37 protein-coding genes and 2 pseudogenes are annotated in these 42,787 nt (G+C 39.0%); 17 read left to right on the top strand and 22 right to left on the bottom strand.

Annotated elements, in window-relative coordinates; genetic code table 11:
- Nucleotides 1-141: 141 nt before the first annotated feature.
- Nucleotides 142-711: pseudogene (locus tag JIG41_RS13250) on the top strand (patatin-like phospholipase family protein); the annotation flags it as partial.
- Here JIG41_RS13250 and JIG41_RS13245 read toward each other — a convergent pair.
- The 13 genes and pseudogenes from JIG41_RS13245 to JIG41_RS13185 all read right to left on the bottom strand — a co-directional run bounded on the left by JIG41_RS13245 (nucleotide 704) and on the right by JIG41_RS13185 (nucleotide 10,840).
- A complete protein-coding gene (locus JIG41_RS13245; RefSeq protein ID WP_162898070.1) occupies nucleotides 704-2,263 on the bottom strand; it encodes a PAS domain-containing methyl-accepting chemotaxis protein in 1,560 nt (519 codons plus the stop codon). The pseudogene JIG41_RS13250 and the gene JIG41_RS13245 overlap by 8 nt on opposite strands.
- Before the next feature lie 332 nt (nucleotides 2,264-2,595).
- Nucleotides 2,596-2,739: pseudogene (locus tag JIG41_RS23295) on the bottom strand (excalibur calcium-binding domain-containing protein); the annotation flags it as partial.
- Between the two features lie 450 nt (nucleotides 2,740-3,189).
- Nucleotides 3,190-3,573 (bottom strand): hypothetical protein, encoded by a 384-nt coding sequence (locus JIG41_RS13235; protein WP_199524902.1) that lies wholly within the window; start codon nucleotides 3,571-3,573, stop codon nucleotides 3,190-3,192.
- A 36-nt stretch (nucleotides 3,574-3,609) separates the two neighbouring features.
- Complete coding sequence (locus JIG41_RS13230) at nucleotides 3,610-3,756, bottom strand: hypothetical protein (protein ID WP_199524901.1); 147 nt, start codon at nucleotides 3,754-3,756, stop codon at nucleotides 3,610-3,612.
- A 41-nt stretch (nucleotides 3,757-3,797) separates the two neighbouring features.
- Nucleotides 3,798-4,208 carry a hypothetical protein gene (locus JIG41_RS13225; RefSeq protein ID WP_199524900.1) on the bottom strand — a complete coding sequence of 137 codons (411 nt, stop codon included), beginning with the start codon at nucleotides 4,206-4,208 and terminating at the stop codon, nucleotides 3,798-3,800.
- A 338-nt stretch (nucleotides 4,209-4,546) separates the two neighbouring features.
- Nucleotides 4,547-5,896: a zonular occludens toxin domain-containing protein gene (locus JIG41_RS13220; RefSeq protein WP_199524899.1), complete on the bottom strand. Its 1,350-nt coding sequence runs from the start codon at nucleotides 5,894-5,896 to the stop codon at nucleotides 4,547-4,549.
- Nucleotides 5,893-6,207 carry a DUF2523 family protein gene (locus JIG41_RS13215; protein ID WP_062567884.1) on the bottom strand — a complete coding sequence of 105 codons (315 nt, stop codon included), beginning with the start codon at nucleotides 6,205-6,207 and terminating at the stop codon, nucleotides 5,893-5,895. The genes JIG41_RS13220 and JIG41_RS13215 overlap by 4 nt, the downstream gene beginning before the upstream one ends.
- A complete protein-coding gene (locus JIG41_RS13210) occupies nucleotides 6,207-7,763 on the bottom strand; it encodes a hypothetical protein (RefSeq protein WP_199524898.1) in 1,557 nt (518 codons plus the stop codon). Before JIG41_RS13210 ends, JIG41_RS13215 begins: the two co-directional genes overlap by 1 nt.
- 83 nt (nucleotides 7,764-7,846) lie before the next feature.
- Nucleotides 7,847-8,071 carry a hypothetical protein gene (locus JIG41_RS13205; RefSeq protein ID WP_199524897.1) on the bottom strand — a complete coding sequence of 75 codons (225 nt, stop codon included), beginning with the start codon at nucleotides 8,069-8,071 and terminating at the stop codon, nucleotides 7,847-7,849.
- Nucleotides 8,072-8,082: 11 nt separating this feature from the next.
- Entirely contained in the window at nucleotides 8,083-8,286 is a 204-nt protein-coding gene (locus JIG41_RS13200; RefSeq protein ID WP_062567881.1) for a hypothetical protein, read from the bottom strand.
- Between the two features lie 2 nt (nucleotides 8,287-8,288).
- Complete coding sequence (locus JIG41_RS13195; protein ID WP_206770776.1) at nucleotides 8,289-8,609, bottom strand: hypothetical protein; 321 nt, start codon at nucleotides 8,607-8,609, stop codon at nucleotides 8,289-8,291.
- Between the two features lie 43 nt (nucleotides 8,610-8,652).
- A complete protein-coding gene (locus JIG41_RS13190) occupies nucleotides 8,653-10,644 on the bottom strand; it encodes a replication endonuclease (RefSeq protein WP_199524896.1) in 1,992 nt (663 codons plus the stop codon).
- 4 nt (nucleotides 10,645-10,648) lie between these two features.
- Nucleotides 10,649-10,840 carry a hypothetical protein gene (locus JIG41_RS13185; RefSeq protein WP_199524895.1) on the bottom strand — a complete coding sequence of 64 codons (192 nt, stop codon included), beginning with the start codon at nucleotides 10,838-10,840 and terminating at the stop codon, nucleotides 10,649-10,651.
- Between the two features lie 288 nt (nucleotides 10,841-11,128).
- On the opposite strand from JIG41_RS13185, the gene JIG41_RS13180 reads away from it, so the two are divergent.
- Nucleotides 11,129-11,482, top strand: coding sequence for a hypothetical protein (locus JIG41_RS13180; RefSeq protein ID WP_062567877.1), 354 nt, complete (start codon nucleotides 11,129-11,131; stop codon nucleotides 11,480-11,482).
- 88 nt (nucleotides 11,483-11,570) lie between these two features.
- On the opposite strand, the gene JIG41_RS13175 is transcribed toward JIG41_RS13180, so the two are convergent.
- Entirely contained in the window at nucleotides 11,571-12,137 is a 567-nt protein-coding gene (locus tag JIG41_RS13175) for a YSC84-related protein (RefSeq protein WP_036972643.1), read from the bottom strand.
- A gap of 139 nt (nucleotides 12,138-12,276) precedes the next feature.
- Between JIG41_RS13175 and JIG41_RS13170 the strand changes: the two genes are divergently transcribed.
- Together JIG41_RS13170 and JIG41_RS13165 are read left to right on the top strand one after the other, a co-directional pair.
- Nucleotides 12,277-13,488, top strand: coding sequence for a tyrosine-type recombinase/integrase (locus JIG41_RS13170; protein WP_036972641.1), 1,212 nt, complete (start codon nucleotides 12,277-12,279; stop codon nucleotides 13,486-13,488).
- Nucleotides 13,488-14,675 carry a sodium:proton antiporter gene (locus JIG41_RS13165; protein ID WP_074988390.1) on the top strand — a complete coding sequence of 396 codons (1,188 nt, stop codon included), beginning with the start codon at nucleotides 13,488-13,490 and terminating at the stop codon, nucleotides 14,673-14,675. Before JIG41_RS13170 ends, JIG41_RS13165 begins: the two co-directional genes overlap by 1 nt.
- Nucleotides 14,676-14,697: 22 nt before the next feature.
- On the opposite strand, the gene JIG41_RS13160 is transcribed toward JIG41_RS13165, so the two are convergent.
- A complete protein-coding gene (locus JIG41_RS13160) occupies nucleotides 14,698-17,742 on the bottom strand; it encodes an FAD-binding and (Fe-S)-binding domain-containing protein (RefSeq protein WP_074988392.1) in 3,045 nt (1,014 codons plus the stop codon).
- Nucleotides 17,743-17,889: 147 nt separating this feature from the next.
- Here JIG41_RS13160 and JIG41_RS13155 point away from each other — a divergent pair, with 147 nt between their 5' ends.
- Nucleotides 17,890-18,099 (top strand): PGPGW domain-containing protein, encoded by a 210-nt coding sequence (locus JIG41_RS13155; protein WP_036972636.1) that lies wholly within the window; start codon nucleotides 17,890-17,892, stop codon nucleotides 18,097-18,099.
- 99 nt (nucleotides 18,100-18,198) lie between these two features.
- Here JIG41_RS13155 and ppsA read toward each other — a convergent pair whose 3' ends face one another.
- Nucleotides 18,199-20,574 carry a phosphoenolpyruvate synthase gene (gene ppsA, locus JIG41_RS13150; RefSeq protein ID WP_065979183.1) on the bottom strand — a complete coding sequence of 792 codons (2,376 nt, stop codon included), beginning with the start codon at nucleotides 20,572-20,574 and terminating at the stop codon, nucleotides 18,199-18,201.
- 153 nt (nucleotides 20,575-20,727) lie between these two features.
- Here ppsA and JIG41_RS13145 point away from each other — a divergent pair, with 153 nt between their 5' ends.
- Nucleotides 20,728-21,537, top strand: coding sequence for a pyruvate, water dikinase regulatory protein (locus tag JIG41_RS13145; RefSeq protein WP_036972633.1), 810 nt, complete (start codon nucleotides 20,728-20,730; stop codon nucleotides 21,535-21,537).
- 81 nt (nucleotides 21,538-21,618) lie between these two features.
- Here JIG41_RS13145 and JIG41_RS13140 read toward each other — a convergent pair whose 3' ends face one another.
- A complete protein-coding gene (locus tag JIG41_RS13140; protein WP_036972631.1) occupies nucleotides 21,619-22,968 on the bottom strand; it encodes a class II 3-deoxy-7-phosphoheptulonate synthase in 1,350 nt (449 codons plus the stop codon).
- A gap of 434 nt (nucleotides 22,969-23,402) precedes the next feature.
- Here JIG41_RS13140 and JIG41_RS13135 point away from each other — a divergent pair, with 434 nt between their 5' ends.
- Nucleotides 23,403-24,278: a DNA replication terminus site-binding protein gene (locus JIG41_RS13135; RefSeq protein ID WP_065979184.1), complete on the top strand. Its 876-nt coding sequence runs from the start codon at nucleotides 23,403-23,405 to the stop codon at nucleotides 24,276-24,278.
- Between the two features lie 66 nt (nucleotides 24,279-24,344).
- Here the strand turns inward: JIG41_RS13135 and JIG41_RS13130 are convergent, their stop codons facing one another.
- Nucleotides 24,345-25,559: a hypothetical protein gene (locus JIG41_RS13130; RefSeq protein WP_036972628.1), complete on the bottom strand. Its 1,215-nt coding sequence runs from the start codon at nucleotides 25,557-25,559 to the stop codon at nucleotides 24,345-24,347.
- A gap of 770 nt (nucleotides 25,560-26,329) precedes the next feature.
- On the opposite strand from JIG41_RS13130, the gene JIG41_RS13125 reads away from it, so the two are divergent.
- The 4 genes from JIG41_RS13125 to rmuC all read left to right on the top strand — a co-directional run bounded on the left by JIG41_RS13125 (nucleotide 26,330) and on the right by rmuC (nucleotide 33,796).
- The gene (locus tag JIG41_RS13125; RefSeq protein WP_036972627.1) at nucleotides 26,330-27,568 is read left to right on the top strand and encodes an AAA family ATPase; all 1,239 of its coding nucleotides are present in this window, start codon (nucleotides 26,330-26,332) and stop codon (nucleotides 27,566-27,568) included.
- A 14-nt stretch (nucleotides 27,569-27,582) separates the two neighbouring features.
- On the top strand, nucleotides 27,583-28,545 hold the full coding sequence (locus tag JIG41_RS13120) for a transcriptional regulator (RefSeq protein WP_036972625.1): 963 nt from the start codon (nucleotides 27,583-27,585) through the stop codon (nucleotides 28,543-28,545).
- A gap of 416 nt (nucleotides 28,546-28,961) precedes the next feature.
- The gene (locus JIG41_RS13115; protein ID WP_199524894.1) at nucleotides 28,962-32,102 is read left to right on the top strand and encodes a DEAD/DEAH box helicase; all 3,141 of its coding nucleotides are present in this window, start codon (nucleotides 28,962-28,964) and stop codon (nucleotides 32,100-32,102) included.
- Between the two features lie 227 nt (nucleotides 32,103-32,329).
- Nucleotides 32,330-33,796, top strand: coding sequence for a DNA recombination protein RmuC (gene rmuC / locus JIG41_RS13110; protein ID WP_036972622.1), 1,467 nt, complete (start codon nucleotides 32,330-32,332; stop codon nucleotides 33,794-33,796).
- 59 nt (nucleotides 33,797-33,855) lie between these two features.
- Here the strand turns inward: rmuC and JIG41_RS13105 are convergent, their stop codons facing one another.
- A complete protein-coding gene (locus JIG41_RS13105; RefSeq protein ID WP_199524893.1) occupies nucleotides 33,856-34,560 on the bottom strand; it encodes a hypothetical protein in 705 nt (234 codons plus the stop codon).
- Between the two features lie 125 nt (nucleotides 34,561-34,685).
- Here JIG41_RS13105 and JIG41_RS13100 point away from each other — a divergent pair, with 125 nt between their 5' ends.
- Nucleotides 34,686-35,255: a DJ-1/PfpI family protein gene (locus JIG41_RS13100; RefSeq protein WP_180311833.1), complete on the top strand. Its 570-nt coding sequence runs from the start codon at nucleotides 34,686-34,688 to the stop codon at nucleotides 35,253-35,255.
- Here the strand turns inward: JIG41_RS13100 and JIG41_RS13095 are convergent.
- A complete protein-coding gene (locus tag JIG41_RS13095; protein WP_083633622.1) occupies nucleotides 35,250-36,134 on the bottom strand; it encodes a LysR family transcriptional regulator in 885 nt (294 codons plus the stop codon). The two genes, JIG41_RS13100 and JIG41_RS13095, sit on opposite strands and share 6 nt — an antisense overlap.
- Before the next feature lie 94 nt (nucleotides 36,135-36,228).
- Here JIG41_RS13095 and JIG41_RS13090 point away from each other — a divergent pair, with 94 nt between their 5' ends.
- From JIG41_RS13090 to JIG41_RS13075, 4 genes are all read left to right on the top strand, one after another.
- Nucleotides 36,229-36,717, top strand: coding sequence for a DUF2938 domain-containing protein (locus JIG41_RS13090; protein WP_199524892.1), 489 nt, complete (start codon nucleotides 36,229-36,231; stop codon nucleotides 36,715-36,717).
- A gap of 9 nt (nucleotides 36,718-36,726) precedes the next feature.
- Nucleotides 36,727-37,359: a thiopurine S-methyltransferase gene (tmpT, locus tag JIG41_RS13085; protein WP_118844979.1), complete on the top strand. Its 633-nt coding sequence runs from the start codon at nucleotides 36,727-36,729 to the stop codon at nucleotides 37,357-37,359.
- Between the two features lie 112 nt (nucleotides 37,360-37,471).
- Nucleotides 37,472-38,272, top strand: coding sequence for a class III extradiol ring-cleavage dioxygenase (locus JIG41_RS13080; protein ID WP_199524891.1), 801 nt, complete (start codon nucleotides 37,472-37,474; stop codon nucleotides 38,270-38,272).
- An 88-nt stretch (nucleotides 38,273-38,360) separates the two neighbouring features.
- Nucleotides 38,361-40,688: a S9 family peptidase gene (locus JIG41_RS13075; protein WP_199524890.1), complete on the top strand. Its 2,328-nt coding sequence runs from the start codon at nucleotides 38,361-38,363 to the stop codon at nucleotides 40,686-40,688.
- A gap of 89 nt (nucleotides 40,689-40,777) precedes the next feature.
- Here JIG41_RS13075 and JIG41_RS13070 read toward each other — a convergent pair whose 3' ends face one another.
- On the bottom strand, nucleotides 40,778-41,626 hold the full coding sequence (locus JIG41_RS13070; RefSeq protein WP_075593363.1) for a LysR family transcriptional regulator: 849 nt from the start codon (nucleotides 41,624-41,626) through the stop codon (nucleotides 40,778-40,780).
- 118 nt (nucleotides 41,627-41,744) lie between these two features.
- Here JIG41_RS13070 and JIG41_RS13065 point away from each other — a divergent pair, with 118 nt between their 5' ends.
- Nucleotides 41,745-42,407 (top strand): FMN-dependent NADH-azoreductase, encoded by a 663-nt coding sequence (locus JIG41_RS13065; protein ID WP_075593465.1) that lies wholly within the window; start codon nucleotides 41,745-41,747, stop codon nucleotides 42,405-42,407.
- 70 nt (nucleotides 42,408-42,477) lie between these two features.
- Here the strand turns inward: JIG41_RS13065 and JIG41_RS13060 are convergent, their stop codons facing one another.
- Complete coding sequence (locus tag JIG41_RS13060) at nucleotides 42,478-42,651, bottom strand: hypothetical protein (protein WP_199524889.1); 174 nt, start codon at nucleotides 42,649-42,651, stop codon at nucleotides 42,478-42,480.
- Nucleotides 42,652-42,787: the final 136 nt, after the last annotated feature.

The following is a 42,787-nucleotide window of genomic DNA, read 5'->3' as shown; positions in this document are numbered from 1 at the left end:
TTGTTCGCAACCTGGTAAAACAGCACAAAGGCCGTAAAGACTCGATACGCAGTAAGTGTGTTAGGGCTAGTTTTGACGATGAATTCAGGGCTGAGCTTATCTTTGGTTAATACTTGTTAACAAAGTATGCTCTCACCCTGCCTATTTAACAGAGTAAATAGACGGTTGTTGAGCAAACAATATGAACGTTTCGTGTTTCAACCTGCGAATAGTAATCTGTCCTTTAGTGACAATAATACCTTTAATACTCAAACAGTTGAGCTTACAGAAGCTAATCTAGCCGATGCTTTACTTGCATCAGGCTCAATTCCGTTAGTAATGCAAGGCATTAAAAATATACCAGGCACACCGCTAGGTATGTACCGAGATGGCGGTATTATTGATTACCATTTTGATTTAACAATTCACAATGAAGGGTTAATACTTTATCCGCACTTTAATAATAAGCCAAAAGCAGGGTGGTTTGATAAAAACCTAAGCAGGGGGATCACACCGCGTAATTACGATAATGTGGTGATGGTTACACCTTCAGCAAAGTTTATAGCGTCATTACCCTACAATAAAATACCAGACAGAACAGACTTCACAGTACTTGATGCCGACACGCGTATAAAGTATTGGCAACATGTTCTTAGCGAAACCGAACGATTAGCAGAAACATTTCATCTGCTATGTAATAATAACGATTTTAAAATAAACATAATTACTTAAATTGATTAATGAGTGCGGTTTGCTCCGTTACTTTCGATAATAATCCTTCGCACAATTGCTGGGCAGAATGACCAAGCGAAGTACATTCATGCGCAAAATCTTGCGCTGCTGATATATTGGCAGCAATTGCTTGACTGGCTGCTAATTGGTCACTAATTGCTTGTGAAATAATACTATTAAGTTCGCTTAACTTAACCGATTGTGCGTTGATATGTTGTAAACTTTCGCCGCTTTTATGGGCTAAACTCACGCTTTCTGAAGACAACTTGAGGCCATCAGACATCGCATTTTGTGCTTCTTTAGATGCCCCAGTGAGACGATTTAAAACAGTATTAATTTCTTCGGTTGATTGCTGAGTCCGTGAGGCGAGGGCGCGTACTTCACCCGCAACGACAGCAAAACCTCTACCTTGTTCACCAGCACGTGCTGATTCAATCGCGGCGTTTAATGCTAATAGATTCGTTTGCTCTGCTATGGCATTTATTTCCGATAAAATGGAGACAATATGCTTATTACCCTCCACTAAATTCACAACTTGCTCGCTGGCTGAGTGAAGTTTTTTGTCCAGCTCGTTTATTGAATTAATCGTTTGTTGTACAGCTTGTGACCCTTGCTCTGTTGATTTCATCGCCGTTTCGGCTGCTTGGCTTGTGTCTGTTGTACTCGATGATAAGTCATTTATCGACGCTGACATTTGCTCCGTCGCAATAACAATTTGTGACACTTCGTCAGCTTGTTTACTTAATAGTTCAGTAACATGGTGTCCAGTTTCAGCGCACTGTATTGCATTATTATTCACTCCCATTGTTACGTCATTAACACGCCCGACAATCGCTTTAAGTTTTGCTTGTTGCATTTCAAATGCTAAATTCAAATAGCCAATGTCATCATTTGTTCCTGAGTATAAGTAAGCCATTAAAGGGTTATTGTATATGTCTTTTGCTTTACTAATTAGCTGTGTGTAGCGCCTACGCCAAAAGAACATCAGACTATTTATAGTAGCTAAAACGATGAGTAATACCGTATTCAATATTTCAAAGCCATTGATCAAAACAGAGGCTAAAGCCGTAACAAAACACGCGGCTAAAAGGATGCTAATAAATAAAGTTACATCATACTTTTTTGATAACGCGCGAGATTTTTGTCCATCATTGATTTTTTTATATTCACTGCTGGCACGTGCTACAACATCATCATTTGGTTTAGTACGTACTGACTGATATTCAATTGTTCGATTATTTTCATCCCTGATAGGAGTCGCAAACGCATTAACCCAATAATAATCACCATTTTTACAGCGATTTTTAACCGGTCCCATCCAAGATTGGCCATTTTGTAAATGTTTCCACAGGTCAGCAAAAGCAAGTTTTGGCATATCAGGGTGGCGAACAAGATTGTGTGGCTTGCCTTTCATTTCATCTAAATCAAAACCGGCGATTTTGCAGAAATCTTTATTCGCATAAGTGATATGACTTTTAAGATCGGTTGTCGAAAGGAGAATATCTGATTCAGAAAATTTCACTTCGTTGTTAGTTATTTTTGCTTTTATCACGTAGAAATCATCCAAGTGTGTCGTTAGCTATCAATAAAATTCATCAATTTATCAGTTGAAGTTTAAACATTATTTATAAAAAAAGATGTTAACCAGTACCAATAAAATGACTGTTGTCTTAGATCAATTTAGCGCTAAGTCAGTGAAAAATAACTAGGAAAATTCTGTTTTTGTATTTTGAAGGTAAATACTTTTTAATTATTTAAGGGACTAAAAAAGAGAACTCACTATAATAAAAAAGAACACTCTAAATAAATTATCTTGAATTCAGAGTGTATTGGGATAGTTTATTTTTTAATACTAAGCATGTGCGCCATGTTTAGATTTTATATTTAGGGGCGGAGTCTCGTGTCGTTTTCACATGGATCACCATCATAGTCTCCATCCATGTCTGTATTAGGGCAGTTTTTAATAAAAAAAAGTGCTTCTTCAAGCGAGGTCATCTCACTACAGTATTGCCTGCCATCACAGACAAATTTGCTCTCATCTGTTAAATAGGGTCCGTTACGTTTACGAGTATACTTTGTCCGAATGGGGTCAATAACTTCGCTTTGTAATGTGTCTATTGGCGAAATGCCGCCATAATTTGTTGCATAATATTCCCAACCAAACAATCCAATAATGATTAGTAGCAATAATTTTCTCACGTGACTTCCTTTTAGTATTGTCATAAAAATGAGTGTATTTATAGTCAGCGAAAGCTTTCGCACACCTAACTAAAATGGCTTACTATGATAGGGAGGTTATACAATAATTTTAAGTGATATTCGGATTTGAGAAAGAAATCTGAAATTTCGCAGAAGCTAGTGTATTAAGATACAGCAATTATTTATATCCCATAAATTACGGTACGTAACAATAAAGAAAGGGCGAAAAGCCCTTTTTTATTATGTAGTTACATCAACTGTCAATGTTGACAGTTTGGCTTAGTGATACATTGGGTCACAAGCTTTGACATACTTAGATTCGTTCTCTTTTGTTCGATTTTTTTTATATAGCTCAGTGAAATAATTGCAAACAATAAGCTTTTCTTCATATTCTTCTTTTGTGTATTTAGAATGTAATTCTTGCATGTACTTATCAGTTTTTATTTGGTTGGACTCAATTTGCAATTTTTTCTGACGTGCCATCGCAACTTCTAATTGCTGTTCAAATGTTAAAGATTTGGAGTCTTTAACAACTGTTTGGTGTTTTTTGATATCACTTAAATAATTTTTAAGTTTATTGTATTCATAGGCCTCTTTAGCAAACCAAAGAGTAGCACCAGCAAAGACGATGATGAGGTATAGTTTGAAGTCATTAAAATTCATATCACGCCCTTGCTGATAATCTTATTTGTTAAAATTTTAAGACGTTTTATCTAAAATTTCTTTAATATCTTCAACGTCATTTTCTAAACCCATCAAATGGGATTCAACTCTCTCAAGCTGATTTAATTTCGAAGAGATATTTTCTAAAAGTTTTATAATTTCATTTGCTTGCTCTTCATTCATGCTATTTATTTTCCTTCTATAAATTTAAAAAATAATAAAGACTAACTTCCTGTCTTTCTTGATATTTCACCTACAATATCTAGTAATTTATCCTGAAGATCAAATAAATATTTGTCTTGAACTCTTGTTTCGGATTTTAGCTTTTTATACATAGATTCATGCTCCTTTGCTGACCATTTATATCGATAAACAAATTGTACATCTGATGGCTTTACTTTACCCCAAGGCGTAGTCATCACGTTGTTATGATATGAAATGCTACATTCCGCCCACGGGCCAGTGTCTGGTAAGTAGCCGCGATACATTATCCAAATAAGTTTTTCGACTGGCTTACTGGCTTTGTTAGCTTTTACATACCTCCTTACTTGACGTTCACTTACTCCGAGTTCTTTAGCTCCTTTTGCGTAGTCATATCCGAATAGCGTAACAAACTGCAATTTAAAGTTGCTCATTGTGATTTACTCCTTTTTGTTAAAATCACAATGCGCACTCCATTTAACTTTTTTTGGTTTATCAGAAGGCAATAAACTTTTTTCAAAGACAGACTAGGGCTGTGAGTGCGATTGGCTTTCTCACTGGATTGATACCTGACCCTAATAAACAGCCTATAAAATGGAAATGGATTCTCGATGAAATGGTGATTTTCTGGAATGTATAACATGGCTACGCCATCCTCAGAGAAACGAAGAAGCAGGGGACGTGGGTTGTTTTAACGTGAATGAAATAACGCATTGTTTTAAGCACACAAGGCAGAGGCTCGAAGCTCGCCTTTCTGCCTTTGTGTTGCTTGTTAAAACTGTCTTAGGAAAATGTTTCTGTCAGAAAACTTTAGGATTGGTAAATCTTCGGTTAGGTAGATTGAGTAACCAATTTTCTCTAAGTAGTTTGAGCTGAGTGTTATAACTTCTGGCTCTGCGATAATTTCTGATTTTTCGGTTTGATTTTCATCATTACCGATAATGGATGTGCTTTGCCGTTCAACGTTTTTACCAGTGACGCAGTTAATGTAATGTTCGACAGTGACAACACCGTGATTTTTCTTGAGCACATAGCCACCATATTCATAATCATCACATATTTCATTTAAGGGGTGCTCAAACTTCTGCGGCTTATACGTTAAATCTAATTTGGGTTTAGCAATGGGTTGTTCTGGTTGCTGTTTAACATCAGTGTTTGTCGATTCGGGCGTGCTGTCAGTGACAGGTTCGTCTGAACCAACAATACCCAAGTTAACAAACAAGGTATAAACAACATAGATTAATAAAGGGATAGCGAGCAGAAACAAAAAAGCTTTTGGTGGTAATTTAAATTTAGCGGTATGTTCATCAGCAGACCAATAAACACCATAAAAGCTTGAATCCCTGCGCATCATTTTAGATGAGCACTTATCTAAGTCTCCCTTATAGTCAGTATTAAACTGCTTATCACGTTGAAAGCGTGTAATAGCCGAGCCGCCCATTGGTCTAAAATAGTGAATATGGGAGTTGGTACACTTTTGGATAACGTTATCTAAAAAGGTGTAGTGTTGTGTAACAAGGTGAATATCGACACCTGAATGCCTATGTTTTTGGAACTGGGTATAGTGCTTAGGCCGCTTAGCGCTATTGGCCATAGGTGGAAAATAGTCTTGGCATTCATCAAACACGCTAATTGAACCATTAGGTAGATCATACCACTGTGTAGGGTCATCCGTTTTAGTCCAGTGGTAATTAAGCAGCTTGATGGATTCAATTGTTGGTTCTTCTGATTCATCAATGTAAGTATCCAAAGCCACTAAATTTTGCTTTGGGTAGCAGTTCCGACACCACGTTACAAATAAATTTATAACTGCCCGTTCATCATAAAGCTTAAATTGTGGTGCAAGCCAAGGCACATCAACTAGTTCAACCAATTTATCTTGCTCATGGGCATGTTTAATAATTTTAGAGTACCGGTGCCCTTTTTTTGTCTGCTGAACAGTAGGGTAGAACACACCATAAAACCACCCTGAAAAGCTATTGCAAAAATCCAAATCAAGCAAAAAGCACTTGATATTGTTATAAAACTTTTCTTTTTGTGTAACGGAGGAATCTTCACAAATTTCTTTCAGTGTATTTAATGTTTTGCCTGCACCAGGCACACCTGTTCGTAAATAAATCATGCGTTAGGTGCTCCCATTTTCATCTTAGTAACCGAGCCAGCCGACGTTAATCCGCGAATAGTTAAAGCAGCTGCGTATGCACCCATCATAAAACCGAGGGCTTCATCTAATTTTGCGTAGTTAAATACAGCAAGCACCTCGACTGGTAATGTCGAAGAGTTAGCAACTATCAGGTTAAATAGATAATCGATACCAAACGAACCAAGTTCATAAGTGACATAACCAAAACCAAGGCCAACAAGAACTTTAGAAACTAAGCTAGGGAGTAACGTAGCAAGCGCTGCAAAAAATGCTTGAATTAAAAATGGCATTAGACTGACCTCACAATAATAGCGGCACTGTGGATTAATGAACTAAGCACAATCAAACCAGATAGAGCCTGTAAAAAATAAATGATGTAATGGAAACTAAAACAAGCAGTGTAACCAGTGGTTAGGGTGATACATTTTTCTTGTGGTAACTCTGCATCAGGTAGCCAGTTTTGATATTTTTGGGCGTACTGCTCTAGGTTCTTAGTTTCATGGGGTAGTTCAACACCATCACCAGAGCCAATACCCGCACATTCTTCAATTGTGCCTTCACAATCTTGACCGCCAATATTGCCGTTACCTGTGCCATTACCACCGCCGCCACCGCCACCCGTTTCGATGCCGTTAACCGCGTCGATTAGCTCATTGAATTTACCCACAGTTACCGCGTGTAATCGTTCATCTTGGCTAGTTTGTAGGAGAATGGCCGTGTCGATACTGTCCATTACATTTAGAAAGGCTTTAGCATTTTTGGTATCAGCATCTATTTTCTTATTGTGTAATTCGTTGTCGTTATCGATTTGACGATTAATGCTGTTTTCAATTTCTGTTTCGACATTTTTTAAGTTACAGCTGGTATCACCTTCAGCGCAGGTTTCTTTAGGCTTTTCAGGTGTATCATCCTCATTAACTTTAGAATCATCGTTATTGTGTGGGTCAGGGTCTGGTTCAGGTGTCGTTGGATTAGCATCGGGACAAGATAGTAATGTTACATCACCATTTGTGGCCGTGGTGCAATTACCCTCTTCACCCTCATCAGCAAGCTTTTTGTTATCGTAAGGCTTGTCACCACAAGCAGCCCCTTGACTGGTGCCGACCGCATATTTAGATGAAGATATTTGAGAAGCGTTAACGGTAAAAGCGCACCCATCATTGCAATACATGCCACCACCATCAAACGGAACACCACCCGTCATAGGAGTTGATGATAGGTTTTCACCTGAACCCGCAGGAGGGCATTGTTTTGGTAAACATTCGTTTGAACCTAATTGCAGTGAAACCGCTCTAGAATGATAACCTGCTGGACAATCTTTTATTGGTTGTATGCAAACAAAACCAGCTTCTGTATCTGGTGTAGGAAATGAGTCGGTATATAAAGGGGCGTTATTTGGAGGGCATGAGTATGACTCTATTTGTTCAGCAGAAGCTTGAGCTTTATCAGAACTGTATGAATTTATGGTTTCAGGGTCAGACCAAACTAATTCATTTCCATTGAAGTATTTTGTAGAACGTGAGAATGACACTCTAACATTACATGAATTAGAAGTTATTGAGCATTCACAACTTGAAGATATATAAGACGTACGAGAGCTTTCAGTATTTTTATTATATATTGATGGTAAGTAAGCGGATGCAGCAATATTACATGCTGAGTTTTTTGCTTCTAATTCCCCATCTCCCGAAGCTGAGCCTGTATGAGTTTTCATTTGTGCATTAGCATGCCATTGAACGTCAAACTTTGGCGATTTGTAATCATCAGGCAGTGTTGTGTTAGCTAACAAATCAAACGTAAAAAAGGCGCTCATTAGCGCCAATATAAATATTAGTATTCGCATCATTGCGCCTTAGTTTTAATCATCGAAAAGGATATAAAGTGCTAAAAGTCCTGAGACGATTAGCACTGTGTCTAATGTGATGAACATTAGCTAAATGACATACCTTTAATCCACTTCCAACCAATAGCAACAAAGGCACAAAGCAGCATAACGCCACCAATTAAATTGGCGTTATCGGTAAAGAAAGTTTGAAAGCTAGTTGTTGCAGCAGTCACTTCGGCAGCCGCTTCAGCATGAGCAGCACCAGCAGCCAGTACAGAGGTTACGACTAATCCAGCTTTAGCTAATTTACTTTTTAAAATGTTTTTCATGGTTAAGTTCCTTATCTATTCCAAACCATTTTGTTTAATTTCTTCCAACCGTAAGCGGTGAGAAGAACGACGATGATTGACGGAGCAACTTCACTTTTGAAGGTGTCCCAATCAAGCGGAACGGGAAGGGGTGTTGCCACAACTTCCAATTCCACTGGACACTGTTTCTCTACAGGCGCAACGGGACAAATAGCAATGTATTTGTTTTCGCCCATAGTTAGTTTTTAACCTGTTTTGTTTCAGGTAGGCTATGCAAACGGAAGCCTTTCCAATCCATCTGGCGAGCAACGTTAGCCCCTTCGTAATACTCGATATTGAGTAAGACAGGTTTTAAGCCCCAGCCATTAGGGTCTGATTGCATGTGTTCTAATTGCTTGTATGTACCGTCTGCGTATTGATCTGCTGAAACTTTCACAGACAGAATTTGCGCAGGGTTTTTAGTGTGTAGCTTAAACTCTGCGGTTGTAGGCAGTGGAGCGCCTTTATCGTCAGTACGGTTAACAGGGATTAAATCTGTGATAGCGCCTTCAATATTCATAATAAATTTCCTTAATCAGTGGTCTTAAAATTAAAAGTTACAGTTAATGACACAAGTCCAAGTTCGCGATTTCATCGCTCATAATGTTGCCTGCCAGTGCTTCGTAATCCATGAACAAGCACATGTTTTGATAGTCCTCTAAAACACAGGCTTCTAAGAATTGCATTTCTTCTTTGGTCGGCTCGAATAAACGCCCATCGTCATGCCAGCCTTGAATCTGCTCTGAAACGCCAATCATGATTTTGCGCTGAGCCTTAATGTCGGTTTCAGTCATAATCTGTGACGAACCGCGGCGAGTGATAACAACAACGGCATCCCATGCAACGCCTAAAATACGGTTGGCTGGTTGGTCGCCGTATTTGGTGGCAAAGTAGGGCGATTTGGTTTCGCTTCTGCTAATTTCCCCTGTGATTTGGTCAACGATGTCAGGGATTTGATAGTGAAGTCTTAACGTTTGATCTTTACGTTTAACTTGAACTCCGCCCATTGCTAAACAAAAGGCTTTCCAGTCAGAGGAGTCAGCTGCTTGGCGAACCTTTTCAAGGGCGTATTTTGATACTGTATCTAGTGTGGTTTTCATTGCGTTTGCAACCTCGCATTTGCCTTGTTCGCCTTGGCCTAGTCGTCTAAGTTCACGCCATAAACTGACAGATGGACCACCTATTTGCTGAAAGCGTCTAATGTTAAATGTGCTTGCCCATGTTGATGCACGTTCGGCAGCATCAGCAGGGAGTACCTTCATGTCACCCGCTTGTGAGCAAGTGACTTTATCAATGAAATCACCTGTTACCGCTTTAGTGATGTATTTAGCGATATAACCTGCCGCAGAGCCTTTTTTCTTGTTAATGGCAATGGCTTTGAAGCGGGTTGATGTTGTTTTAAATTCATCAGGTGAATCTTGTGTGGCAAGCTTGCGTAATATTTTACGTACTTGTATTGCCTCGCCTTTTTCCATGAATAAAAGCATGTGCCAATGTGGACAGCCGTCATGATGTGGTTCAACAACACGAAAACCATAAGGTCTTAAATCTTGCTTAGCGAATAGGGCGCGTGCACGTTTCCAAATATCGTTAAAATATTCTTGTGCTTCTTGAGGTGTTGAGCCGTTGTATTTTTTGTTCGGTATGCCTGTATGGTGTACTGAATGAAAACGGCTAGGTGCTGAGATTGTATAAAACTCCCCACGATGGCCATGCATGTCCGCCAGTTCTTCGAAACCACGAATACGAACCATAAGTTCGGCCGCTTGTTGTTTGCCCGAAGTGTGAGAGCGTTCAACAATTGATTGCAATGATTCAAACTCTTCAAACGGATTTGATTCATTTGGAACAACAAACAAATCAGACATAATTTGCTCTGATTTACGTTTTCTATCACGGCGGTTTTGAATAGTTGGTTGTGAGACATACGCACTTGCTTTTTTATGTACGAGTCTTAAATCACGCGCTAATTGTTCGATGGTAACAGCTTGGATTTTGCGCAGTTTTCTACGCCACCAAATAGGGTCTGCAAAACGGTTAAGCGCACCAACTAATGATGTTGCTGATAGGTTTGAACAGTAAGGTGAAACCAGTACCGGTGCATCAATCGTAAATGAATTTGCTAATTCTTTTAATTGTGCAAATACATGTAAGTTATGACCATTTTTAGCGATTTTAAGCTCACAATAACGCGCTTTTTGTTCTGCAATATCGCAAATTTCATCATCTGAAACCGATAAATTGATGTGGCCAAACTTCACATTTCCAAGTTTTAACGCTTCATTTGCACGCTTTAAACGAGCGTTTGCATCGGCTAAATTACCGAATTTTTCAGCTAAAAAGTAGCCCGTACTCAGCATGTGAGCAAGGTTAGAATGGCGTTCAAAAATACGATTTCGCCACGTTTGATAGTCGAAAAAACGTTCTTTCATTGGCTTCGATAAGTTCTCGAAAACGTCTTTTGCTGTGTTTGCAGGGTGCAAATTTGCCGTTAAATTCATTGCAGCATTTAGCGGGAAAACTTGAGCGTATTGGTTAGATGATAGTGCGGTCATATGCTTATTTCCCAGACGCATCTAAATAAGTGCTCTTAGTAATTGCGTTAATAGCCAAAAGCGCTGTAATAATTAAAAACAAATAAAAGCCGAGATAAATCGTTAAATAGGCAGGGTCAGGAATATTGATTGAGAATGTATCGAGTAAATATTGAGATAAAGTTTGGTTTAGCTCATGTAATTTAGTGAAACTCATATCAGTATTCCTTGTTAAGAATTGTCATTCTGTCAATGGTGAAAGATTCTAGTGCCTTCAAAATAATTCTGTCAAGCCTGAAAGAATGTGGCTTAGGTTTTTATTAATGAAAAATGAATGGTTTTCCTAGATAGAATGTTAAGTATGGTATTGTTTAGATTAGATATTTACTGAGAAGAAATTAAATAAAAATAAATGAAGTTTTTTTACTCATAATTGAGTTGTAGTAATGAATTACTGGTTAAAAAGGCCAATAAAAACTAAAATAGGTCTAGCGGAGGATTTAACATGACATTTAGCTCAGAATTTTTAGAAAAGTACAAAACGTTCAAGAATATTGATAGATATAATGATCTTGCTGTCTATTTTCCAGAACTAAACTCAGGCAATATTTCTAGTATTAAAAATGGAAAACGTTCTTTAACTGCTAACCAAGTAATTGCTATGGCTGAAGAAATGGGAGTTGATTGGAAAGAAGCTCTTATAAGTTTATCTATCGAAAAAACAAAGGATAAAGAGCTAAAAGATCGTTGGTCTGAAATAAAAAAGAAAATAACTGCGGCATGTGTGGCGGTAGCAATGACAATTGCGAGTGCAGCAGTTATGACTAATACAGTCCCGCCTTTGCGGTATCGTAGATAGCCCATAAATTACGTTATGTTAAATATAGTGCAATAAATAAAAGTGGGCGTTATGTTACTCACTAGCCCACTTATAGAAGGGTTTTTATTTACTGATTTAGCTCAGAATCTACCCAAAATTTAGTGCCTTTAAGAACAGCTTGAAGCGCCAAGCCATTTTCGGTTAAAGAATATACGGTAACTTGATCGGCTATCGCTTCGGCAACTAAAGCGCCACCTTTATCTTCATATTTAGCGGCTGCATCTGCGTTGCCACCAAACGCCCATCCATGCTCGATGAAACGGTTTACAGCAGCCTGATTATGAAAAACCATAACAACATTGAAATCTTTAACACCTAAACCGAGGCCTAAACCTGCTTCGCCCATGTTCATGTAAGTTGATTTACCTGTTAGGTTGTTTTTAACAACACCGTAGCCACCGCCAAAACTTGCCAAAACTACATTTACATTGGCATTATCGAAAACAGCATAGCCAGCTGAGTTAGCAATTTGTTGTTTCACATCAGGTTTTTCTGCATATAATGTGTTTAGAGTGTTTGTTTTCATACTCTGAACTAGCGCCCGTTTTTCACTCGGAGAGGCACTGCCGGTAGTAGCACAACCCGACAAAACGGTTGATAATATGATTAAACTGATTGCAATAAACTTTTTCATACATATTCCTTGAATAATTGTATGGCAAGATAGTAATTAAAATACTCGTTAATTTAAGGATATCTTAAGTCCAATACTAGACAGTATCGGACTTTGTGTTACTCTTATAACTAGTTATTTTACAAGATATTTATACATTATGCTCGTTGCTCTAGTCGATACTATAAAACAACTTCGTTACCAAATTGCCCACCTAGAAGATGATACTCTAGCAACAGAATATCCAGAACTTGATACATTTATACACCAGGTTGGATTGACTGTTGCTGAATCAAAAAATGACTTGGCTTTTTTGTATCAGTTTCTTTATGTGTATGGTCGAAAATCCGAAGCGACATTTAATCGATTTAGAAATGAACTTGAACGTTTTTGTTTATGGTCTTGGCTCATAGCTGAAAAATCAGTTTTTGAACTAAAACGTGAAGATATTGAAGCTTATGTTGATTTTATGGTTGAGCCAGAATCAGCGTGGTTATCAAATTCAGTTCAATGGCGATATAAAGATGAACAAGGTATTCGACGATTAAATTCTAATTGGCGCCCTTTTATCGGAAGAGAAAATATTGCTAGTCAACAAACGTTAGCTGCAATGTTTACTGCATTAAATGTATTTTATAAATTCGCCATTCTAGAAGAAAAAACATTCGCTAACTTTGTACCTGTTGTAAAAAAGAATAGCCCATATTTGGTTGTGCAATCTCAAATTAAAATTCCAGATACATTAAGTGATATTCAGTGGGAATATGTATTCGGTGTAACGCGTGATTTATGTGAAGAACAACCTGATCTTGAGCGAAACTTATTTACGCTTGCATGCTTAAAAGGATTGTATCTACGGATTTCTGAATTGTCGGAACGGCCGCAATGGTCACCGGTAATGTCACATTTTTGGCAAGATAATGATGGGTTCTGGTTTTTACGTATAATGGGTAAAGGCAATAAATTACGGGATGTAACATTAAGTGAGGATTTTATTACTTACCTAAAACGTTACCGATTATACCGTGGGTTACCCGCCCTGCCCCGAGTTGATGAAGCCGAACCTTTAGTTCACAAAATTCGTGGAAAAGGTGGTATGACGGTTAGACAAATTAGACGTTTAGTTCAACAAAGTTTTGACTTGGCGAAAAAATCATTACTTGATGATGGTTTTAAAGATGATGCAGAACAACTTGAAGCTGCCACAGCACATTGGCTTCGACATACGGGGGCAACACACGATGCACAAACTCGCCCTTTAAAACATTTATCTGAAGATCTTGGTCATGCAAAAATAGCCACAACAGATCAAATTTATATTCAAACTAATATTAAAGAAAGAGCAAAGTCAGGGATGAAAAGGAAAGTATAATGGAATACACCATATTGGCCATTGTTGGTTGTGCGTTGCTATTTTACTCAATGACAATCCGCCAACTTGAGCGCACCGAAATCACCGGACCAATGTTCTTTGTATTGGTCGGGATTGCAATGTCTTACTTATTACCCAGTGAATTTAAGCTTGGTGAAAATGGACTCAATGAAATTTTACCTTTAGTTGAGTTAACGCTAAGTATTTTTTTATTTACCGATGCAGCTAAATCAAAGTTAAGTGTATTGCAGCATAGTTTTCAGTACCCTAGCCTGCTTTTATTTGTAGCATTACCACTCACATTACTTGCAGGGGTTGCCGGTGGTTTATTTATATTTTCTGAGCTATCACTATTTCAATCTGCACTTATTGCAATTATTTTAACTCCGACGGACGCGGCGTTAAGCAAAGGTATTTTAGAATGCTCGTCGGTTCCTGAAAAAATTCGAGAAGGGATCAATACTGAAAGTGGGTTAAATGATGGATTATGTGTGCCAATATTTTTAGTTTTATTATTGCTAGTTCAGAATCCAGATAGTGCTGTGACAACAACAGATACTCTCGTTGTTTTTATTAGAGAATTGGGTGTTGCGTTTTTGGTTGCCGCAGTTGCAACAGCGATATTTATTCCACTCCTTAAGGTCGCTTTGGCGCGTCATTATTTTGCAAATAATAGCAGTCCATTTTTATTGATTGGTTTAGTAATGGCGATCTTCTCGTTAACACAAAACTTTCATGGTAGTGGATTTATTGCCGTATTTGTCGCTGGGTTATTGTTTGACTATTTTTCACCAAGAAAAATTCGTCTTACTTTAGTTAAAGACTCGGAGCATATCGCAGAATTTATAGCATTACTCATTTGGTGTTTGTTTGGGTTTGTTTGTGGACATTTAATAATTAATGATATTACTTGGCCTATTGTTTTTTATGCATTACTTAGCGTGACCTTATTTAGAATCATACCTGTATTACTTTCTTTATTTTTCACAGACTTAAATAGAAAAGATAAATTGACGTTTGCCTGGTTTGGACCAAGAGGTCTTGCGTCAATTGTATTTACACTAATGGTTATGGATACAACAATTGCTAACAAAGAACAAATTGCGACAGTAACGTTAACAACAATTCTATTCAGTGTTTTTATTCATGGCATGAGTACCAAGCCTATTGCGAATAGCTATAAATAAAAAGACGCTTAAAGCGCCTTTTTTATAACAGTTCTGCTATTAATTGCAGTGGATGTTTTGGTTTATATTTTTCGTAACGCTTTACTTGGCTACGGCAAGAAAATCCAGTAGCCAAAATAGTTTCGGGTTCACTATTTTCAATAAGTGGTTTCCAACTCATTTCGTACAATGCGCGTGAGTTTTCTTGATTTTGTTTTTCATGACCATAAGTGCCAGCCATACCACAACAACCTGTACTTGTTGTACTCAAAGATAAACCTAAATCAGAGAAAATATTTTGCCAAACTTTTGAGGCATTTGGCATCGCTGTCGTTTCAGTGCAGTGGCTTAATAATTTAAATGGCACAGCACTTTTTGCCGACAGTGATACGTTTTTAAAGTTTTGTGTTTGTAACCACTCATGAGCAAGTTCAACTTTAAAATCACCACGCGTTTCTTTTAGTATTGATACATACTCATCGCGGTAACACATAACAAGTGACGCATCGAGACCAACCAGTGGAGAGTTTATTTCAGAAAGTGAATTTAAAAACTCAGCCGCATTTTTTGCTGTAATTTTAAATTCATTTAAAAAACCTTTTACGTGCTGGGCTTTTCCATTTGGTTTAAAGGGTAACAGCATTGGTTTTTTACCCAGCGCTTTTATTACTTTTATAAAACTCTCAACCAATTCTGCCTCGTAAAAACTGGTAAATGGATCTTGAACAATAAGAACATACTCAGCTTGTTCATCACTGGTAAGTGATTTAAGTAATTCAAAATTGAACATGTCACTTTTGTTTACGCGTTTCGAAAGTTGAGGAACACTTAACGTTGGTGTATCAACATAGCCAATTGTATTTTTTATTAAACTAGAAACCAGTTTTGTATTTACAATTGGATTCACTACCTTTGCAAATTTAGCCATGACAGGTGCCGTTTGTTCGATACCTGCCACTAAATAATCTTTTAATGGCCGCGCGTAGTAACTGTGATAGAAATTTAAAAACTGCGATCTAAATGTTGGCACATCTACTTTTATAGGACAGGCTGTTGTACATGCTTTGCATGCTAAACATTCGTCCATTGACTCTTTCACTTCATGCGAAAAATCATAAATGCCTTTTTTCTTATCTCGGCTATGCTGAAAACGTTCCCACCACGTGATTACTTCTCCATTGATGAGTTCTTTTTCAACATGTATTAAATCAATATTTTCTGATTCTTGAAGACGCAACCATTCGCGCATTAAACCTGCACGTCCTTTAGGTGAGTAGCGTCTGTCACCCGTTACTTTGTACGAAGGGCACATTGGAGAATTTTGATCATAGTTAAAACAAAGACCATTACCATTACAAGTCATGGCGTTATTAAATTCTGTTTTAACGTCAATAGAAATTTCTTTATCAAACCAAGCTCGCTTTTGATCATCAACAGAAACGAGGGAGTCTTTACTTTCAAGCGGTGTACATATTTTACCGGGATTTATGCGATTGTCTGGATCGAAAGCTGATTTAATTTTTCGTAGTTGAGTAAATAAATGCTCACCAAAGAATTCTGGTCCATACTCACTACGATAACCTTTACCGTGCTCGCCCCACATTAAACCACCATATTTAGCGGTAAGTTTTACAACTTCATCTGAAATATGGCGAAGTAATTTTTCTTGCTCAGGATCACACATATCTAGGGCTGGACGCACATGTAAAACACCCGCATCAACGTGGCCAAACATACCATACTGAAGATGGTGACTATCAAGAAGTTGACGAAACTCAACAATAAAATCTGCCAAATTTTCTGGAGGTACGGCAGTATCTTCTGCAAATGCGAGCGGCTTTTGACTACCTTTAACATTGCCTAGTAAACCAACAGACTTTTTACGCATGGCATAAATTTTTAGAATATCGGCTTTATCATTTGTAAGTTGGTAACCGATCACACCATGCGTTTCGTTTTTAACGCAGTCATCTAATAATCTACATAGCGTGTCTACTTTTTCTTTAATATCATCCGGTGATACGGCATTAAACTCAACCATGTTGAGGCCTTGCATATCTTTATTATCAACATCGGTTATTAAGTCCGATACTGAATGCCAAATGATATCTTCCCGTGCCAAGTTAAGCACTTTACTGTCGACTGTTTCAACAGACGTTGCATTTGCGGCGACCAAAAAAGGTGAATGACGCAATGCTGAATCAAAACTATCGTATTTAATATTGATTAAGGTTTTAAACTCAGCAATTGGGGTAATATTAAGTTTGGCTTCGGTAACTATACCTAAAGAACCTTCAGATCCCGTAATTAAACGACTCATATCAAAAGTTTGTAAGTCGTCAGAAAAAATATGTTCTAAGTCATAACCGGTTAAAAAACGATTTAATCGTGGGAATTTTTGCAAAATTGCATCACGATTATTGAGTCCAATATCCATTACCGTTTTATACAACTTGCCGACTGTTGAGTTTTGCTCAGCAACTAACTGTGCTTTTTCGATAGGCATGGGTGAGGTAGACATTTCAGTTCCATCGATTAGGTATGTTGTCAGACCTAAAACATGATCACTGGTTTTACCGTAGACAAGCGAGCCCTGCCCTGATGCATCGGTATTTATCATCCCACCAATTGTTGCTCGGTTACTGGTTGATAAATCAGGTGCGAAGAAAAATCCATAAGGGCGTAAAAAGTCATTAAGCTGATCTTTAATGACACCTGTTTGCACTCTTACCCAGTTTTCCTCAACATTTATTTCTAATATTTCACGCATGTAGCGAGATAAATCAACAACGATACCAGGAGTAAGAGACTGACCATTTGTCCCTGTGCCACCGCCGCGAGGACCAAAAGTCAGTGACAGAAATGGATCTCGTGAGGCGATTTGCATTGCAAGTTGAATATCTTTCGCCGTTTTTGGAAAAATAACTCCTTGCGGTACTTGCTGATAAACACTGTTATCGGTCGATAAGCTTAATCGCGTAGAATAACTTGCGTCTGTGTCACCCGAAAAACCTTGTTTTACAATAGTTTCTAGGTAGTTAGCGACTAACTCAGAAGCGACTTGTTGTTGACTTATTGTTGCTATCATGACGGTGATAAATTAAGGCATTTCGTAAATTATATCATGCTAATAGCTAAGTTAAATTGAAGATTTTACAGTTTGTAACACTCTTTTAATCGATTTAAGTCTCAATACTTTTATACTGTTTATTAAAGCATCAAATGAGTAAGGGATATGAAAAAGATTTTATTAGTAAGCTTAGGTATTTTAAGTATGCTACTTGGGTTGATATTTGTCATTGTGCCCGGCCCATCATTACTATTTTTTATAGTGGGATTACTGTGCTTTTCGTTTTATTACCCACTGGCACGTCGCTATTTGGTTTATTGTCAAAAAGCACTCACTAAATCATGTGCTTATTTAGATAAAAAACTAGCGAGATAATTGCCAATCTACGATAACACTTAAGTGCATCGTTATTCTTTCTAATTGAGTAAACAAAAATGCCAGCATAATCGCTGGCATTTTTTTAATAAACACTAGTTAGTCTGCTAGCTTTTTAGCTAAGTATAACCAAGTTTCTAATACTGTATCTGGATTAAGAGATACAGAATCAATCCCTTGCTCAACTAGCCATGCTGCAAAATCTTCATGATCTGATGGACCTTGACCACAAATACCTACGTATTTGCCTTTTGCTTTTGCAGTTTGGATTGCCATTGAAAGCAGCTTTTTAATCGCAGGATTACGCTCATCAAAAAGATGTGCAATTAAACCTGAGTCACGGTCAAGACCAAGTGTTAGCTGAGTCAAATCGTTTGAGCCAATAGAGAAACCATCGAAGTATTCTAAGAACTCTTCAGCTAATAGCGCATTTGATGGTAATTCACACATCATGATCACTTTAAGACCATTTTCGCCACGTTTTAAGCCATGTTCTTCAAGAAGTTCGATAACACGCTTACCTTCTTCAAGGGTACGTACGAATGGAATCATGATTTCGATGTTCGTCATACCCATTTCGTTGCGAACGCGTTTAATTGCTTCACACTCTAGCGCGAAACAATCACGGAAATCTTCAGAAATGTAGCGAGCAGCACCGCGGAAACCAATCATTGGGTTTTCTTCTTCCGGCTCATATTGCTGGCCCCCAACTAGGTTTGCGTATTCGTTTGATTTGAAATCAGACATACGAACAATGACACGCTCTGGTGCAAACGCACACCCTAATGTCGCAATACCTTCAACAAGCTTAGAAATGTAGAACTCAACCGGTGACTCATAGCCAGCCATCATGTCTGAAATTTCTGCTTTTAACTCATCTGATTGCGCATCAAAGTTTAATAGTGCTTTAGGGTGAACACCGATCATACGGTTGATAACGAACTCAACACGTGCAAGGCCAACACCTGCATGAGGTAAACGGGCAAAATCGAAAGCACGGTCTGGGTTACCAACGTTCATCATAATTTTCATTGGTAGTTCTGGCATTTCATCAACGCGCGAAGTAAGTACTTCGTAATCTAGAATGCCTTCGTAGATATAACCTGTATCACCTTCAGCACACGAAACGGTTACATCTTGGCCTGCTTTAATTAAATCAGTTGCGTTGCCACAACCCACAACAGCAGGTATACCTAGTTCACGAGCAATAATAGCTGCGTGACATGTACGGCCACCACGATTGGTAACAATCGCCGCTGCACGTTTCATGATTGGTTCCCAATCTGGGTCGGTCATATCGGTAACAAGGATATCGCCTTGCTGTACTTTGTCCATCTCGTCTATAGAGTTAAGAACTCGTACCGTACCAGCACCAATTTTGTGACCAATAGCACGCCCTTCGACAACAACATTGCTCGAGCCATTTAATTGGAAACGTTCCATTACGTTGGCATCTTCATTTGAGCGAACGGTTTCTGGACGTGCTTGAACAATGTAAAGCTTACCGTCGTTGCCATCTTTAGCCCATTCGATGTCCATTGGACGACCGTAATGTTTTTCGATGATCACAGCTTGCTTAGCCAGTTCTTGAACTTCGGCATCTGTGATTGAGAATTTGTTTGATAATGCAGTATCTACATCTACGATTTCAACTTGCTTACCATGTGATTCATCACTTGAGTAAATCATTTGGATTGCTTTTGAACCGATGTTACGACGAACTACTGCAGGCTTGCCGCTCGCAAGCGTTGGTTTATGTACATAAAATTCATCTGGGTTTACTGCACCCTGTACAACCATTTCACCAAGACCGTAGCTTGATGTGACAAACACAACGTCTTCGAAACCAGATTCAGTATCGATACTGAACATAACACCTGACGATGCTTTGTCTGAACGTACCATGCGTTGAATACCAGCCGATAAAGCAACACCACGGTGATCATAGCCTTGGTGAACTCGGTAAGAGATAGCGCGGTCATTGAATAATGAGGCAAACACGTGTTTGATTGCAGTCATAACTGAATCAATACCACGTACGTTTAAAAACGTTTCTTGTTGTCCTGCGAATGAAGCGTCTGGCATGTCTTCTGCTGTAGCAGATGAGCGAACTGCAAATGATACATCTTGAGATGCGTCGCCATGTAATTGGCTATATGCGTCGCGGATGGCTTGGTCTAGGTTAGGTTGGAATGGTGTGTCGATAATCCATTGGCGGATTTCGGCACCGACTTTAGCGAGTGTATTTACATCATCCACATCCAATGTGTCTAAAATATCGTGGATTTTTGAGTTTAGCCCTGATTGCTCAAGGAACTCGTTAAATGCATCGGCAGTTGTAGCGAAACCACCTGGCACTTGTACACCAGCGTTAGCTAGGTTTGAGATCATTTCACCCAGTGAGGCATTTTTACCGCCAACACGTGGAACATCTTGCATACCAAGCTCTTGATACCAGAGAACGTATTCTTGCACGGATCTTTCTCCATAAAACAAATTGTAGTACTAACTGTGAGAGTTAAGAAAGAAAACCTTCTAAAAAGGTCGCCATCATTCTACACTGGCAACAGACCTCACGTAAACCGTGAAGCCCCTATTTTGCAGATAAAGGTAATAAAAAGGTTAATTATGAGAACTGCATTCTATATTTCTGACGGAACAGCTATCACCTCTGAAGTGTTTGGCCATGCTACATTGTCGATGTTCCCTGTCGATTTTAATCACAAAACAATTCCATTCGTTGAGACAGAAAAAAAAGCCAACGAAGTTAAAAATTTAATCAACTCAACAGCCCAGCGCGACGGCGAACAGCCTTTGGTATTTTTCACTTTTGTGAATCATGAGCTAAGTGAAATTATTAAATCTTCGTGTGCGGTGTGTTACGATTTCTTATCTCAGTACAGTGACCAAATAGCAAAAGAGCTCAAAGTTGCGCCTGTGCCTAAAGTTCACCGTACACACTCTATGCATGAAAAAAGCTACGATTTTAGAATTGATGCCGTTAACTACGCGCTAACAAACGATGATGGCGCTAATATAAAAAACTATGCTGAAGCTGATATCATTTTGGTGGGCGTAAGTCGCAGTGGTAAAACCCCTACTAGCCTCTATTTAGCATTACAATATGGAATAAAAGCAGCAAACTATCCATTGACTGAAGATGACCTAGAGCGTGGCAGCCTACCTGAATGTTTGAAGTCGTATAAACATAAACTATTTGGTTTAACAATCGACCCTGTCAGACTTGCCGATATACGACAGCGACGCATGGCGAACTCAAAATATGCATCATTAAAACAATGTCGAATCGAAGTCCGCGAAGTTGAAATGCTTTATAAAAAGCAAAAAATTCAATATTTGAATTCTACACATCACTCTGTTGAAGAAATATCAGCCAAAATTATATCTGATACAGGGCTTGAGCGTCGTAAGTACTAACCAACTTTTCTTCATAATTAGTATCGGACATAAAAAAGGCTGCACTATGCAGCCTTTTAATACTTAATAAGTAAAGCGAGATTACTTGCGCGCATCCTTTAATAAGTCTGCAACAAGGAAGCCTAACTCTAATACCTGATCTGCATTTAAACGTGGGTCACACTGCGTGCGGTAACGTTGAGCTAAATCTTCATCTGACAGCCCATATGCCCCACCTGTACATTCAGTTACATGTTGGCCGGTCATCTCAAGGTGAACACCACCAGGGTATGAGCCTTCGGCTTTATGGACTGCAAAGAACTGGCTAATTTCTCGAAGTATATTATTAAAGCTTCGTGTTTTATATCCTGAGCTCGCTTTTTCAGTATTACCGTGCATCGGGTCTGAGCTCCAGATAACCTTGCGTCCTTCTTGCTGTACTTTACGAACAAGCGCTGGCAGTTTTTCTGGTAGAATGTCTGCACCCATGCGTGTGATTAATGTTAAGCGACCAGGGATATTATCTGGGTTAATTGCATCTATTAACTTAATCAACTCGTCAGGGTCCATGCCAGGACCTACTTTTACACCGATTGGGTTCTTAATACCTTTAAAGAACTCGATATGAGCATGATCTAATTGACGAGTTCGTTCACCAATCCACACAAAGTGCGCAGAACAGTCATACCAATCACCTGATAAATGGTCTCGACGTGTTAGTGCTTCTTCGTAGCCAAGTAATAGCGCCTCGTGCGATGTAAATAAATCTGTTTCTTTTAAACTTGGTGCAACCGTAGAGTCAATACCACATACTTCCATAAACTCAAGCGCATCTTGAATGCGATCTGCAAGTTGTTGGTACTTCTCTTTTAATGGATTTGCAGCAACAAAGCCCATATTCCAACGATTTACCTGATGCAAATCAGCAAGGCCACCTTGTGCAAATGCTCGTAATAAGTTTAACGTAGCCGCACTGTGGTGATAAGCAGTCATTAAACGTTGTGGATCGGGTATTCGTGCTTGTTCGGTGAATTCAAAATTATTTACAATATCACCACGATATGAAGGTAATGAAACCCCATCAATGGTTTCGTAATCTGACGAACGTGGCTTTGCGTATTGACCTGCCATGCGTGCAATCTTAACAACAGGGCATTTACCGCCATAGGTTAAGACAACAGCCATCTGTAATAGAGTTTTAAATGTATCGCGAATATTGGCGGCATTAAAATCACTGAATGATTCAGCACAATCACCACCTTGAAGTAAAAAGGCACGTCCTTCACATACATCTTCTAATTGTTTAAATAAGCTACGCGTTTCTTCGGCAAACACTAAAGGCGGTGCGCTTTTTAATTGCCCTTCAACTTGTTTAAGGGCTTCTTTATCTGGGTACTCTGGCTGCTGAAGTATCGGCAGGTTTCTCCAGCTATCTGGGTTCCACGATTGCATGTTCTTTCCTCATTCCTAACATAGACCGTTAATGAAAACTAACTTAATGCACAGGGTAAGTTCAAGGACTATATTCACCTATTTTCAATTATTTAGTTATTTGATAAACCAAAGCATTGATTGACTGGACATCAACTATATCATAGCTAATTAAAACAAAAGCTTAAGTTAGATTTGCAGAATGTGAGTGAGCAATAAAATTAAGAACACATCTTACCCATAATAAAGCTCAGTGTAACCTCAGCTTTACACTGTATTTAGATAAAAATAAACAGCGGATTGAAATATTGAAAAAGCATGCTAAGGGATATAATAAAGAACACATCATACTAATTTTAATGTTAAAGTGAGGTCAGCATTTGATAGAAATTTATCCTTTATAAATCAAAGGAGCTAAGGTAATATTAACTCATGATAAGGTAAGATGTGTTCTTATGACTTCTAAGTTAGAAATTCGTAGTCAATTTGATTTAGTCAGCGAATTAACCCAATTATTTTGCGATGATCTAAAACAAGTTGGTTTTAAAAAAGCGTTTTATTATCAATTACCAGAAACGGATATTAACGATGAGAAAAAAATACCCTCACTGATTCCTGTCAAAAAGTTCGAAGGTGATGAAGCGCACAAATTAATTATTAACTCGTATTTAGACCTTTATAAAAAACCAGGGATTAGTAGTCGAGTTTTAAAACGTCATCCTGGGTTATTGGTACTTCATGATGTTGATAAAAATCAACTTACAGCCCGCATTCAACAATTGAATAAAGCAAAAGCTGACTTTAAAAACTGTATACTCGCTATCGATAATAATGATGCTCGATTTGAAGCAGTGCATAACGCTGTACCAAATTTAATTACGCTTGCAGCATATCGTAAAATTCATTTTGAAACTGAATCACCCTACTCGGTCAGGTTCACATGGATGCACAAACATGCAACTAAAACTTTATCCAAAAAAATGGCATTGGCCATGCTTGATAAATCGGCGAGTTACTCTAACCCTAGAATGATAGATCAACATACTTGGCAATCTCTTGTTGCACAAGAACAAAGCCGTGTTGCGAGTTTAAATGATAAAGATAAATTAAGAATTCGAAGACCTACCCGTGTTAGTCCACAAGTTAATGTGCGATACACTGCTCAAAACCGATATCATGTGAGTGCCGCATTACCATTCATTCTTATAAATCCAGAACCGGATGTAAAACTTGGAGCACTAAATGATTATCAAAAACCTGAGAGTCATCCCCGTAAAAAAGAATATGACTTTTTAGTAGATCGACTTTATTTGGAACAAGTAACAGATTGATTATGTTAAAAAGGCCACTTTAGTGGCCTTTAACATGTAACAGTATTGGAGATAAGAAATATAAATTTAATCTTCGACTATTTCTTCTATTTTATCTTCATCAATTAACACAGCATTCTCAACGATACGTTTACCGCCTTGAATTTCAATTCGTTTATTGTGTTTATTGAGCGCTAAAATTTCATCACAAAATTGATCAGACGGATGCATTTCGTATGTGTAATCAATAATATTACCCGTTTTATCATCTTTCACATTTGTGATGTTGTATTCTGATATCGCGCCTTTTTCTATTAAATCTTTCATCGTTGTGGTCATATCACGACGTAACGCTTTTAATTTATTCTCAGTGATTTCATCTGTCGAATAAATTGAGCCGTACTTTTCCATGATTGATAACAATCTAAAATGATATGTCTTACCTGGCGCAGCATAACGCCAAAGATGATACAAACGTAACATCATCCAGCGAGATAAACCGCGTTTCAGTTCTTGAGCACTATTAAAATAATAGCCTTTGTACTCAAGGTTATCGATCATGTTATGAACAAACGCATTTAAACATGCCACACATTTTACATTACCGCCTTGTCCTTTTTTACCGCTAAAGTGAAGCGACGATAAAAAGTTCATGTTCGACTCGTAAAATGAATCATCAATATCAGAGTTGCGCGTGTCAGTTGCAGAATATTTAAATGACAACTTAGAACCTTGAAGAGCTTCAAGCGATTCTTTAATCTGCGGATACGGCATTGATTGACCAACCGCTTTTAATTCTTGTGCCAACTCATTCATTGAAAAAACAACCGCGTATTGAATACCCGATTTAAAATTAATTTTTACAATTTTACCTTTAGAGGCCAAACGTATTAATGCACGTTCAACTTTTTCTTCACGATCGGATGGCCATACTAAATATTCAATGTCTTCACCATCTTTTCGTGTGCTGACAACTGCTGGGGTAATTTTAATTTCGCCATCATAGAGAATCCCATCAACTTTTTCTGAAATTCTTCTTGTAACAATTGTCTTTTTTGGTGCTTCTTCAACCGGAAGCTTTTTATGACCTGAACGAACAAAACGTCCCCACAAATCATAATGATTAAAGGTATTTGAGTAAGCTCTCAAACCATGTGCTGCATTTTCAATTGAAACGCGCACATCTTTGTTGTCTGTAAACAGTGCAAGACTTTCATTATCGATTGCACTTTCCACCCCATGGATTTGCCCGCGTAATGTATCGGGAAGGTTATCCACTGAGATGTTGACCTTTCGGCTCATTGTTCTTATTTCCAATTTTTCTTCGACAGTTAATAACAACACATAAAACTTAAAAAGTTAAATGTTTAAGTTAGTATAAACTTGATCCGATCTGAAATATTTTCTTGAGATCAGTTTTATACTAACTAGATTAATTCTAGAACTTTTCAGATCAGATTTTTACTAAGTTATAGTGTATGGGTCAAAATTTTACTAACTCAGTGAATATTATGTCATGTTAAAATTCATTTTCAGGTCAAAAAACACGACACATAAACCCATTTTTACAAAAGCATGTGGATAAATGCTTACTGAGTTAGCATAGATCTGATCTGTACCAACTATAGATCAGATCTATACTAACAAAATGCACTATTCTGATTTTGCTTCAGTGCATAACTCTCTAATTTAGTTAGTAAAATCGTGATCTACAGCAGTAAAAATGTGCATAAACTAGTGACTAACCTGTGCATAACTAAGCAGCTGGTTTTTTAGTTAGTATTAAGCTGATCTGCGAGTTATAAGAGATCTGATCTTAACCAAGTAAAAACATGATCTGCTTTTTTTGATAATATTCTGGTTAATCAGTAACATAGATTGCTATTTTAGCACGTTAACCTTATATACCTATATCTTTAACCAATTCTAATCTTACTTATTTATACTTAGCTTCAATTAGATTACAAATTTTTCTTAAATGTCTTATTAATAAAAGGCATGTCGTACAAAATAGTTGTTTACAGCAATTTGAATGGACATTATACTTAAAGCATAACTTTGAGGAAGAAAGTATGTCTATTAATAATAATGCGCTAGCCACTTACCGGTTATTAAAAGCAACAGCTGAAGTTGCTGAAAAATCGCTAGAAGGACGTATCCAACATTATCGTGCTCATCTTAAATCGGAAGAAAAAGAACTTCGCACCTATACTCAAAAAGCCGCAGCAGATCTTTTAGGCTGTAATAACAGAACGTTAAAGCGACGTCATGATAATGGTGACTTTGATGAATTAAACATCAAACGAGGTGCAAATGGACATTATGCCTATACGCTAGTCAATATTTTCGCTATGGCAGATATCATGGATATCAAGCCAGATCACCGCACAACAGATGACAAACTACAAGTTATTGTCATTAACTCTTTGAAAGGTGGCTGTGGTAAAACAACCAGCATGGTTAATATTGCAGCGGCCCTCGCTACAACCAATATTAAACGGTATCGAATTGGTATTATTGACTTAGATCCACAAGGCTCATCATCGAGTTTCTTCCCGCCAAGTGAACCAGATCCAATTACTGTGGGTGACTTAATGCGTGATTGCATTGAGCTTGAAGAAAATGAAACGTGGGACGAACTTGTTACTAATTCATTTTTACCGACTCACATTCCCAATATTCGTATTTTACCTTCTGGTATGGATGATTTTTATTTTGAACATGAAACAGCCACACTGTTAAAAGATAGTTCAAGTTACGATAAAACACGTCACTATCATAAATTATTAGAAAAAGTGATTGAGCCTGTAAAAGATCAATTTGATATTATTTTAATCGATACAGCTCCATCACTTAACTTTATGTTTTATAACGCTTTAATGGCTTCAACATCGATGCTTATTCCTGTTCATCCTGAAGCTGTTGATTTTGATGCAAACAATAAATACTTAAAACGTTTAGGCGAGATCTATCACACGGTTGCTGCTTTAGGGCATCAAGGATGGGATTTTATGCAGTTCCTCGTTACAAATTACGTGAAAGGCAATCATTCACAACGCGATATTGTTAAAGACGTGCGCAGTGCCTTTGGACGTCAAGTTATGAGTTACCCAATAAACCATAGCTCCGCTATCACGGCGAGTTCATCGTCTTTTAATACCATATTTGACCAAAAAACGTCTGACAGTCTCGCAAGTAGAGAATCATTACTACGTGCTCAAGAGAATATTAAAGATGTGGTTGATGAGCTTGAAATGTTGATTCGTTCTAATTGGCAATCAACTCAATCAAAATTGAATACAGCTAAGTAAGGTAAATGATTAAGATGGCTAAAAAACGTAAAAATGATACCAGCTTAGATCCTTTTTCAACGTCAATTGAAAGCAGCAGCCTAGATGCTTTACTTGAACAAGCTAATGCTGGCGATGTTATTAGCATGCCCGCGCCAAGTGATCCTACGCGCCAAATCACTCTGGTATGTAAAGTCATTCCAAGTTCTGAAATCGAATCTAAAACTAAAGTGTATGGCAAGAACCGTCGAGTTCAGTCGTTATTGAATGAAAAATCGGTGGCTGATATTTTGCCGGCTATCGCTGAAGACGGACGAAACCAACACCCTGCCCTTTGCTGGGATAAAGGCACTGAAATGCTTGTTTTAGCCGGCTCGCGTCGTCGCAAAGCGTGTATTTTAAGTGGTTCGGACTATTTAGTGCTAAGTTCAGAAGATTTCACTGAACAAGATGCAAAAATACTTGCGGTCTCTTCTGATCAATACATTGCCCCCAGTCTGTGGGAGCTTGGACAAGCTTATCAGCAAACCCGTGATGAATTAATTGCAGAAGGCAAAAAGGGCTCGTACCGTGAGATTGCAGCAATTGAAGGGGTATCACATACAGCAATAGCGGATGCCATTAAAGCCTATGAAAATTTACCCGCTTCTGTACTGAGCCTCTACCCAACAGCGAATCATGTTGGCCGAGAAGTGGCTAAAAAGCTTATTGCGGCGAAAGAGCGTGACGAGCAGGCATTCACTCGCCTTGTAAGTGAAATCAGCACTGACAGCGAAATAAACGCCATAAGCAGTGATGATAAGCGTGCGCTAGCCATTACTAAGTACTTAACAGTCGAACCCGCTACGCCAAGCCGTCGTGAATCACTCATAGAAAGTGAATTTGTGACCGTACAGAGAAACATTAAAAGCGGTGATTTATCGGTAAAAATCGATAATAAAGTGATGACTGACAAGCGTTTAGAGCAGCTTACTAAGTTATTAAATAGCTTTAATTAGTTAGTAAAATAGCGATCTGTCACGCTTTTATTGTTAGTAAAAGCGTGATCTCTTACCCTATTTTGTTAGTAAAATACTGATCTAAATATCTTAAAATTTGCTCAATTCGCATCCATAGATCAGATTTTTACTAACTATCTGCCCCTTTACAGGCTATTTAAGCCTTTTCACTGTTTCCTTAGTAAAAAAGTGATCTGTAAAGGCCCTGCCTTGTTATTAAGTTGTTTATATCTTGTGCGTTTGTTGTTCGTTAAATAGTCGAGCCCTCTTCTTTGGCTGTATTTTTTTAGACAAAAACATAATTTTACCAACTAATCAGCTCCAACCAGTCCGAAATAAAGGAATAGTGCTTTAGCTGGGCGCTGATAGATCATATACTGGCAGAATTATTTTTTGTTTTTACTGTTAAAAGCGTTATGTCTGCTAACTTATCCAAAAATGACTTATTAGCTATCTTTGAAGAAATCAAACAAGAGCAAGAAACACAGTTTCCGCTGTCAGAGCGATTCATCAAGCAGCTATTTAAGCCGCATGTGCTAAGTAAAGCAAAAGAGTACCATCAGAACGGCCAAATCAATTGGCTTGAGCATAGTAGTGACTTTAGTGTGATTGATGCTTCTATGTTTGGTAACGAAGGGAATACTTTTACCCAGCATATCGAGATCAGTAAATTACCAACCGGATTTTCAGTTGATTCACATTGTACGTGTGGTTCAAAAACAAAGTGCCGTCATATTGCTGCGGTTTTGCTTAAATTAAAAATTGAGCATTCAGGCGATTATGGTGAGGACTATATTATTAATGATTGGTTTAGTGAGCTAAAGACGCTAAAGCAATCAACAACCGACACAGCAAAACATGTATTATTATTTGTTTTAGATGTTGAAAAATCGGCTGTTACCCTTACCCCTAAAATTGCTAATTATGATCCTGAGCATAACTACACATTGGGCCGTAATTTAACAGAACAACAATTAAATAGCTTTGTTACACCGACTGATTTACTCGAAACTGACTTTAGATTATATAGTTGGATCCGCTCTCAAAACGCGCTCGGTAAGCTTGAGTTGAAAGGCTCATGGGGCTTTGCGGCATTACAACAACTTATAGCGACACAACGATTATTTTTAGGCCGTTCTCGCCAGGCTATTAAAGCAGATACCATGCAAGCCTTAGAATTTAGCTGGCAGCAAAATAGTGATTTAACCTCATTATCTTTGTCACTAGCAGGGCAAGATAATTGGTTGTTACTCAAAACGACACCCCCGACTTACCTAGATCCAGACACACTTAAAATTGGCCGTATCCGAACTCCTTTGACTGCAGATGAAATTGCGTTATTGGCTAACATGCCTGCGATACACAACGAAAACTTTGATCGTGTATACCAACAACTCAATGACAATTTTGGTGAGGGTGTTATTCCGCATGCATTTAAGCAAAGTAAAAAGAATCAATCACGTTCTGTCTTTCCCGTTATAAGCATACGCAACGATGAGGGAAACATTGGTCTATCGCTTCAATTTAACTATCAAAATTCACTTTACGAACTAAGCCAAGCCCCCGAGGGGATTATTAATCAATCGCTTGAGAATACCGTTGTTAATGAGCTAACGAACTTAGGGTTTGAATTTTGTAAAGGGGCTTTACAAACCGAGTTTGTATTTAATAAACAATCAGTTATACATGCACACTGGTTGAAATTCGAAATTATCCCTACCCTGCTTAAACGCGGCTGGAAAATTAATGATGAACTTGATGTTAGTAAAGCATTAAAGCAAATATCGCTTCAAGTTGAGCGAGGAAAAGGTCATCAAATAGTTAGTAAAATCGTGATCTCTGGTGTAAAAACGCAGCAACTTTTTACAGCGGATAACAATTTTCAGTCTCTCAATCGTCAAAGTGAACGTTATTATTATTTCAGCGTAGGTAAACGTTTTGCTGTTGTTGATAAGTTAGCGATTACTCAGCTTAATGAATACCGCGAACGTTTTGAGCATATAAAAACGCGTGATGAAATACTCATGCCGTTGTCATTTTTACCCCAGTTAATCGCCCAAAAAGCAATTAAAGTCAGTATTGTTGATGATGCCCTTGATGCATATTTAACTGAATTAACGAACACCCATCCGGTGGTTAAAAAGTCCGATATTCAGGGATTGAATGACGGTGTACAACTTCGAGAGTATCAGCAACATGGTGTTGATTGGCTTAACTTTTTAAAACGTCATCAGTTGGGGGGGATTTTGGCTGATGACATGGGATTGGGTAAAACCTTACAAGTTATTGCCTTTTTAGCGAATGCCAAACAACGGCCTCAAGCTGGCCCTACTTTAATTGTTTGCCCGACCAGCTTGGTAGGAAATTGGCAAAGTGAAATTAATAAGTTTGCGCGTAACCTTAAAATCACCACCGTATTTGGTTCGTTACGAAACGAGCAACTCCAGCAGTTATCGCAGGCCGATTGCATTTTAACAACGTACCCTTTGTTAAAACGTGATATTGCATATTACTCGCCACTGTATTTTGAAAACATCATTCTGGATGAAGCCCAGTACATTAAAAATGATGCCGCGCAGGTATCGCGTTTGGTTAAGCGCCTTAATGCCGATTTTAAATTGTGCTTAAGTGGCACGCCTATCGAAAATAACCTGTTTGAGCTTAAGTCGTTGCTCGACTTTGCAATGCCCTCACTCCTGGGCTCGCAAGCGCACTTTAAAACATATTTTCAAACACCTATTGAGCGCGATAACGATGTTAAACGAGCCGATGAACTTAAATCGCTGATCATGCCTTTTATTTTACGCCGAACAAAAGCGCAGGTAACGCAAGAACTTCCCGAGAAAACAGAGCTGGTTAAAGAGTTTGAGTTCGAAGCGAAACAAAAAGAAATTTACACCGGTATAACGCAATCGCTAGAGCAAAAGCTGGTTGACTTGTTTGCCCAACAAGGTGTGCAAAAGAGTAAGCTTGCGTTTTTGGACGCGTTACTAAAATTAAGACAAATTTGTTGTCATCCCAAACTTATTGATCCAACAACTCAGGCGGGTAGTGCAAAGCTTGAATGGCTCTCTAAGCATTTACCCGTTATGTTAAGTGAAGGTCGTAAAGTCATTATATTTAGCCAGTTTACGACCGCTTTAGATGTGATTGCAGAGCGTTTAGGTGAGTTAGGAATTACCTTTAGTATGTTGACCGGTCAAACTCGACATCGCAGTCGTGTTATTGAAGAGTTTACCGAAGGTGAATCGTCAGTCTTTTTAATAAGCCTAAAAGCCGGTGGCACCGGGTTAAATTTAACCCAAGCAGATACCGTGATTCACTTTGACCCATGGTGGAACCCTGCAGTTGAAAAACAGGCAACCGATCGGGCATATCGAATAGGTCAAACCAACCCTGTGTTTGTGTATAAATTGATTATGGCCAACTCTGTTGAACAAAAAGTATTTAAAATGCAGCAGCATAAACAAGCGTTAGTTGATGCATTATTTACTGATAAATCAATGAGTTTTACTCAGTTTGATGAAGAGCAGATGTTGGCGCTGATAAAAAATTAAATTTTTTTAAACTTTTTTTGAACTAATCAAATTTAGTGGCGTCTATTATTATGCTTGTTGTTAAATTGCAGTTTACATGAGCATTATGTTGATTTCCCATTTGGTTACTAAATTTAGTAATGTTAGAGCCAGCTCACCTTGAGCTGGCTTTTTTTATGCCTACTCCCCTACTCTGCTGTCATGTAATTCGTTATGATGAAGTGTCTTTAAGTTATTGAGTTTTCATTATGATTACAGAGCTATTAGGCCACATTGATTGGCTTCAGATTGCAAGCGGTTGTGCACTAGGAGTATTGGCTGCAGGTACTGTGCTTTCGTTGCAAAAGAGTCGCTTAAAAAGCCAGTTAGTCGCACTGGAAAATAGCCATCAGTTACAGCAGAATCAATTAGAGCAGAAGCTACAACAGTTACAAGAAAGTCAGTTAACACTGTCGCAGTTACAGCAAGATTACGCAGAGCAACGTGATGAATCTCAACACTTTAAAACCCGCTTTGTCGAGCAAGAAAAGCAAGCGCAGCAATTTAATCAATTTTGGCGACGAGTTGAAGCAGAACTCGCTGACACCAAAGCAATGCTAAATCAACGCGATGTCGATTTAAGTACTTTACGCAGCACCTTAGAACAAAAAGAACTGCACTTTAAAGAACAACTTAATCATATAAAAGACAGTAAAGAACAGCTCAAAAAAGAGTTTGAAAACCTAGCAAATCAAATTCTTGAAGAAAAATCACAACGGTTTAAAACGCTCAACCAAGAAAGTATTGAACAGTTATTAAAGCCCGTTCAAGGTGAGTTAAAAGGCTTCCGCGATAAAATGGAGCTAATTCATGTTGAAGACTTAAAACAACGTGCCGCATTAAAAACCGAGCTTTTACATTTACAGGCAAAAAGCCAGGCCATAACAGAACAAGCAGACAGGCTCAGTACCGCCTTGCAGGGGCAAAAGAAAACACAAGGTAATTGGGGCGAATTAATGCTCGAAAACGTCTTAGACAGCGCAGGGCTTCGCGCAGGAATCGATTATGAGCGAGAAGTGTCATTTAATACTGAAGACGGGCGTCTGCGCCCCGATGTTGTGGTTTATTTACCTCAAGAACGACATTTAGTGATCGACGCTAAAACCTCGCTCAATGCGTATACACGCTACGTTAATGCCGACAATGAGCTTGAAGCACAACAAGCACTTAAAGAGCATGTAACTGCGGTGCAATCGCGTATCAATGAATTGGCCAGTAAGGCATACGACAGACTCCCAGGAATTAACTCACCCGAGGTGGTCGTTATGTTTGTCCCCATTGAGTCTGCATTTGTTGAAGCGCTTAAATATCAGAGTGATATATATCAGCAAGCGATCGAAAAGAATATTTTGGTGGCGACACCAACGACCCTGCTAACCAGTTTAAATATTGTGAAGCAACTATGGCGATTTGAAGAGCAAACAAAATACTCAAAAGAATTGGCCGCCCGTGCTGAGCGCTTTTACAATAAACTTAATGGCTTTTTAACCAGTATGGAAGGCGTTGGTAAACAGCTCGATCGAGCTAAAGAAAGCTACGATAAGGCCTTTTCACAACTTTATCGCGGAAAAGGAAACTTAATTAAGCAAGCGTCGGAGTTTAAAGAGTTGGGTGTATCTGTGCAAAAAGAGCTCCCGAGTGACAGTGTCGAGAGAGCGCAGTTAGAGCTTGATTAATCCCGTAAATATCCCGCACGTATGCGTTTGTGAAAGCCAACAACATGTTGGCTTTTTAGTTAGTTGATTAGCTCTGCCGAGACGATTCTGTTCAGCATTAAAAAATGGCTAAGCACAGCCTCTTCAAGCTCAAAGATCTGCACTACTTTTTCACCCTTGGTAGATAGCCCAGTTTGCCCCCCCTCAAACTGTATATGCAAGCCGAGGCGTTTTAATGTGTTTACATCATAACTGTATATCGGGGCATCACGTTTTTCGGTTATGCCAGGCATCATCCCAATAATGGTTATCGCCTGTTCTACATTAATCGTTTCAAAAAATTGTTTTTCTGCTTCTTGCCACTTTGCAATGTAATTTGTTATTTGCGTATTTTTCTCCATTGGCACATATAACGGTTGCAAAGCTCCTCCATGCCAGCCAATGATCCCCTGCTCTTCAACGCGAACATCTGGGCTTGCCGTTATCACATAGTTTGCACATGATGAGGCGCACAATTCGCGTACAATCACTTTTAATTGATACTCGTGAACTAAGCCGCCTAAATGGAGACCAGCCATAACATCGCCGCCCTCACTGTTGATCACTAGGGTATCGATTTTGTTTTTGCTATTCACAAGCACGCTTTCGAACATTTCAACATTTTGTCTTGATGTCTCGCCTTGATACAAAACTGTACCTGGCGATATTTCACTGATTTCAGTGACGGTTTGCTCTGTTGATTTACACCCAACAAGCAGGCCACACAGTAATAATAATAAACGCATTAACAATGCCTTAAAGATTTATTTGTATACAGTACTAATTTAATAATATGTTATTAACGCTCTGCAAAAATGGCATAGTACGATTTTTTACTGGATAAATAAATCCACATATTAGGAACAATTGTATGAATATTGGGATCTACATTTATGATGATGCTGAAGTGCTTGATTTTTCGGGTCCGTTTGAAGTGTTCAGCACCGCAAAGCGTTTAGCCAACAATGATTGGCAAGTAAGTTTAATTGCACAGACTAACGGCCCTGTGAATGCGCGTGGCGGATTCAGTGTAAACCCCCATTACAGCTTTGCTGATTGCCCAGAACTTGATGTGTTTATAGTGGTTGGTGGCGACCATACGCATGAGCTTGAAAAAAGCGCAGTGATTGAGTGGTTAACCCACACCGCATCAACAACAAAACGGGTTGCGAGTGTCTGCACAGGCGCATTTTTGTTAGCTAAAACAGGGCTGTTATGCAAAAAAAATGTCACAACTCATTGGCAGGATCAAAGTGATCTCGCTGCTATGTTTAAAGACTTGACAGTGATTGCCAATAAACGTTGGGTAACCGATGGAAAATTTACCACGTCTGGTGGTATTTCTGCAGGCATTGATATGAGCTTAGCGTTAGTGGCAGAGCTGATAAATAAAGAGCACGCTTTATTAACAGCAAAACAAATGGAATACGCATGGCTATAGTGTTTCAGAAATAAACTGTGTCACGAACTGTTTTAGACAAACCGCTTTTTTACTAAGTAATCGCCCGCTTGGCCAAATTGCATATATCTCTCTGCTTTCACCACGCCATAAAGGGAGCACTTGCTTGAGTTGTCCACTTTTAAGCTCATCAATAATCTCAAAGCGTGGTAACAACGCCACACCTTGGCCATCACAGACTAAGTATTTCACAAAACCGGTGTCGTTAAATGTGCTAGCAAACCGGCACATGTAAGTCTGTGTTTCGCCTGTTTTTAGGTTGTTTAGTTGCCATTTATTTCTGAGCGTCGTGCCTATAAGCCGGTGTTGCCTTAAATCTGCTGGGGTACTGAGTGAGGGAGCGTCACTTAAATAGCGCTCTGTCGAGACAAATAATGTATCGACACTGCCTAGTTTCTTTTGTTGGTAGTGTGAATCAGTTTGCGGACCAATACGAATAGCGATATCTGCTTGGTTTTTACTGAGATCGTCACGTTGGTTGTTTAGCAGTAACTCAAGTTGAATTTCTGGGTAGTGTTTCGTGAAGGCAAGCCACATAGGTTTTAAAAATCCATGGCTAATATTCAGGGGGGCGAGTACTTTTAGCTTGCCCGTTAATTTCGCTTTTTGATCGTTTAATTGATGGTGAGTTTGCTCAAATTGCTCCACTAACTCTACGTAGCTTTGAAAGTACACTTCGCCAACGTGAGTTAATGTGCATTGCCTTGCTGTACGATTTAATAGTTTTTCACCAACGCGCTGTTCAAGCCGTTGTAATCGCCTTGAAACTGTTGCTGCTGGTACAGATAGGTAATCGGCTGCTGCTGTAACTCCGCCTTGTTTAACGATATGTATGAACAGTGCAATGTCATCAATCATCATTTCATTTATGCAATCATAGTTTGTTTATGTTGTTGTTTTTAGCATTTTTGTAATTGTTTATCATGTTTTTTATGATTCACTACTTGGTATAAATATGACCTTCCTTCAATTTATTCAGGCGATAGTTATTGGCCTTGTTGCCACGCTTTCAATTGATATATGGAGTTATTTTTTTAAAAAGTGCTTTAACCAGACTACATTAAACTTTTGCTCTGTTGGGCGTTGGGCCCTTACTATGGCAGCGGGGCAATTTAAACATGTCGATATTGCTGCCAGTGAAGCTAAAGAACGCGAATGTGTTGTTGGTTGGATTTTGCATTACATCATCGGCGCCCTATTTTCTCTGTTTTTTGTGTTATTAATTGGTAAGGAATGGATGACTTCACCGCTATTTTTACCTGCCTGTTTATTCGGATTGTTCAGCACGGTCATGCCATTTTTTGTTATGCAACCTGCTTTAGGATTAGGAGTTATGGCTGTTAATACAGCTAAGCCAAACCAAGCACGTTTGAAAACTCTCACCACCCATTTACTATTTGGTGTAGGGTTATATTTATCAGCTCAATTTGTGTTGTTTATTTAGGAGTTATTGATGGACGCAAAACATTGGCATAATCGTTGGGAAAATAATGAAATAGGATTTCATGAAGGGGATGTTAATCGTTACCTGGATCAGTATTTTACCAACTTGAGTTTGCAACCTGGCGATACCGTATTTGTGCCTCTATGTGGCAAAACGCACGATATTCATTTTTTGTTAGCCAGCGGCATGAAAGTTGTGGGCGCTGAGTTAAGTGAAATTGCAATTAAGCAGCTTTGTCAAGAATTAAACCTCACACCAGAGATTACTAACCATGGCACACTAACGTGTTATCAGAGCGCTAATTTAACTGTGTGGGTGGGAGATATATTTACATTGACTCCTGAACAACTTGGTACGGTAAACGCTGTGTATGATAGAGCGGCATTAGTGGCATTGCCATTATCAATGCGAGTACGTTACACGCAACACATTTTACAGTTAGCCAATAAAGCGCAGCAATTGGTTGTGGTGTTTGAGTATCAACAGAGTGAGTTTTCAGGTCCTCCATTTAACGTTACTGCCAACGAGCTTCATCAGCATTACGACGCGTATTATCAATTAACCTTACTTTGTCGAGAGCCATTAGAAGGGGGGCTTAAAGGGAAAATACCCGCAATGAATACTGTATGGTTGTTAAGTTAGTACTTACAAACTGTTTGTGTGTAAAATCACACCTAAGCTGTGCATTTATGTGGCTGGTTATTGAGCCTCTGTGCGTGCACTATACATAACAACGTAAGTAAGGAGCCCGTTTATGCAAAAGCCACGCGTCTTTTTTGTTTCTCATGGTGGTGGCCCAATGCCACTATTAGGCGATGCCAGTCATGCTGATATGGTTACCTGTTTGCAATCTGTTGCAGCAAAAATTAAAAAGCCATCAGCTATTTTGATGATCAGTGCCCATTGGGAAGCCAACCCAATAAATATTACCTCTTCCGCTGCGCCTGAGCTTATATATGATTATTATGGATTTTCGGATTCTGCATATTCTATAGAATACCCATGTCCCGGTGAGCCAGTGCTTGCTGAGCAAGTTCATCAAGCACTCACAACTGCACATATTGACAGTGAGTTGAACCCCACTCGAGGCTTCGACCATGGCATGTATGTCCCTTTGAAGATAATGTACCCAGACGCAGATATACCTTGCGTGCAGTTGTCGTTGCACCCTAGCCTATTACCAAACGTGCATCTAGCAATAGGCGAAGCGCTGCAAAACCTGCATTACGACAACCTATTGATTATAGGCTCAGGGTTTACTTTCCATAATATGCGCGCTTTTTTTACACCGGAAACAGCCGAAATCAAAATGCAAAATCTCGCTTTTGAGCAGTGGCTTGTTGATGTGTGCGGTAATACATCGCTTACAGAACAACAGCGTCACGCTAAGTTATTAGAATGGCAAATGGCGCCAGCAGCACGCTTTAATCATCCTCGTGAGGAGCATTTGTTACCACTGCATGTGTGTTACGGAGCCGCTAGTCGACCATGTAGTGATATATATGAACTGCGTATTGCTAATAAACATGCCAGTATGTTTTTGTGGGATGATTAAGTTCAACCCCCTTGTTTATACGATAAAAACTCAGATTTTATTAACTTATTTTGCTACGCTAGGTTAGTTAAAACCAAGGGATAACAAAATGAACTTAATAAAAACATCAGCCCTCGCGTTTGCCGTTGTTGCAGGTTTGGGACTACAAGCATGCTCAAGTACTGAGCAGGCCAATACAACCACAACAGTGAGCGCAAACTCTAATCCTCTTTCACTTGAGCAAATATACAAAGACAAAGACTTTAAAGCACAACGTAGCACCTATTTCACATGGCTCGACGACGGCACGGGTTACACAGTGCTTGAAGAGCGTGAAAGCGATAAAAACAAACAAGACGATAAAGCCAAAGACGATGAACATGGTGTAAAAGGCAACGACATTGTTTTTTATAATGCCGATGGTACAAATCGAAAAGTGCTTGTTAGCTACGAAAAACTGATCCCAGAAGGCGAAAAAGAGCCGTTAACCGTTGAAAGTTATCAGTGGTCAAAAGATGGCAAGTGGCTGATGGTGTTTACCAATGGTGAGCAAGTTTGGCGTTCACGTAGCCGTGGTGACTTTTGGCTTTTAAACCTAGAGACAGACTCGCTGTATCAATTAGGTGGTGAAAACGTTGAAGCTAAAAAATTAATGTTCGCAAAGTTCTCACCAGATAGCTCTAAAGTGGCCTATGTGCGTGATAACAATATCTACATGGAAAAAGTAGGCAGCAAAGCGGTTACTGCATTAACTACCGATGGCAATGACACCCTCGTTAACGGTAACTTTGACTGGGTATACGAAGAAGAGTTTACTATTCGAGATGGATTCCGTTGGAGCCCTGACAATAAATCTATCGCTTATTGGCAGCTTGATACCAGTGGTGTGAAATATTTCACTATGATCAATAACACCGACGAGCTTTATCCGACACTCAAAGAGTTTCCGTATCCAAAAGCGGGCGAAATGAACTCTGCCGTAAAAGTTGGTGTGGTAAGCTTAAGTGATAAAAAAACGCGTTGGGCAGAACTGGGTGGCGATAACCGTGACCGTTATATCCCACGTATTAGCTGGGCTGGCACGGGAGAGTCATTAATGATCCAAGATCTTAATCGCCCGCAAAGCCACAACAAAGTGTGGTTATTTGATTGGAAAAAGCAACAGCTAACTAAAATTCTTGAAGACAAAGACGATGCATTCATTGAGTGGTTCTATAAAGCTAACTGGTCAAAAGATGGCACATTCTTTATTTGGCACAGTGAGCGAGATGGATGGCGTCATCTTTATCGTGTTTCTCGTGATGGCAAAAGTATCATTGATTTAACGCCGGGCGAATACGACATTATTGATATGTTGGCGTTAAACGAAGATAAAAATGTGATGTATTTCACAGCTTCACCTGATGATCCGGGCCAGCGTTATTTATTTCGTACATCGCTTGATGGAAGCACAAAACCGATGCGTGTAACGCCAGAGTCATTTGATGGCTCTAATAGCTACTACATGTCGAAAGACACATCATGGGCAATGCATACCTACTCTAAGTTTGGCACACCCCCCATGAAAGAAATCATCAAAGTAAGTGATCACAGCAATGTGAAAACCTTAGTTGAGAATAAAGCGCTAAAAGAAAAGCTTACAACTGAACAATTACCAACACACGAGTTCTTTACAGTAAATGCCCGTGATGGTGTTGAGCTTGATGGTTACATTATGTTCCCTGCTAATATGGATAAAAGCAAAAAGTACCCTATCGTATTTTATGTATACGGTGAGCCATGGGGTTCTACAGTTCAAGACCGCTGGGAAGGCAACAGTTACTTGTATAAGTCGTACTTAACACAACAAGGCTTTATTGTTGCCTCGGTTGATAATCGCGGTACACGTGCGCCGAAAGGCCGAGATTGGCGTAAATCAATCTACAAAAAAATTGGCTCAATCACTGTGCGCGACCAAGTGGATGCACTTGATGCAATGGCAAAGCGCTGGGATGTAATTGATACTGACCGTGTTGGCGTATGGGGTCACTCAGGTGGCGGCAGCTCAACACTTAACTTGTTATTCCGCCATGGCGACAAGTACAAAGTGGGCATTGCTTCAGCCCCAGTCCCTGATATTCGCTTGTACGACACCATCTATCAAGAGCGTTATGCTGGTAATCCAAATACGGATCCTGAAAGTTACGACAATACCTCGCCAATTACTTTTGCCAAAGACTTGCAAGGTAAATTGTTGCTGATCCACGGCACTGGCGATGACAACGTGCATTACCAAGGTTCAGAACGTTTAATTAACGAATTAGTTAAGCACAATAAACAGTTCGAGTTTTTCTCATACCCGAACCGCTCTCACAGCCTGCGTGAAGGTGAAGGCACGACCCTGCATTATCACACGATGATGGCTAACTTCTTTGAAAAGCATTTACTCAAGCCGTAATTTAGCTTTTAGTAAAAGCCGCAGCTTAATAACTTAAACTGCGGCTTTTTTATGCAAGCTGTAAACCCCCGTTACAGATTACTAAATGTTTAATTTAATAATCGCTCTAACCACTCAATTACGGTTTTATGTGTGTTTGTCTCAAAGCGAGACTTATCGGGTATGTAATAACAAAGCTGTGATTCTACAGCACGGCTCTTAAAGTGTGTGAGTAACCCTGCATCAACATAGGGTTTGACCAACGTGTTTGAGCAAAATACAGCGCCATTATTTGCCAATGCTTGTTGAATACCAAATAACTCCTGATCAAACGACTTAATCTCGAACTGCGATGAGCTTTGGTTGTTTTTAGTCAGCCACTCAGTGAGAGGGGGCGCAGCTAATGCGTTGTTTTTCCATTGACTAGTGTACAAAGTAACGTGCCCATTTAGCCAAGGTGCGCGCTGGTGCGTGCTTGCAGCAAAGACATTAAAAGCCTCATATTTTATGATATCAGCTTCGTTGATTTCTTCTTTATTCCCAAGTCTAACGGGTAAAGTATGCAATTGTTTATCCAGCGCTTCACTGGTTGATATATCGAGCGTTAATTGTGGATACTGTGTGTTTAGCGTATGTAAAGCAGGTATTAGCCTCATTGCGGCAAGCGATGAGGTGGTTGTTATCCGAATGTGGTTATTTGCTTGGCTTAGCGTGTCTAGCGCATCAAAAATTAGTTTAAACCCTTTTGAAGTGCTCAGGCTCAAGTATTCACCCGTTTCAGTTAAGGTGATTTTTCTTACTTCACGATGAAATAAATCGGTGTTTAAACGACTTTCGAGGTTACTTATATGATGTGAAACTGCGGTAGGCGTAATCGCAAGTTCTGCAGCTGCAGCTTTAAAACTGCCCAAGCGCGCAGCCGACTCAAAGGCTTTTAAGGATTGTAATGATACTTGCATAAAAAACTCTCGCAGATTTATAGCTGAGTATAACTTACTTATAGTGAATTTTAACTCGTTTGTTAAAACGCCTCAATTTATTGATGATACCCATACATTAACTAATGAGGTTTTACTTATGACTACCCTTCTACATATTGATGCTAGCGTACGTGCGGCAAAAAATGATAATTCAAGCCATGATTCAATTTCAAAGAATATTGCTAAACATTTTATAAGCTGCTTACAAAATACTAATGCAATAGCTGAGTATATCTATCGTGATGTAGGGATTCACCCGCCTTCTTTTATTACTCAAGCGTGGATAGGTGCTGTGTTCACACCGGCTAATAAGCAAACCATAGAACAACAAGCGCTGCTTGCTGAGTCAGATGAACTTATTAGTGAAGTCGCTAAGGCCGACACTATCGTGATCTCAACTCCTATGTATAACTACGGTATGCCCGCGCAACTAAAAGCATGGTTTGATCAAATAGTTCGCATTAACAAAACTTTTGATTTTGACTTAGGACGTGGTGATTTTCCTTTAAAACCGCTGCTAAATGGTAAACGCTTAGTGATCATTACCTCTACAGGCGAGTTTGGCTTCGAGCAAGGTGGGATACGCGAGCATATGAGCCATTTAGTGCCTCATCTACGCACATTGAGTCTGTATTTAGGCGTTGAGAAAATCGACGAAATTGCAAGTGAATACCAAGAGTTTAATGATGAAAGGCATCAGCGTTCACTCACTAACGCCTATGCAAAAGCTGAACAAATAGCACTGAGTTTTTATAAATAGCCAGCGCCGCATTAAGCGGCGTATTTAGTCAATTTGTAATGGGGGTTTACACGCGTTGTTTAGTGCATTGCTATTCAACAGAAATAAACACCTCAACCTCATCGCTACTTTTATAAAACTCGTAGTCAGTTTTATAAGCGCGAATGTGTGGGCACTGCTCATTACTAAAGTATTGCCAAACTTGACCCCATACATCAATCACAGCGTGTGGCATACTTCCTTGACCACTAATACCATTTTGCAAAAATACTTAATCATTTTGAGTGATTAAACCAGTCGCTACCTGCGTTAAAAATTTCTGATTTACGACTGCATGGATGCAGGAGGTAGAGCAATGCAGGAGCAATTGCCGAGAACAACTAAATAACTAAATTTTTGCC

The sequence above is a fragment of the Pseudoalteromonas sp. bablab_jr011 genome, from assembly GCF_016464045.1.
Taxonomy (GTDB): Bacteria; Pseudomonadota; Gammaproteobacteria; order Enterobacterales; family Alteromonadaceae; genus Pseudoalteromonas; species Pseudoalteromonas lipolytica.
The sequence above is the reverse complement of the archived record's forward strand: the minus strand, read 5'-3'. Positions and strand labels throughout refer to the sequence as shown.

Bases quoted from the DNA above. Each gene is read 5' to 3' on its own strand.
- JIG41_RS13235 (WP_199524902.1), bottom strand. From the start codon at position 3,573: ATGAATTTTAATGACTTCAAACTATACCTCATCATCGTCTTTGCTGGT.
- JIG41_RS13230 (WP_199524901.1), bottom strand. From the start codon at position 3,756: ATGAATGAAGAGCAAGCAAATGAAATTATAAAACTTTTAGAAAATATC.
- JIG41_RS13225 (WP_199524900.1), bottom strand. From the start codon at position 4,208: ATGAGCAACTTTAAATTGCAGTTTGTTACGCTATTCGGATATGACTAC.
- JIG41_RS13220 (WP_199524899.1), bottom strand. From the start codon at position 5,896: ATGATTTATTTACGAACAGGTGTGCCTGGTGCAGGCAAAACATTAAAT.
- JIG41_RS13215 (WP_062567884.1), bottom strand. From the start codon at position 6,207: ATGCCATTTTTAATTCAAGCATTTTTTGCAGCGCTTGCTACGTTACTC.
- JIG41_RS13210 (WP_199524898.1), bottom strand. From the start codon at position 7,763: ATGATGCGAATACTAATATTTATATTGGCGCTAATGAGCGCCTTTTTT.
- JIG41_RS13205 (WP_199524897.1), bottom strand. From the start codon at position 8,071: ATGAAAAACATTTTAAAAAGTAAATTAGCTAAAGCTGGATTAGTCGTA.
- JIG41_RS13200 (WP_062567881.1), bottom strand. From the start codon at position 8,286: ATGGGCGAAAACAAATACATTGCTATTTGTCCCGTTGCGCCTGTAGAG.
- JIG41_RS13195 (WP_206770776.1), bottom strand. From the start codon at position 8,609: ATGAATATTGAAGGCGCTATCACAGATTTAATCCCTGTTAACCGTACT.
- JIG41_RS13190 (WP_199524896.1), bottom strand. From the start codon at position 10,644: ATGACCGCACTATCATCTAACCAATACGCTCAAGTTTTCCCGCTAAAT.
- JIG41_RS13185 (WP_199524895.1), bottom strand. From the start codon at position 10,840: ATGAGTTTCACTAAATTACATGAGCTAAACCAAACTTTATCTCAATAT.
- JIG41_RS13180 (WP_062567877.1), top strand. From the start codon at position 11,129: ATGACATTTAGCTCAGAATTTTTAGAAAAGTACAAAACGTTCAAGAAT.
- JIG41_RS13175 (WP_036972643.1), bottom strand. From the start codon at position 12,137: ATGAAAAAGTTTATTGCAATCAGTTTAATCATATTATCAACCGTTTTG.
- JIG41_RS13170 (WP_036972641.1), top strand. From the start codon at position 12,277: ATGCTCGTTGCTCTAGTCGATACTATAAAACAACTTCGTTACCAAATT.
- JIG41_RS13165 (WP_074988390.1), top strand. From the start codon at position 13,488: ATGGAATACACCATATTGGCCATTGTTGGTTGTGCGTTGCTATTTTAC.
- JIG41_RS13160 (WP_074988392.1), bottom strand. From the start codon at position 17,742: ATGATAGCAACAATAAGTCAACAACAAGTCGCTTCTGAGTTAGTCGCT.
- JIG41_RS13155 (WP_036972636.1), top strand. From the start codon at position 17,890: ATGAAAAAGATTTTATTAGTAAGCTTAGGTATTTTAAGTATGCTACTT.
- JIG41_RS13145 (WP_036972633.1), top strand. From the start codon at position 20,728: ATGAGAACTGCATTCTATATTTCTGACGGAACAGCTATCACCTCTGAA.
- JIG41_RS13140 (WP_036972631.1), bottom strand. From the start codon at position 22,968: ATGCAATCGTGGAACCCAGATAGCTGGAGAAACCTGCCGATACTTCAG.
- JIG41_RS13135 (WP_065979184.1), top strand. From the start codon at position 23,403: ATGACTTCTAAGTTAGAAATTCGTAGTCAATTTGATTTAGTCAGCGAA.
- JIG41_RS13130 (WP_036972628.1), bottom strand. From the start codon at position 25,559: ATGAGCCGAAAGGTCAACATCTCAGTGGATAACCTTCCCGATACATTA.
- JIG41_RS13125 (WP_036972627.1), top strand. From the start codon at position 26,330: ATGTCTATTAATAATAATGCGCTAGCCACTTACCGGTTATTAAAAGCA.
- JIG41_RS13120 (WP_036972625.1), top strand. From the start codon at position 27,583: ATGGCTAAAAAACGTAAAAATGATACCAGCTTAGATCCTTTTTCAACG.
- JIG41_RS13115 (WP_199524894.1), top strand. From the start codon at position 28,962: ATGTCTGCTAACTTATCCAAAAATGACTTATTAGCTATCTTTGAAGAA.
- rmuC (WP_036972622.1), top strand. From the start codon at position 32,330: ATGATTACAGAGCTATTAGGCCACATTGATTGGCTTCAGATTGCAAGC.
- JIG41_RS13105 (WP_199524893.1), bottom strand. From the start codon at position 34,560: ATGCGTTTATTATTATTACTGTGTGGCCTGCTTGTTGGGTGTAAATCA.
- JIG41_RS13100 (WP_180311833.1), top strand. From the start codon at position 34,686: ATGAATATTGGGATCTACATTTATGATGATGCTGAAGTGCTTGATTTT.
- JIG41_RS13095 (WP_083633622.1), bottom strand. From the start codon at position 36,134: ATGATGATTGATGACATTGCACTGTTCATACATATCGTTAAACAAGGC.
- JIG41_RS13090 (WP_199524892.1), top strand. From the start codon at position 36,229: ATGACCTTCCTTCAATTTATTCAGGCGATAGTTATTGGCCTTGTTGCC.
- tmpT (WP_118844979.1), top strand. From the start codon at position 36,727: ATGGACGCAAAACATTGGCATAATCGTTGGGAAAATAATGAAATAGGA.
- JIG41_RS13080 (WP_199524891.1), top strand. From the start codon at position 37,472: ATGCAAAAGCCACGCGTCTTTTTTGTTTCTCATGGTGGTGGCCCAATG.
- JIG41_RS13075 (WP_199524890.1), top strand. From the start codon at position 38,361: ATGAACTTAATAAAAACATCAGCCCTCGCGTTTGCCGTTGTTGCAGGT.
- JIG41_RS13070 (WP_075593363.1), bottom strand. From the start codon at position 41,626: ATGCAAGTATCATTACAATCCTTAAAAGCCTTTGAGTCGGCTGCGCGC.
- JIG41_RS13065 (WP_075593465.1), top strand. From the start codon at position 41,745: ATGACTACCCTTCTACATATTGATGCTAGCGTACGTGCGGCAAAAAAT.